The organism is Acidobacteriota bacterium (genome assembly GCA_018001935.1).
Lineage (GTDB): Bacteria > Acidobacteriota > JAAYUB01 > JAAYUB01 > JAAYUB01 > JAGNHB01.
The window spans coordinates 1-43,913 of record JAGNHB010000050.1; the positions used below are offsets into that span (position 1 = coordinate 1).

Sequence of the window (43,913 nt, forward strand, 5' to 3'; positions counted from 1 at the left end):
TTTCTTTCTATAGAATAAAGCCTTCTTTAGAGGCCGGGCTATAGAGTTTATTACCGCCTCTCCGCGGATGGGGCTGGCCCAATCCCTGACCGTTGCTCTTGGCCTTCTCCCTCACCGGTGCGGAGACACGGGATGACGAAAGAGCGTCTTCTCCGTGCCTCCGTGCCTCCGTGTGAGCCCTTCCGGAAGGGCTCTCACCAGGGTACTGAGCACACGGAGAGCCCGGTGAGGGGATCGGCAACCCATGGGCGATGCTATATTTGCAAAAAAATCTCGTCTTCCTTGGCGAGCTTTGCGCCTTGGCGAGACCGATCCGGATTGGATCTCGCAAAGGCGCCAAGGTCGCCAAGGGGAACGGGAAGCCCGGGCCGCCGCATCGGATGATGAAGGAGCGTTTTCTCCGTGCCCCCGTGCCTCCGTGTGAGCCCTTCCGGAAGGGCTCTCGCCAAGGCACTGAGCACACGGAGAATCCGGGGAGGGGATCGGCAACCCTTGGGCGATGCTATATTTGCAAAAAAATCTCGTCTTCCTTGGCGAGCTTTGCGCCTTGGCGAGACCGATCCGGATTGGATCTCGCAAAGGCGCCAAGGTCGCCAAGGGGAACGGGAAGCCCGGGCCGCCGAGGGCACAAAAAAAGACCGCGGCCCGGGAGGGCCGCGGTACGGGTTACCGGCTTCGGTCCGGGTCAGTCGCTGGAACCGTCCAGCGCCACGTAGGAGATCAGCCGGCTCAGGTCGGCCGCCACGATGAAGAGATCGCCGATCAGCGACTTGTCCGAGGTCGCCGTGATCCACGCGATGTCGGTCACCGTCGTCGGGTAGACGTCGTTGACCACCTGGTCCAGTTTGCCGTGGGCGGGGATGACGGTGTCGACGCTTCCCTTCTCCGTGCCGTCGGAACCGTACGCCTTGAGCGTCACGGTCGCGGCCGAGGGGTTGGGGTTGCAGATGCGCAGACGGCTCTGCCACTCCGCCCCGTCCCGCACCAGGGGGAAGTCCAGCTTGGTGGACCCCAGGGACACCCCGATGATGCCCTCGAACATGTAGGGGACCCCCGTGGCGCCCGCGTCGGTGACGTACAACTCGAAGCCGAGGATTCGCTCCATGGCCCCGACCTTCAGGTAGGCCGCCCCCGCCGGAAGCTGGTTGTTGAAGAAGTACCGGATGTCGTACGTGGCCTGGGACAGCGGGGCCAGGTTCGACAGGTCCTTCTCACCGAGCTTGACGCCGTTCTTGTCGAACAGGTCGAGGTGGACGTTGGTCGGCGAGCTGCCGATGTTGGAGAAGGTGATGCCGGTGAAGTAGGTGGCGGTGTCGGGGATCTCGTTGTAGTAGACCTTGAAGGGGAAGTCCGTCTGGCCGGTGGCCAGGGTGGTCACCGGGACGGTGGCCGTGGAACTGGACTTGTCGCCGGTGGCGTTGACGGCCTTGAGCGAGTAGCGGTACGTGGTCTCCGGGAGCAACCCCGACACGGTGTAGTTGTTGACGGTGGTGGTGGCGATGAGGGACGGGATGGGGGTGTTGTTGCTGAGCACCTCGTAGTGGTGGAAATCCGGCTCGGTGTTGGGGTTCCAGGACAGGTACACCTGCGTGGCCGAGATCGCCGCCGCGGAGAAGCCCGTGGGGGTCGCCGGGATGCCCTCGGGGGTCGGTTCCCCTTCCCCCTCCCCTTCCTCAGGCGGGGTCTGGGTTTTGAAGAGGCGGACCGAGGGGGAGAAGGCCGGGAGGCCCGCCCACCCCTTGCTGACCATGGAGCCGAAGAGTTCGAAACCGATGAGCGGCTGGGTGGAGGCCAGCTTGACGAAGCGGATCTGGTTGGGGTCGCTCACGGCCGGGAAGACCTGGTTGACCAGGCGAACGTACTTGTTGCCCGGGGTGATCTCGATCTGAACGGTGCTGAGCAGGACCCCCGACTCCGAGTAAGCCATCAGCGTCACGGTGGCCGGGTAGGTGCCGGTGTTGATCAGGGTGAGGCCCGTCAGGAAGAGGTCCGACATGTACACGTACGGGAAGATCAGGTCGGACGCCCCCGTCTCGAACATGGGGATCGTCGTCACCGCCTGGTTGTCCTTCGTCCCGAAGGTGACGACCCCCTTGAGCTTGGACGCGCTGGCCACCTTGAGCCAGACGTCGTTCCCCGGCGCGAAGACCGAGGCGTTGAAGATGGCCGACACGTCGGCGTCGTAGACAGCCTTGGCCGCCAGCGAGGGGACGGTCACCTTCTGGAGTTCGGCCCCGTTGCTGTTGTAGGCGTACAGGTCGATGGGGTTGTCCAGGGTCCCGACGTTGGCCAGGGTGACCCGGCTGTACCAGTCGGTGAGGTTCACGATGTGGGCGCCGTAGAGCGATCTCTTCGAGGAGGCGGTCCGCACCGGGAGCGCGGTGGTCTGGGCGGACTCGTTGCCGGCAAAGTCGATGGCGCTGACCGTGTAGGAGTACAGGGAGTCCTCGAGGAGGCCGGAGTCGATGAAGTTCGTCACCAGGACCTTGGTCAGGTAGACCCCGTCCCGGTAGATCTTGTAGCCGTCCACCCCGCTGCCGCCGGCGTTGTCCGTGGACGCGGTCCACGACAGGCTGATGTGGGTGGTGTCCACCGGCACGCCCTGCAGGTTGCCGGGGACCGAGGGCGCGGTGGTGTCCGGCGACAGCGTGGTGACGCTGACGGTGGCCTTGGTGGACTCGTTCCCCGCCAGGTCGACGGCGCTGACGCCGTAGTTGTACTGGGTCCCTTCCTGGAGCCCGGTGTCGGAGTAGTTGGTCGTGCTCACCTTGGTGATGCAGACGCTGTTCCGGTAGACCTTGTAGCCGTCCAGCCCGGACCCGCCCACGTTGTCCGTGGACGCGCTCCAGCTCAGGTTGACCGTGGTGGTGTCGGGCGAGATCCCCTGGAGGTTGCCGGGCACGGTGGGCGCCTCGCTGTCCGGCGAGAGGGTCGTGGCCTGGAGCGGCGCCGAGTAGGCGGACTCGAGCATCGTGGGCCCCACGGCCTTGATGATGAACTCGTAGAGCTTGTTGGACTGCAGCCCCGTGGCCGTGCACGAGAGGGAGGTCGTGGTGGTGACCAGCTCGTAGCAGTAGTAGCTGCCGAAGAGGGACTTCCCGATGCAGACGGTGTAGGTCACCCCGGAGGACGGGGTCGAGGCGTCCCAGGCCAGCCCGACGGTGCTGCTGCCGATGGCGGTGACCCGGAAGTTCCCCGGCACGCTCGGCGTCAGGACGTCGGTGGGGGTGACCGGCAGGCGGTTGGAGGGGTCCGATTCCACGGCGCCGGACGACACGGCCTTGACGGTGTAGTAGTAGGTCAGCCCGGAGGTGAGCCCCATCATGGCGGTGCTGGTCGTCGATCCCGAGACCGTGGCCACCAGGGTGCCGCTGCCGTCCGGGGAGTCCAGGGAGGCGTGGCTGTAGACGCGGTAGTTGGCGATGGTGACGCCGTTGGGGACGGAGGCGGTCCAGTTCAGGGTCAGGCTGGTGGGCTGAACGTCCGAGGAGTTCAGGTTCGTGGGGGGGTTGGGCTTCGTCGGCCCGGACGGCAGGGTGGTCACCGGGACGGACGCGCACTTCGCCGACTCGTTGCCGGCGTAGTCGATGGCGCTGACCTGGTAGTTGTACAGGGTGTTCGGCGAGAGCCCCGAGTTGACGTAGTTGGTGGCGGCGGTCTCCGCGAGGTAGCTCCCCGACCCGTTGCGGTAGACCCGGTAGGCGCGCAGGCCGGAGCCCGAATCCGTGGAGGGGTTCCAGGTCAGGGAGACGGTGGTGGTGGTCGGGGTCCCGTTCAGCCCCGTGGGGACCGTGGGCGGCGTGGAGTCGGTGGCGGTGTTCACCTCCACCTCGAGCCAGTCGGACACGTTCCCGCACTTGTCGATGGCCCGGATCCGGTACCAGATGGCGTTGCCCGGGTAGGACTGGGTGTCGGTGTAGCCGCTGCTGCTCGAACCCTGGAAAACCAGGAAATTGAAGAAACCGGACGGGTTGGTCTTCTTGTGAATCTCGTACTTGTCGATGCCGCTGCCCGAGTCGCTGGCCGGGTCCCAGGTCATCAACACCTGGTTTTCGTTGTTGATGTAGTAAGCCTGGAAGTAGCCCGGCGTCGAGGGGGGCGTCGTGTCGTTCTGCGGCGACGCCGTGAGGGCGACGGCTTCGGGGTCGGGGACGGAGGACTCGTTGCCGGCCGTGTCGACGGCGGTCACGTAGAACTTGTAACTCTGGCAGGGTGACACCGGGTAGACGTAGCTCAGGGCGGTCCCCGTGTAGATGACCGAGTAGGAACTCTGCCCGGGCCCCTTGGCGTACAGCTTGTAGCTCGCCACGGCCTGGCAGGTGTCGGTGGCGGTGCTCCACCCGAGCTGGATGGAGGTGTACGTCGAGGCGATCACCGAGAGGGTGGCCGGCCGGGGCGGGGCGGCCCGGTCGATGGTCACCGTGGCTGAGAGCGCCGTCTTGTTGACGCTGGTGGAGGGGTCGACCCAGTGGGTGGCGGAGGCGTGCACCTTGAAGGCGATGCAGGGCTCGGTGGCGATGGTCGCGGCGTTCGTGAAGGTGGACTGGGCGGTGAAGGTCTGGTTGGTCAGGTCGGCCAGGGTCGACGGGTCGATGAGGGTGTAGGGGGCTTCCGCCGGGGGCTCGCCCTGGTAGACCTTGAGGATCACGTTCGGCGCCCCGTTGTCGGTGATGGGGAAGGGGCTGCCGTACTGGTCGAGGGTGGTCACCGTCAGGGTCGTGGCGTTGGGGGTGTTGGCGGGGGAGACCTGGACCTGGACGGAATCGAAGTACGGCGCGTCGAAGGTCTGGCTGACCGCGCTGGTGGTCACGGCGTTCCCGGCGTAGTCGGCCGCCTGGAGCTTGTAGCAGTAGGTCTGGCCGGGCGTGACGGAGGCGTCGTAGTAGTAGAACTGGTTGCTCTCCACCTTGAACTTGTCGCCGGCGGCGAACTCGGGGGTGTAGTCGCACCAGTGGGGGAACTGGTAGTGTTTCCAGAGCAGGTTGCCCGGCCCCGGGGTGAAGTCGGGCCCCTCGGTGGACCGGTACAGGGCATAGTACTTCACGCCCGACCGGTAGAGGGAGCCGCCGGCGGGGGCCGCGTCGTAGACCCGGGGCCACTTCAGGGTGATGGAGGTGGACTGCACCGCGTGCTTGGTCAGCCCGTCCGCGGCCAGGGAGGGGGCCAGCGTGTCCACGTCGCTCCCGCTGCGGTTGGCGGCGCCCAGCATGGTGAAGGTCCCCTGGTAGTTGGCGTAATAGAGGTCCAGGAACCCGTCCCCGGTGAAGTCCTCGGTGTAGGTCGAGAAGTAGGTCCCGGTGATGACGCCGTTGAGGACCGTGCCCGAACTGAAGGAGGGGGCCGAGGGCGATCCCGTGTTGGTGTAGCAGCGAAGGGCGTCCGCCAGATTGTCGCCAGAGAGCAGGTCGAACTTCCCGTCTCCCGTCCAGTCTGTCCAGGAATGGCGCCCGGAAGCGCCCCCGCAGGACGTCAACGGCCGGGCGTAATAGCCCAGGGCCGTGAAGGTGACTTCACCCCCGTTGCTCTTCCCGTCGACCCACCCGTCCGTCTCCCGGTCCTGGTTCATGTAGTACCAGAGCTGGCTGTCGGCGTCGTTGACTACGAAGTCAAGGTCGCCGTCGCCGTCGAGGTCGATGAAGGAGACCATGTTGATGTAAGGGTCACGCCAGATCCCGAGGAAGGTACTCGAAGAGGTCCCCTGGTAGACGACATTGGTCCAGGTCGGGGACGCCGCCGTGCCGGTGTTGGTGATCCAGCCCACGGCGCCGCGCTCGGTGCCGTAGAAGATGTCCATCTTCCCGTTGAAGTGGATGTCGGCGAAGGTCCCCGAGATCCGGTCCAGGGTCGGGGAGATGGTGATCGCCCGATCGACGGTGGTGTAGGACGGGGCGGAGGCGGTCCCCTTGTTGAAGAAGACTTCCAGCTTCTCGTAGTTCCCGTGGATCAGGTCCAGGAGATCGTCCCCGTTGACGTCGGCGAAGAAGATCTTCGACATGGAATTGATCGGCGTCACCTGGCCGAACAACCCGGCAAACGACAACAGAACGAAAACCGCCCCGGTCAGGAAGCGAAACGTCTGTCCCCTGGTTTTCATGGTCTACCTCCATTGCGAAACGCCATAAACTATATTGTAACAAAATCCATCCGGATTCGGAAGGGAAAAAACCTCACCGCCCCCGGGGGCGGAAACGGTGCAAGCGCGGTCGCTCAGTCCGTGTAACCGGTCGAGAAAACATACGTCCCCCGGTTGCTTTGGACCAGGTCCTCCCCGGCCAGGACGGCCCGGTCGCTCTTCCAGACGATCCAGGACCACTCCGCGGGCAGCGCGCCGGCGAAGGCCGCCTGGGGCGTCGTCCGGACCAACGACACCGCGGGCACGGTCAGGGGCGGGGCCGTGGCCACCTTCGTGCCGGCCGCGTCGAAAGCCTCGAGGGTCACCACGGCGGGGTCGTCGCCCCGGGCGTTGTTGAAGACGAGCCACGCACCGTCCACGGCGCCGAAGGCCCCGGCCTGCCGGAACTCGCCCGCACCGGCGAACGGGTAGCCCGAGAGGAGGTTCTGGGTGAAATTGCCGTACAGCACGAAACCGGTCACCGGGTTGGTGGCCTCGATCGCGACGTAGGCGACGGGCCCGCCCATCAACTGCGGGAAGAGCTGGTCCAGCATGACGGCGTACTTGCGCCGGCCGAGGACGGTGACCTGCTTGTAGTACGGCGGGGGGATGGCGTAGATGCCGTCCGCCGTGAACGGCCAGATCTTCACCACCGACTGGGACGTGCCGGCGTTGACCAGGGTCATCCCGGTCCACCATCCCCCGGCGGGGTCCGGCACCCAGGGCGCGTAGAGTTCCTTCTCCCCCGCGTTCTGCAGCGGGATCCCCTCGCACATCCCGAGGTCCTGGGTGCCGAAGAGCTCGAAACCCGTCACGGGCCGGTCCGCCTCCACCTTGATCCACGACGCCCGCCCGAGGGCTTCGGCGGAGAAGAGCTGGGACAGCATCGAAATCAGGCGCTCCCCGGGGGGCAGGTTGACGGTGACCACGTCGGCGGGGTAGGAAGCCCCGTCGGCCGTGTAGGGCCGGAGGGTGAGGGTGGCGGCGTGACGGGTGTCGACGTTGACCACGGCGATGCCCGTCCACCAGAGGGTGTCCACGGCCAGGTGGTTGAAGTGGAGCGTGGTGGCGGGCGTGTCCTGGAGCCGGACGCCGGCCAGGTTCCGCTCCCCGTCCGCCGTGAAGAGAACGTGACCCTCGAGGGGCCCGGCGGAGCGGATGTTCATCCACCGGGCGCAGTCGGTGTCGAAGGTCGAAAAGAAGGACGCGATGGGACCGCTGACGAACTGGTGCGCCGACAGGCTGCCCAGCGTGGCGGGGTAGGTCTTGTGGAGGGCCCCGCTCCCGGAGGTCTCGTAGAAGTGGAAGTAGAGATCGGACGCCGCGGGGCCCGGGTTGAAGAGGAAGAGACGGGAGGTCCACTCGCAGGCGTTGGCGACGTGCGGCATGGTGGCCACGTTCCCGGTCCGCTGGACGATCACCTGGTAATTCCGGCGGTTGGTCTGCGCGGACGCCGGGACCAGGCGCAGCCACACCCACCCCGTCGTCCCGAGGAAACCGGACGTGAGCGTGAACGGGGCCTCCCCCTGGGCCGCCGAACCGATGACCTCGCCGCTCTCGCGGTGAAGGCTCGCGGTGACCGAAACACCCAGCTTCTCCGGGTGGATCTCCACGGAGAGGCTCTCCCCGGTCTCCACCGGGACCTTGAACCAGTCCTCGTTCAGGAGGCGGCCGAACAGGACGTCGTACGGAGCCTCGACGGCTTCCCCCTGGGCGTTGTTGGGCTCGTAGAGGTCGTCCTCCAGGGAGGCGGCCGGGGAGAGGCCGGCGATCAGGCGGGCCTGCGCGGTGTCGAGGTAGGGGTTGCCGCTCTGGACGGACACGGCCTCCCAGAGGAAGTCGGGGTGGTTGTCCACGGAACCGCCCGTCCAGGTCCCCGACACGATCTCCCCCCCGCTCATCGTCAGGTCGTAAGTGTAGGTGTAATCCTGGTAGACGACCCCGGCCGTGTCGGGCGAGACCCCGTCCAGGGCCAGGTAGATGGTGGTGGTGACGTGCCGGGTGGCGCCGTTGTCCACCCAGTCGGTCACGTAGCGGTAGCAGGGGTAGTTCCAGATCTGGACGTCCGGGTCGGTTTCGACCAGGATGGGCTTGTCCAGTTCCAGGATGTAGTGACGAAGCGTCTTGTGGAAAAGGTCCGGGCGGATGTCGCTCTTGTCCTCCCCCGCGCCCCCCGTATAGCGGGTCCCGAACATGACCGCGCCGTCGTTCTGGTGCGCCTCGCAGAGGATCGCCTTCTTGTCGCCGAGGCGGAAATAGATGCGCTGCATCTCGCCGTACCCGGCAGGCTCGGGCTCGATGGACGAGGCCGCGGCGAAACCGTTGCAGTGCCCGTACCAGTCGAGGGCCAGGGGGTCGTAGTGGTTCCGGTACTCCCAGTTGTAGAGGTTCCCCCTCGGGTCGGCGCCCAGGGCGCCGGAGAGCTTCTCGAACGGGGCGAAGCCCCCGGTCCAGTCCTCCCAGTAGCTGTCGCCCCCCGGTTCGCCGAAGCAGGCCTTTCCCGTCGCCAGGGTCCCGTCCCGGAAGGGGTACCAGTAGGTGCTCCACACCGGGGTGGTGGTGGCGGCCTCCTCGTGCCCGTCCCCCAGGACCCCCGTGCAGCTCATCAACAGGGCTAAAATCAACCCGGCCAAAACCCTCATCGGGGTCGGTATCGGTATCGGTATCGCAGTCGCTGTCGCAATCGCAGTCGCCGTCGCAGTCGCAGTCGCCCTCGCTCTCGCCCCCGCCGTGGCGGGCGCAGGCGAGGCGTTTTCGGGGGAGGGCGAGGGCGAGGGCGAGACCGATCGCGATTGCGATTGCGATTGCGATCGCGATTGCGATACCGATTGCGATACCGATTGCGATAGCGATACCGATACCGATTGCGATACCGATACCGATACCGATACCGATGAGATCGGCGGAGGGGGGAGGAGAGGGGAGAAAGAAATATTGCGCATCCTACTCACCCCGTTCCACGGAGACCAACTCGGCCCGGAAGCGGGGCGTCTCGCAGCGGGACCACCAGGGGGCCCCTTCCGCCTGGAGGAAACGCCAGGACCGGCCGGGGTCCCGGGAGTCGGTGAGGACCGTCTCCCGGAGTGGTCCGCCGCTCCTGAACAGGTCGTCCGGCTCGTTCACCGGGCCGGGCCGCCTCTCCTCCCGGATCTGGAATTCACGGGCGAAACACCAATCCCCCCCGCCGTCCCGCAGGGTCACGGTCCGTTCCCGGGCCGCCGTCGCCAGGGGGACGTCGCCCATCAGGTCCAGAGGGAGGGCGCCGCTGAAGAGCAGCCGGGCGTTGCCGACCGTGGAGATGGCCGGGTTCGCTTCCAGCCACCGGCCTTTCCGCCACTCCCAGCAGCGCAGCTCGGACAATTCGCGCTGCCCCGGCCGGTACCAGAACTCCGCGCGCGCCAGGGCCCGCCCATCCCGGTCCGCGAGCCGGATTTTCCACTCGACCCCGGACTCGCCCGACCGGGTCTCCATGACCGTGAAGACCCAGTACACCGGATCGGTCGTTGCGGGCGCCGCTTCCGGCACGGGGTATTCCGCCCGGACGACCCACCCCCTCACCGGGCCGGCGGCGACGACGGGAAGCCACCCGGCGGTGACCAGGACCGTCAGCATCAGGTACCGGCGAACTCCAGGTGCGGTCCGCGCAACCTTCTCCCTTCCGGGTATTCGATCTTTCACGATGTTCTTCCTCTCCGGTGGTTTCAAATCAAGGCCGGCTCTCCGCCCGGACCCGGTTGTCCCGTCCCCCGCGCGGTCCTCCCCTGCATTATAGATGCGCCAGGGGGCCCAAGTACTCAAAGACAAGCAGAGAGAGTCCGTAATCCTTGATTTCCATGCGTTGCAGGCTCATCCTTCCGGATGCGTCGCAAAAAGACCTTGTGCGGGGATGTCCCTCTTTTTTTTCTGTGTTTTCTTTGTTTTCTCTGCGTTCTTCGTGGTGTTATCGACTTTTTCCGGACGCATCACCTGAGATTACCCCCGCAGGCCGGGAAACGTTGGTCTAATCTTTGCTGGTCGGTCCGTGCCGCTGGAAAGGGATCCGGCCCCGCCCTGCCGTCGGTCGAGGGTCTTCCGGGTTCCCCCCCCCCGGCGGTTCGGCGGTCAGGGAGCCGGAGGGGGCGCCGGTGTCGGCGTGGGTGTGACGGTCATGGACTCGCTGGCGGGACGGGGGCCCATGCGACGCCTGACCGGGGTCGCCGTGGTCTTGGGCGGGGCCGCGGCGGACGTCTCCGCGGGGGCCGCCCCGCTTTCGGGGGTCTTGGCGCCGGTGGTCCGCGGGATGTTCTTCTTCCGGGTCGTGACGGAGGGGTCCGCCGGGGGAGTGTTGGCGGCGGGCGCCGGAATGGACACCCCGACGAAGGGGTTCGGGACCTCGTACTCCAGGTACCAGTCCCCCCGCTCGAAGTACCAGTTCTGCGAAGCGCTCATGCCGTTGAGGGCCTGCCCCATGGTGGCCCCGTCGTACTTGACGCGCACGACCGCGTGCTTGTCGTTCGCCGCGTCCATTTCCACGGCGATGTCGTTCACCTGTTGAACGGTGACGTTCTGGATCCGGGAGAAACGCCGGAACGTGTAATCCTGTTTGGACGACTCCGTCAGCATGTCGTAGGCGCTCTCCATGCGTCCGTCGAGCCGCAGTTGCCAGAAGGCCTCGGCGCGGGCGAGGACCTGGGCGGTCGGGTCGGGGCCCTTCGCGAAAGCGTCGGCGGCGAGGGCGAGGACGAGGGTGCACGCGGAGTACAGGACGCGTCGGTTCAAAGCGGTGATGTTCATGAAACCTCCAGCCGGTCGAAACCGGATTCTACCATGAAAGACGTCCTCCCTTCCAATTGGTTCCGGGATGTCTTCACAAAATTTCACGAGGACGATGAGATAACAAAGCAGACGGTCTCACCCTCTCGCAAAGACACCCAGCCGCCAAACCTTGCAAAGCCGGAACCGGGAAAAGGGGGAATCCCTTTGCGAACTTGGCGCCTTGGCGAGAGCCGATCCGGAATCTGATCTCGCCAAGGCGCCAAGCCCGCAAAGAAAACGGACAGCCTCTGATGCGGCCAAGGGCCGTGAAAGATCGCCTTCTCCGTATCGCCGCGCCTCCGGGATTGACCTTCCGGAATGTCTCGCACCAAAGCACGGAGGCACGTTCAGAATTCCCCCGCTCGGCGCACCCCCCAGGACATTCCCCCTCGTCACTCCGATGGTCTGCGCGCCGCACTGCCCATCGGTCCATTCAGATTGAACCCCTGACGGGGTTCGGGGTGCGGTCTGAGGAAGGGGTTCTACACAAATAGAACCCCTGACGGGGTTCGGGGTCGCGGTTTGACGTTCGGGATCTAATTGGATTGGGCGGTCTTCATCCCCGTCAGGGGATGAATCTGTGTAGAACCGGCGGGAATTTTAATATGTTTTCGCCCCGCGCGCCGCCGGCCAAGAGGTTGATCCGGGCCGAGATTGAATTACGGCGGCGCGCGGGGCGGGGGAAACGTGCCCCCCCAAGCAACGATTTTCCACGTCGTTCATGCAAAAAAAAAGGGCGACCGAAGTCGCCCTTTTTTATCGGTCGATCGAACTAGTTGCGGTTCTTGCCGTTGCGAAGCTGGCCTTCGCCGGGCTTAACCCACTGGGTCCCGGGGCCACCGTAGAAGTTCATTTCGAAATCCAGGTGACGCGCCAGATAGCCCTGGGCGGTGTCGCCGAGGACGATCCACACGAAGGCGTCCACGCCGGCCAGAGAACCGTTCTCGTAGCCGAGGTAGCCGAACGGGTAGTTCGGGTCGGTCGCCTGCATGTAAGCGATGGCGCTCATGTTGCGGGCACCGAAGTTCTTGTCGGCCTGGGAGCTGGACACGGGCTTCACGTTCGCCTTGAACGCGGCGTCGCCCATGTTCAGGATCCACTGCTGGTGGCCGCCGAGCGGGGTCGGGGCGCTCCAGTTCGGCTTCCAGATGAAGCCGGAGCCCTGGTCGGTCCAGAAATCGATCTCGCCGTCGTCGAGGGCCTGGTCGGCGTAGTTGGTGATGGCCGCGTAGCAGGCGATCCCGGTCATGTTGACGGGCGGGATGAAGGGGAAGTACAGCGGGATGTCATAGGACATCGGGGCAACCTGGCAGCCGCAGGCCTTGCCAACCTGCCAGTTGTTCAGCACGGTGCCGGAAGAGCAACCGGCGGTGTTGGAGAAGGTGATGTCCACGGTGAAGGGCACGCAGTCGGTCTCGAGCCGGTCGAGCAGGGGGCAGAAGTTGAAGGCGATCGGGGGCATCCGGATGGCGATGCAGACCGGGCCGGCCGGGTGGGTGGACGTGCCGTAGATGTTGGCCGGGAGGGTGATCTCCCAGGTGTCGGGCGACATGATGGTGAAGTCGGCCAGGGACAGCTCGGTACGGGTGTAGGTGGAGCCGGCCTGGTAGATCACCACCACGCGGTAGCTGTAGGTGGAGTCGTTGCAGTAGTCGATGCCGGGGTTCCAGTCGTAGACCGGGTCCAGCTCGTTGGGGTCCAGCGTGATGGTCAGGCGGCCGCCGGGGTAGAAGAGCCACCGGCCGGTGGGGCACTGATCCTCACGGATGGCGTACCAGTGGTGACCGCGGGCGGACTCGATGTCGTCCCAGCAGAAATCCAGCCACCAGGTCGCCTCGCCGTCGGAGCAGGGCGGGGTCTGGCCGGGGTTGGAGCAGTACATGGCGGTCGGGGCGTTCTGGGCGTAGGTCAGTTCCGACGTCGCCTTGCAGGGGTCGGACTTGCCGGGCCACCAGGCATAAATGCGGCAGGAGGCGGTCGGGGAGCCCTTCTGAGCAAGGTACGGGGAAGCCGGCTGGAAGTTCACCGGGTAGGGAGCGCCGATGTTGAAGTTGGTGCCGACGTGGCAATCCATACCAACCTTCCACATGTCTTCCGGCGGAGCGAACTCGTCGGGAGCCGGGGTGAAGTCCACGCACATCTGGGTGTTGCCCTGGAGCGGGTCTTCGGTGTTGTTGGTGTTGAACGCCGGGGCGCCGATGGTCACGCGGACGCGGTCCGTGTTGGTGATCGGCCAGGCGGTCTGGTCGTCCAGGAAGAGCAGGTCAACGTAGCTGTTGGCGCCGGTGCCGGTGTCGCCGGAGTAGAAGCCGACGATGCGGGCGGAGTCAACTTCGGTGAAGGTTTCCACCGGGGCCGCGCCGGTGTCACGTTCCCAGACCAGCGGAATGGGCACGAAACCGGAAGCAGCCTGGCCGCCGACGGTCATGAGGCGCTTGTTCAGGGTGAGCTGAACGCGCACGATCACGGCGAACGCGGTGTCGCCGTCCGGGGGCGTCTGAACGAACTCCGGGGCGGAGAAGATCAGCCGCATCTGGCCGACCAGTTCGCTCGTGCCGTCCGGGTTGACCTTCGGGGTCGTCGTCTGGACTTCGATGGTGGCGAAGGTCCAGGCGCCGATGAGGGCCACTAACGCGACGGTTAGCAGTAACTTGAAGTGTTTCATCATGCAACCTCCAAAAAAATGGTTTTTTAAAAAGCCTTCAATCCAAAGCCTCAAAAGATAGATCCGGGGGTTTTCGAAGAGTTGCAAAAAAAACTTTTCTCCGTCTCGAACCCTGATTTTGCAAGTCTTCTCCCTTCCTGCTCCATCTTTGTTCGCGAAGCATAAACGGTTTCACCGGCGTTGTCAACGATTATTTTCACGCAATTGCCCTTTCCTTCCGGGGTTTTCCCTCGCCTGGGAACCGCTTCCGGGGGACCGCGCAACGGGGGTGGGCCGGACCGCCCCGCCACGCTCAGTCCGTTTTCCGACGAAGGTAGGCGGGAATGTCGAGGTTCACCGCGTCCATCTCGGAGCGCGGGATGAAACTCATTTCGGAGAAGACCGCCTGGTCTTCCGCCCCCACCGCCATCCGGCCGTTGACCCGGCGTTCCTCCCGGATGAGGGACCTCTCGGTGACGCTGGTTTCCGTTCGCCGCGACACGGCCTCGGCCCGCTCCGCCGCCGTCTCCGTCGGCGCCACCATCGCGGCCCCGGGCTCGAAGCCCGTGGCGATGACGGTGATCTTGATCCGCTCCCCGAGGTTGTCGTCGTAGACCACCCCGAAGATGATGTTGGCATTGGGGTCCGCCGACTCGCTGATCACCCGGGACGCCTCGTCCAGCTCCTCCAGGGTCACGTTCTGACTCCCCGTGAGGTTGAAGATGATCCCCTTGGCGCCCTTGATGTTCGAATCCTCCAGGAGGGGGTTGGAAATGGCCATCCGGGCCGCGTCGGCCGCCCGGTTCTCGCCTTCGCCCAGGCCGATGCCCATCAGGGCGATGCCCATGCCCGACATGATGGCCCGCACGTCGGCGAAGTCAAGGTTGATCATGCCCGGGACCGTGATCAGGTCCGAAATCCCCTGGACGGCCTGGCGGAGGACGTCGTCGCAGAGGGAGAACGCCCGGAACAGCGGCGTCTTCCGGTCGAGGGCCATCATCAGCCGGTCGTTGGGGATGGTGATGATGGTGTCCACGCTGTCCTTGAGGTCCTTCAGGCCCATCTCGGACTGGGTCCGGCGCTTCTTCCCCTCGAAGGAGAACGGCTTGGTGACCACGGCGATGGAGAGGGCCCCCAGCTGGGACGCCAGGGACGCGATCACCGGCGCGGCCCCGGTGCCCGTCCCGCCGCCGAGCCCCGCCGTGATGAAGACCATGTCGGCCCCCTCCAGGGACTCCAGGATCCGCTCGGAATCCTCCAGGGCCGCGTCCCGCCCGATGTCGGGGTTCGCCCCCGCCCCGAGGCCCTTCGTCAGCTTGGACCCGATCTGGAGCTTCACGGGCGCCTGGCACTTGTCCAGGGCCTGGACGTCCGTGTTGCAGGCGATGAACTCCACCCCCTCGAGGCTGGCCTGGATCATCCGGTTTACGGCGTTGCAGCCGCCGCCGCCGACCCCGACCACCTTGATCTTGGCCCCCGGCTTCATCTCGTCCTCGAACGTGAAGAGCCGGCTCGCGTGACTGGTCATTTCTTCCATGGGCATCCTCCTGGCATATCGTAAGTTGTATTCATTCGTCAAAGGAATTCAGAATTCAGAATTCAGAATGGTTTGTGAATAGGATTCGAGCAGTTTGCTGGTCTCCTCCAGCAAGAGCTTTCCTGCCGAAATGTCACCATACTGCAAATCCCGTGCAAGAATCAGGTAGTACCTGGATTCCTCGAGAGACCCCTGCGCGATGTTAAAGAACCGGACCTTGTCGGATTTACCGCGTTTTTTAAATCCCTCTGCAACATTTGCGGCGATCGACACGGCGGCTCGACGCATCTGAGAGGACAGGCCGTACAGTTCGGATCTCGGAAACGCCTGGGACAAGCGGTATATTTCCAGCACGAACTGGTGAGCTTTCTGCCAGACCACCAAATCCTCGAATGTCGCCGCCCCCGCCCTCATCTCACTTTCCCTCCATTCATTCTGAATTCTGAATTCTGAATTCTGAATTCTAAATACTCAAGAATTCCTGAAACCAGCTCCGGAAGCGGCCGGAGGTCTTGTTGAGGATCCCCTCGCCCCCGGCCAGGCGCTCCGCGTAGGGAAGGTCGCGCTGGGCCTGGGCGATGCGGGCCCGCAGGACCAGGCCCACCAGGCCCGCGTAAGCCGGGGTGGAGAGGCTCTCCGGCCACCCCTCGGGGACCGCCGGGTGCCCCAGCCGGCAGGGAATGTCGAGGAAGCCCTCGGCGAAGGTCACGAACTGGTTCAGCATGGCCCCGCCGCCGCAGAAGACCGCGGACGACATCTGCGCGCTCTCGTAGCCGGCCAGCCGCAGCTCGCCGCGGATGTACTCGAGGATCTCCTGGCTCCGGGGCTGGAGGATCTCCGCGAGCACCTGCCGGGCCACGCGACGGGACTTCCCCGACCCCGCCCCGACGATCTCGAGGGTCTCGTCGGGCTCGACGGTCCGGGACTCGATCACCCCCGACTCGCACTTCACGTGCTCGGCTTCCTTGAGGGTCGTCCGCAGCCCCGTGACGATGTCCCGCGTGAAGTGCTCCCCGCCCACGGGGATGGAAAAACTGTGCTGGATCTTGCCCTTCTGGAAAACCACCCCCGACGTGGCGCAGGCGCCGACTTCCACGAGGAGGCACCCGAACTCCTTCTCCTCGGGCTTGAGCGCCGAGTCGGCCCCGGCCAGGGGTTGGACCACCAGGCGCGAAACGTGGATCCCGGCGTGGTTGACGGCCTTGGTGAAGTGGACGGTCTGCGTCCGGGGGAGGGTGATGATGTGCAACCCGACCTCGAGCCGGGTCCCGACCATGCCGATGGGGTTGTCCACCTCCAGTTCGTCGTCCACGATGCAGTGCCGGATCACGTCGTGCACGGGCTGCTGGCTCCCGGCGAGGGAGATGTTCCGGGCGGCGTCCACGCACTTGGTCACGTGGGCGTTGGTGATGGGGAGCGGTGCGCCCCCCAGGGAGACGGAACCGCGGCTGTTGAAACTTTTCAGCCCCCGGCCGTTGATCCCCACCAGGCTCCTCCCCATGCGCGCCCCCGAGTCCTTCTCCGCTTTCTCCACCGCGGTCCGGATGGCCAGGGACGCCTCCTCGAGGTCGACCACGTTCCCGTTCCGGACCCCCATGGACGGCGCCACCCCGAGCCCCAGCAACTCCAGCTGGTGGCCGCCCCGGAGGCGGCACAGGCAGGCGGCGGTCTTCGTGGAACCGAGGTCCAGGACCGAAACGAACACATCCTTTTTCTTTCTGAACGTCATGTCGACCCTCATCTCCCTCCGGCAGTCTTGAGCACCATCATCCCGTCGCTGCGCATGTCCACCTCCGCGACCGGGGCGTTCTCGGAGCGGATCCGCGGGAGCATCTGGAAGAAGCGCCGGACGCGGCGCGCGTGGTTCCCGTCGCCCAGGTGCACCCTCGGAATGCCCTCCATGGGCACGAGGACGATGTCCTCCCGGTCGGACACGTCAATCTCGGAGATCCGCCGCGCCAGGGTGACGTCCTCGGCCTCGACCGCGTCCAGGAACCGGAGGAAGAGCGCGATGCGCTCGCGGTTCTCCTCGGGCATGACCCCGTCCTTCGCCGGCAGCAGGCCGGTCAGGAGCGGCTGGTCCTTCCAGCCGGCCTCGGGACGGAACTCCTCCAGCAGGACCCCTTCCCGGTCGAAGAGCCACAGCTTGCCGAGGCAGGCGACCCCGACCGGCTTCCGCTCCGTCACGTCCACCACCAGGGCGTCCGGGTAGGCCTTGCGGACCTGGGCGGTCCGGACCCAGCTGATCTTCTCCAGCCTCCGGCGAACCTTGTCGAGGTCGAGGGCGTTGAGGTTGGCGGGGAACTCCTTCCGGACGATCTCCCGGACCCGGTCGGGGCCCAGGTGAACGGCCCCCCGCACCTCGATGGTCCGGACGTCGAAAAAGGCCAGGTTCTCGCCGGAGCGCAGGAGAAAGTAGATCCCCACGACGGAGAGGAAGACGAGGAGGGTCTTCAGGATCAACCCCGCCACCACGCTCCCGCCGCCGGCCGCCTCCCCGGGGTCGGCGTCGGACACCGGCTTCCGGAGAAACATCGAGTCGTCGGCCAGGGGGTAATCTTTTCGGATCCGTCCCATTTCGATGGCCTGGCTCATTTTTCCACCCCCGCGGACAGCTGTGACAGGATCTCCCCGCACACCTGGTGTATGTTCCCCGCCCCGAACGTGATCACGAGGTCGCCCGGTGCGGCTTCCCGGGCGATCCGGCGGGCGAGCGCCCCGAACGAGGGGCAGAAGCCGGCCTTCCCGTCCCGGCACCGGGTCCCCACCGCCAGGGCCTCGCCGGTGACGCCGGGGATGGGGTCCTCCCCGGCGGGGTAGATCTCGGTGCACCAGACGGCGTCCGCGTCCCCGAAAGCGGCGCAGAAATCGTCCCACAGGGCGTGGACGCGCGAGTAGCGGTGCGGCTGGAAAACCGCGATCACCCGTCCCCTGGCGATCCCCCGGGCGGCTTCCAGGGTGGCCCGGATCTCGGTGGGGTGGTGGCCGTAGTCGTCCACGACCCGGACCCCCCGGGCCACGCCCCGCGTCTGGAAACGGCGGTCGGCCCCCCGGAACAGGGCCAGGGCCTCGCCGATGGTGCGCATGGGGATCTCCAGTTCCAGGCCGACGGCGACCACGGCCAGGGCGTTCTGGGCGTTGTGCCGGCCGGGGATGGCCAGGGAGACCTCGCCCAGGGCCTCCTTCCCCCGGTAGACCCTGAAGCGGCTCCCCTCTTCGCCGGCCCGGTAGTTCTCGCCCCGCACCCGGGCGTCGCCGGCGAACCCGAAGGTTACGTACCGGCGGTTGATCACGGGGACCATGGCCCGCACCAGGCCGTTGTCGATGCCGAGCACGGCGCCGCCGTAGAAGGGCACCCGGTTCACGTAGTCCACGAACGCCCGGCAGAGGTTCCCCATGTTGCCGTAGTGCCCCAGGTGCTCGGCGTCGATGTTGGTCACCACCGCGACGGTGGGGAAGAGCTTGAGGAAGGACCCGTCGCTCTCGTCCGCCTCCGCCACCATGCAGGGCCCCAGGCCCAGCCGGGCGTTCGCGTCGAAGTGGCTCAGCCGGCCCCCGATGACCACGGTGGGGTCCATCCCGGCGTGGTGGAGGAGGAGGGCCGCCATGGCGGTGGTGGTGGTCTTCCCGTGGGCCCCGGCGACGCCGACGGCGTACTTCATCCGCATCAGCTCGCCCAGCATCTCGGCCCGGGGGATGACCGGCACGCGGTCGGCCCGCGCCTGGTGAAGTTCGGGGTTGTCCGGGGGGACCGCCGACGACACCACCACCACGTCCGCCCCCGCGGCGTTCTCCGCCCGGTGCCCCTCGAACACGGTGCACCCCAGGGCGGCCAGGCGTTCCACGGCCGGGTTGACCCGCAGGTCGGACCCGGTGACCCTGAAGCCCATGCGGACGAGGATCTCCGCGATGCCGTTCATGCCGCTCCCGCCGATCCCCACGAAGTGGACCCGGCGGATCCCGCGGGCCAGGGCGAGGTCCGGGAAGGCGGCGGAGGCGCCGGACCGGGGTGATCGTGCGCGCTTCATGCGGGCTCCTCCCGGGAGATGTTGATCACCAGCCCCATGGCCACGAGGTTCATCAGCAGCACCGTCCCGCCCATGCTGATGAAGGGGAGCGGGATGCCCTTCGTGGGCCCGAGGGCGATGACCATGCTGGTGTTGATCAGGGCGTGGACGACCACCATCGACACCAGCCCCACGCCGAGCCAGCGGCTGAAATGGTCCGGGTTCTTCAGGGAGACGCGGGTCCCCTGGATGAAGATATAAAGGAAGAGGCCCGCCAGGACCGCGCACCCCAAAAAGCCCAGTTCCTCCGCCAGCACGGCGTAGATGAAGTCGTTGTGGGGCTCCGGCAGGAAGAACAGCTTCTGGCTGCTCTGGCCGAGCCCCAGCCCCCAGAACCCGCTGTGGGCGACGGCGATGAGCGACTGGTTGATCTGGTAGTTGCGCCCCAGGGAGTGCTCTTCGGCCGAAGGGTCCAGGTAGGTCTGGAGCCGCTTCTGCATGTAGGGCGACGCGGCGATCGCCGCCACGAGGACCACCCCGGCCAGCAGCCCCGCCCCGAGAATGTAGCGCCAGGGCAGGCCGGCGAAGAACCACATCAGGAGCGTGATCCCGCTGATCATCACCGTGTTGCCGAGGTCCGGCTCCCGGATGATCAGGAACAGCATGGGGCCCAGCACCAGGCCCATGCGCAGCAGGTGCTTCAGGGGCTTTTCCCGCAGGTCGCCGTACCGGGAGAGGTAACCGGCCAGGAAGATGACGGCGATGATCTTCGCCAGCTCCGAGGGCTGGAAGGACAAGCCCGCAAGGTGGATCCAGCGCTGGCTCCCCTTGATGGCGGGCCCCGCGAACACGGCGGCCAGCATGGCGAAGGTCACCGCCAGGAGCCCCCCGATGACCCAGGGGTTCCGAAGGATCCGCATGGGGACCTGGATCACGAAGAAGAGGAGGACGATCCCCAGGGCGGCGAAGACCAGCTGCTTGTGGAAAAGGTAGTGGGGGGACTTGAACTTCGCCTGGCTCACCTGGAGGGAGGCGTTGAACCCCATCACCAGGCCGAAGGCCAGGAGGAGCAGGGTCCCGTAGAGCAGCCCCTGGTGGATGTTCCAGTTTCTTTCCGTCATGGGGTTTTCCCGCCCGAACCGTCGTTTTCGCCCTCCAGGGCGCGGACCGTTTCCTTGAAAACCCGGCCGCGGTGCTCGAAGTTGTCGAACATGTCGTAGCTGGCGCACGCCGGGGAGAGCACAACGGCGTCCCCCGGTTCCGACAGCGCGAAAGCGCGCCGGGTGGCCTCCTCGAGGGTTTCACAGAAGGAGTGGGGGAGCCCGGGGCCCAGGGCCTCGGCAATGAGGGGCGCCGCCTTCCCGATCAGCAGGCAGTGGCGCACACCCTTGCGGATGGGCTCCAGGAGGGGCGTGTAGGGGCTTCCCTTGTCCTTGCCCCCCAGGATCAGGACCAGCGGCCGCCGGTACGACTTGAGCGCCAGGAGGGTGGAGTCCACGTTGGTGGCCTTCGAGTCGTTCACGAACAGCCGCCCGGCGATCTCCGCCACCGGCTCCAGCCGGTGCTCCAGCGCCCGGAAGGAACGGATGCCCTCCCGGACCCGGGCGTCGTCGAGCCCGAGCAGGCGGGCCATGACGGCGGCCGCCAGGGCGTTCTCGAGGTTGTGCGGCCCCGGCAGGGGGACCTCGTCCACGCCCATGAGGCAGACCGGGCGGCCGTCCGTGTTGAGCCAGATGTGGTGGTCGTAAACCCCGGCCCCCTTCAGCAGGTCCTTCGGGACGGCCGGCCGGGCGTCGAACCAGTACACGGGGCCCTCGAGGCGCACCACCCCCTCCGCGAGACGCCCGTCCCGCGCGTTGAGGACCGCGGCGTCCCCCTCGGCCATATTGCGGAAGAGGTTCCACTTGGCCTCCTCGTACTCCGCCATGGACGGGTACCGGTCCAGGTGGTCCGGGGTGATGTTGAGGATGGCGCCGATCCGCGGCCGGAAGGTGTCCACCGACTCCAGCTGGAAACTCGACAACTCGGTGACGTAAACGGCCTCGGGGGCGTCCTCCGGGATGAACTCGCTCAGCGGGGTCCCGATGTTGCCCGCCGCCACGGCCCGTCGACCCGCGTTCGCCAGGACGTGCGCGGTGAGGGCCGTGGTGGTGCTCTTCCCGTTGGAGCCCGTGATGCCCACCAACACACCCTTCAGGCGTCGGAAGGCGAACTCCACCTCGCTCCAGACGGGGATGCCCCGGCGGGAGGCTTCCGCGAGGAACGGCACGGTCAGCGGGATTCCCGGGCTCAGGATCACGGCGCGGGCCCCGTCCAGCAGGCCGGACGGGTGTTCCCCGAGGGTGAGGGTCAACCGGCCCGCGCCGCCGTCCGCCGCCTCCAGGGCCGCGGCCTCCGTCTCGAGCTGCGGGCGCGGCTTGATGTCCGTCGCCCGGACCGCCGCCCCCTCGTCCAGCAGGCGGCGCGCGGCCGCCAGACCGCTCCGGGCCAGCCCCATCACCACGTAGGTTTCCACGGGTTCTGCCATCACTGTCCACCCTCTGCCGTCGATTGTTCCGCCTCCGTCCGGTCCGGCCCCAGGCTCCCTTCGAGTGCCCGGACGATGCGCTCCAGGCCCACCCCCCGGGACCCCTTGACCACCACCAGCATCCCGGGCCGGACGGCCTCGATCACCGCCGGGGTCGCCGCGGCGGCATCCGGGTGAAATTCGGCGGGGATGCCGAGGCGCTCCGCCTCGGCCGCCATCTCCCGGGCGTCTCCCGCCACCCCCACCAGCCGGACGTTCCCCAGTTCCGCGACCCGTCGCCCGATCTCCGCGTGGAAGTCGGCGGAACCGGGCCCCAGCTCGCGCATCTCGCCGGCGACCAGCAGCGTCTCCGGGCGCCCTTCCCAGGCGCCCAGCGTGGTCAGGACCGACCGCATGGCCTCGGGGTTCGAGTTGTAGGAATCGTCCAGGACCCGGACCCCGCCGGCCAGGCGCAGGGCGGCCCCGCGCATCCCCACGGGTGCCAGCGCCTCCGCCGCCTCCAGGATGGACGCGTCGTCGAGCCCCGCGGCCAGGCAGACGGCCACGGCCGCCGCCAGGTTCATGAACGCGTGCACCCCGGTCATCCCCAGGCGGAGCCGGTGGATGCGGCCACCCCAGGAGAGCGACCCCGCCATCCGGTCCACGTCTTCCACCCGCCAGCCGAGCAGCCGCACGTCCGCCATCGGGTCGGTCCCGAAGAACAGCTTGGCCGCGGACGAGCGTCGGGCCATGGCCATCACGAGGGGGTCGTCCGTGTTGCAGACAAAGGTCCCGGTGGGTTTCATCCCCTGCACGATCTCCTCTTTCGCCCGGGCCAGGGCGTTCCGGTCGGGGAAGAACTGCAGGTGGACGCTCCCCACGTTGGTGACCAGGGCGATGTCGGGGGCCGCGACGCCGCACAGGGCCGCGATCTCGCCCGGGGAACTCATCCCCATCTCCAGGATCGCCATCTCGTCGGCGTCGTCCAGGTGGAAGAGGGCCAGGGGGACCCCCAGCGTGTTGTTGAGGTTCCCGGGGGTGCGGAAGACCTTGCGGCGCGTCCGCAGGAGGGCGGCGATGAACTCCTTCGTCGTGGTCTTCCCCGAACTGCCGGTGACCCCGACGACCCGCCCCGGCCAGTTTTCGATCCGCCAGCGGGCGAAGCGGAGGAGCGCCTCGCGGGGATCGTCCACGTGGATGAGGGGGAGTTCCGGGATGTCCTCGCACTGCCGGTCCGCCGACACGACGGCCCCGGCCGCGCCGGCCTCCCAGGCGGCGTTCAGAAAGCGGTGTCCGTCGGTGTTCTCCCCCTGGACGGCGAAGAACACTTCGTAGGCCTCCATTTTCCGGGTGTCGATGGCCAGACCGGCCACGGGACGGTCCGCGTCCGCGCCCGTCAGGCGCCCGCAGAGGATTTCCGCCAACTGGAAGAGGGTCAGGCGGGGAGACGTCATGACGGCACCCCCCACGCCCTTCGGACGGCCTCGGCCGCCACCTCCCCGTCGTGGAAGGGGATGGCCCGGCCCCCGATGATCTGTTCGCGCTCGTGACCCTTCCCCGCCAGGAGGATCGTGTCGCCGGGGCGGGCGTCGGCGACGGCCCGCTCGATGGCCCGCCGGCGGTCGGCTTCCCGCAGGTAGTCGGTGCGCACCTGCAGGATGCCGGGAACGATCTCGTCGATGATGGCTTCCGGGTCCTCCGACCGCGGGTTGTCGGACGTCACGATCACCACGTGGGCCGCCTCGGCCACCGCGCGGCCCATCCGCGGGCGCTTGCCCCGGTCCTTGTCGCCGCCGCAGCCGAACACCGCGATCAGGCGGCCCGGGGTGATCTCGCGGAGGATGGCGCACGCGTTTCGCAGAGCGTCCTCCGAGTGAGCGTAATCCACGAAGACGCGGAAAGGGTAGCCCTTCACCACCTCGTCCAGCCGGCCCGGGACCGCGTCCATGCCGGCCAGGGCCTCGAGGGCCGCGGCGGGGTCGACCCCGAAGGCGACGGCCGCGGCGAAGCTCTGGAGCACGTTGTGGAGGTTGCCGCGCCCCGTCAGGCGCGTCCGGAGTTGTGCGCTCCGCCCGGCCCACGCCAGGGTCAGGCACATCCCCCCCGGGGTGAAGTCGTAGCTGCTCACCCGGAAATCCGCGGGGCCCGCAACGGAGGTCCCGATCCGCTCGCCCGTGAAGGCGGCGTGCAGGTCCCGGGCGAACGCGTCGTCCAGGTTGAAGACGCCCCGGGCCGGGACCGGCCCGTTGCGCCCGTCGAACCAGGCGCGCTTGGCGTCGGCGTAGGCTTCCATGGTGCCGTACCAGTCCAGGTGGTCCTGGGTCAGGTTGGTGAAGAGGGCGGTGTGGAAGCGCACCCCGTAGACCCGTGCCAGGGAGACGGCGTGGGAGGAGACTTCCATGATGAACGGTCCCCCGCCGGTCCCGGCGACGCGGGCGGCGAACGCCGCAATGTCCGGCGACTCGGGGGTCGTGCGGGCGGCCGGGGCCTCCTCGCCGCGGTAGCGGTAGCTGACGGTCCCCAGGACGCCGGGGGACATCCCGGCATGCCGGAAGATCCGCTCCAGCAGGTAGGTGATGGTGGTTTTACCGTTGGTCCCCGTCACGCCGAGGAAGGGGACCCGGGTATCGGGGCGGCCGGACAGCTCGAAGGCCGCGAGGGTCATGGCGCGGCGGACGTCGTCCACCCGGATCCAGGCGCGGGGTGACGGGGTGTCCCCGGGAGGCGCCGATTCCGACATCACGGCCGCGGCCCCGTTCTCCACGGCCCGGGCGACGAAACCGTTCCCGTCGAAACGGGCCCCCTTGACCGCCACGAAGAGGCAGCCCGGGGTCACCCGGCGGGAGTCGTGGGTGATGCCGCTCAGGAGAGCCCGGCCGTCCCCTTCCACCCGCGCGCCGGTGATCGCGCCGGCGAGGGTGTCCGCGCTCAAGCTTCGCATCGTCGTTTCCATCGGTCGGTCCATGCCTTCTCCGTTCGTTTCCGATTCCCCGCCCGCGTCAGCGCCGCGCCAGGACGGCCCCCGGCTTCTTCGGCGCCGGTTTCGCCGGCTTCCCCTTCCCGTCCCGGGCGGCCTTCCCCGCGGGCGCCGCCGCGGGGGGCGGGGCCGGCGACCCGGTCCCGGGGCACACGGCAAACCGCACCTCGCACGGGGTCCCCGCCATCACCCGGGCCCCGGGCGCGGGTTTCTGCCCGACCGCCTGGCCGGACCCTTCCGGCCGCAGGACCAGGCGATTGCGGACACATTCCTGCAGCGCCCCCCGGACGCTTTTTCCGCGGAAGTCGGGCACCGTCACGGTGTCCTCGGTGAAGTAAACGGTCCGCGCGGGAGACGGGTTGGCCCCGTCGGGCACCGGCGGGGCGGCGGGGGGCTTGAAATCCACCAGGTCCGTCGGGGGTTCCTTCCGCGATTCCTTCTTCGGCGGCGCCGACGGGGAGGCGATGGGCTGGTTCGGGTGGATGCGCATGTGGAGCAGGATCTGGCGCCCGATGGCGGAGAAGACGGGGGCCGCCGCCTCGCCGCCGTGGTAGGGCCGGGGGGCGTCGAAGACCACCCCCATCACGAAGGCGGGCTTCTCCGCCGGGGTGAAGCCCACGAACGAGGCCACGAACTCCGTGGGGGAGTAACAGTGCCGCTCGAAGTCGAACTTCTGGGCGGTCCCCGTCTTCCCGGCCACGCGGAAACCGGGGATTGCGGCCCGCTTGCCCGTGCCCTTCTCCACCACCGAGCAGAGGGCCTCCCGGATGATGGCGGCGTTGGGCCCCGAAAGGACGGCGGTCCGGACCCCTTCCGCGGACTGGACCAGCCGGCCGTCCGCGTCGAGGACCCGGTCCACGATGCGCGGCTGCACCTTGTACCCGCCGTTGGCGATCACGCCCATGGCCCGGGTCACCTGCAAAGCCGTCACCCCCACTTCCTGCCCCATGGAGATGGCCCCGATGGAGATCCCGCTCCAGCGCCTCGGGTTCGCCACGAAGCCCGGGATTTCCGAGGGAAGGTCGATCCCGGTTTTCTCCCCGAAGCCGAACTTCCGGATGTAACCGTACATCCGATCGTTCCCCAGGCGCATCCCCAGCCGGATGGCCCCCACGTCCGAGGAGTTGGCCAGGATCTCGGGGAAGGAAAGGGCGCCGAAGGCGTGGTGGTCGCGGATCGTGTGGCCGTTGATCGTGATGGACCCGTTCCCGCAGTGGATCACCTCGTCGGGCCGGGCGATGTCCTCCTGGATCGCCCCCGAGGTCGCCACGATCTTGAAGGTGGACCCGGGCTCGAAATAGCTCTCGATGGTCATGTTGCGAAGCCGCGCCAGGTCGGCGTCCTTGAGGCTGTTGGGGTCGAAGGAGGGCGCCGCGGCCATGGCGAGGACCCGGCCGTCCCAGGGGTCCAGGACCACCACCATCCCCGCCTTCGCCCCGTTGGTCTTCATGGCGCTCTCCAGTTCCCGCTGGACGATGTGCTGGATCTCGCTGTCGATGGTGAGCACGAGGTCACGGCCCGGGACCGCGGGCTTGATCATGCTGGTGGTCAGGATGTTGCTCATCCCGTCCCGCATGATGAACATCCGCCCCGCCGCACCGTTGAGGTCCCGGTCGTAGTGGCGCTCGACCCCTTCCAGGCCCACCTCCCGGCCGCTGGCGAAGGAGACGGCCCCGATGACGTGGGCCGCCAGGGTCCGGTTGGGGTAGGTGCGCTTCGATTCCCGAATGAAACCCAGCCCGTCCAGTTTCAGCGCGATCACGCGGTCCCGCTCCTCGGGCGTGATGAACCGCTTGATGTACCGGAACTTCGGGTTCGGCCCCAACTTGGACAGGACCTCGTCCCGGCCCATGCCGAGGGCCCGGGCCAGCTCCGTGGCGGTGCGGGCCTTGTCGGTCACGTTGGGGGTGTACGCGTAGAGCGAGTCGTAGGGGACGCTCACGGCCAGGGGCTGGAGCGTGCGGTCCAGGATGCGCCCGCGCGGCGCCGAAACGTCGATGATGTCCTCCTTCTGCCCCCGGGCACGCTGCAGGTAGTAGTCCGACTTGAACACCTTCAGGTAGAAAACCTTGGAAAGCACCGCGGCCTGCCAGACCAGAACCAGCAGGACGAAGAACCTGATCCGCTTGTGATCGAAAGCCGGAACCGCCACGCCTCACTCACCTCGATCCCCGACTCGCCGGCCCTTCCGGGCACGGCTTCGCCCCTCCCTCCCCACCCCCGCGGCAACGGGGTTTCCAAGAACCCAAAGGCCGGCCAGGGGCCGGCTTGACGCGGGAAAGGGTCCGAAACGGCGCCCCGCGGGCGTACGGAGCGTCATCAATCCGGGTAGTGCACCGAGTGGTTCGTCTCCGGTGCGAAGGCCATGCGGCCCGCGGGGCCGTCGAGAGGCTGGTCGCTCTCCACGAACCGGATCTGGGAAACCTGCGGCGCCACCATCCCCAACCGGCCGGCTTCCGCCTCGAGGCGGGAGACCGACAGGAGTTCCGACTCGCGCATGCGGAGGACCTGGTTGTCGAGGGAGAGGCGGGAGATGTCCTTCTTCGCCGTCTCGATCCGGTAGTCCGTGTTCAGGATGCGGTTCGGGATGTAGATGTACGTCATCAGCAGGACCAGGACGAGAAAGATCCCCGCTCCGCAGATGCGGATCTCCCCCGTTCCCGAGCGGCGGGGCGCCGCCACGGTGAAGTTCTCGATGGCTCTGTCGCTGATCAAACCCACCATGATCCCTCTCCTTTAGCGAACCCGCGGCGGTTCGGCGCCGGGGGCGCCGGCGGCCTGCCGCGGCAACTTTTCGAGCACCCGCATCCGGGCGCTCCGGCATCGGGGGTTGCGGGCCACCTCATCCTCGTCCGCCTCGCGGGGCTTGGGGGTCAGCACCCGCGCCTGGGCCGCACGGGGGCACCGGCACAGCCCGACCGGCATCCGGCAGACGCAGCGCCCCTCGAGGCGGCGGAAGGTGTTCTTCACGATCCGGTCCTCGAGGGAGTGGAAGGAAATCACCACCAGGCGCCCCCCCGGGACGAGGACGCCGGCCGCCTCCTCCAGGAATTCGCCCAGTTTCTCCAGCTCTTCGTTGACCGCGATCCGAAGGGCCTGGAACACCCGCGTGGCGGGGTGAATCCGGCTGTTCGGCGGGCGGCCGATCACGCTCTCCACCAGGGAGGCCAGCTCCAGGGTGGAGTTCAACCGCCGGACGGCCCGGGCCTCGGCGATCCTCCGCGCGATCGCCCGGGACCTCCGCTCCTCCCCGAAGCGGTAGAAGAGGTCCGCCAGCTCCGACTCCGGAAGCCCGTTCACCAGGTCCGCCGCACAGGTCTTTCGGGAGCGGTCCATCCGCATGTCCAGGGGGCCGTCCGCCTGGAAGGAGAACCCGCGCTCCGGGTCGTCCAGCTGCAGGGAGGAGACGCCCAGGTCCAGCAGCAGCCCGTGGATCCGCTGGATCCCGAGACGGTTGAGGATCAGCGGCACGTTGCGGAAGTTGTCCCGGAAGAAGGTCACGCGCTCACCGAAGAACTTCAGCCGCTTCTTCGCCTCCGCCAGTGCCGCCTCGTCCCGGTCCACCGCGATGAGACGGCCGGGGTCCTCGAGCCGCCCCGCGATGCGGAGCGCGTGACCGCCGAGACCGACGGTCCCGTCCACGTAAGTCCCTGCCGGGTCCGTGATCAGGGAGGAGACCGCGGGCTCCGCCAGGACGGGAACGTGGTCCCGACGGCTGACGGAGAGGGTGTCGGGGGTCAGGACGGCGCTCACCATGGCTCAGACTCCGTATTGCCGCAAGGTCTCGAACAACTGGGGCGCCGGGGGCGTGTCAAGCGCCAGGTGGTCCGCCTCTTCGGGGGTCATCACCAGCAGGCGGTCAATCCCGCCCATGACCGTCACCTCCCCGTTCAGCCCCAGCTTCTTGAGGATGTGGAGGGGGATGGTCAGCCGCCCCTGGTCGTCCAGGGACCGATCGTCACCCCAATAATTGACGAAGTCGAGGAACTGGTGCTTCTCGGGCACGGAATCGGGGATGGCCTGGACCATCTTTTCCTTCTCCACCCAGACTTTCAGCGGGAAGATGCTGAGCCGGCCCGGCTGGATCGGGTAAAGGGTCATGAACACGTCGGGGCCGAACGCGTCCAGGAGTTTCCGACGCATCGCCGCGGGGACTTTCAGCCGCCCGGCCTTGTCGATAGTGCTTTGATCCCGGCCCCTGAACATCGCTGTTTCCTGTTCGAACCGTTTGCCTGTCACCAGGGACAAAAAACCCCGCCCCCTCCCCTCATGAATCCATTATCGGCCAATCCCGACCAATAATGACCATTTTTACCCAATCATAATTTCCGGAACCGGCCCTGTCAAGCATTTTTCTGAGATTTCTTCTGAATTTTTCGCAATTCCAACATAGGTTAAATCCACGCGGCACGGCCACGGAGGGCCAACGGCCGGGCAAACCCCTCACCGAGCGGCCCTGAAGGCCGATTTCCGACATCAACCACGAGAAAAAGCCAGCCTGTGGCTGGCCCCGCGCGGTGCACCGCCGGCCGGCCCCGATTTGGAACGTCCGGGGGCGGGTCGAAGCCGGGCGCGGGTGGGGACGGCGAGGGGGGAACCGTCCGGCGCCCCCTGGAAGAACCAGACCTGTGAGGAAACTCAACGAAGAGGAAATCGTGCCCGGCCGGCTTCCGTTCCGGGTGATGCGCGTCACGTGCCGCCCGGGCCGGGGTCTCGACCGGTAACGGTTGCGGGGCCGGCCGGGTTGTGGTAAAGAGGGGGATTCATTCGGACGGGAGGTTTGCCGTGAAAACCGGAATCGTCGGACTCAAGCAGGTGGGCAAGACCACCATATTCAACCTTCTGACAGGGGCGACGGCCGGAACGGGCGCGTCGGCACGGCCCGAGGTCAACACGGGGACGGCCCGGGTGCCGGACGAACGGGTGGACCGGCTCTCCGCCCTCTACAGGCCGGTCCGGACCACCTGGGCCACGGCCCAGTACGTGGACATGCCCGGCGTGGCGGCGGGGGACATGAAGGAGAGCACCTTCCTGGCGGGTCTGCGTGCGGCGGACGCCCTCGCCCACGTGGTCCGGACCTTCCAGGACGAGGCCGTGCCGCACCCCGCGGGCGGGGTGGACCCTTCACGGGACATGGTGAACATCGAGCTGGAGATGATCTTCGCCGACCTCTTCCAGGCGGAGCGCCGCCTGGAGCGCCTGGAGAAGGACCTCAAGAAGTTCAAGGACAAGGACCTCCAGGCCGAGTTCGACCTCCTCGTGCGCTTCAAGGCGCACCTGGAGGCGGAAAGGCCCCTCCGGGAACTGGAGATCACCCCCGAGGAGGACAAGCGGGTCCGCGGCTTCACCTTCCTCTCCCAGAAACCGATCCTCCACATCCTCAACCTGGACGAGTCCGAGACGGGGCACCTCGCGGACGCCGCCGCCCGCTTCGGCGTGGAAACCTGGGCGGCCAAGCCCGGCGTCGTCGTCACCGGCGTCTGCGGCAAGATCGAGGAGGAGATCTCCCGGCTCTCCCCCGAGGACGCCCAGGTGTTCATGGCGGACCTGGGGATCGCGGAGTCCGGGCTCCACCGATTGGTGCGGGAGAACTACCGGCTGCTGGGCCTGATCTCGTTCTTCACCGTGGGGGAGGACGAGGTGCGTGCCTGGAGCATCCGCCGGGGGACCCCCGCGCAGCGCGCCGCCGGCACCATCCACACCGACCTGGAGAAGGGCTTCATCCGCGCCGAGGTGGTGCGCTGCGAGGACCTGCTCAAGCACGGCTCCATCCACGCCCTCAAGGAAAAGGCCCTCTTCCGCCTCGAGGGCAAGGAGTACGTGGTCCAGGACGGCGACGTGATGCACGTGAGGTTCAATGTGTAGGGGGATAGGGGTTTAGGCTGTAGGCTGTAGGCTGTAGGCTGTAGGCTGTAGGCTGTAGGCTGTAGGCTGTAGGTCCGGAGGGGTTCCCTTCGGGGTCGGTATCGGTATCGCAATCGGTATCGGTATCGGTATCGCAATCGGTATCGCAATCGCAAGCGCAATCGCAGGCGCAATCGCAGGCGCGGCCTTGCGGAGTGCGGCGCGAAGGCTGCCGGAGCGCCGCTTTGACCGCGCCGCGCAGGCCGCCGGAGCGGCGCGGCCCGGCACCCGGCGGCGCACGGTTTGTCTGAACCCTCGAGGCTCAACCCGCGCCCGAACGGCAAAGCGGCGCTCCGGCAGCCTCCGCGCCTTCCGCCTCGGGTTTGGGTGAAAGCGGCGCTCCGGCAGCCTCCGCGCCGCACTCCGCAAGGAGGGACCGGCATCGGATGCAACGGGGATCGCGGTGGCAGCTGCAACTGCGGAAATGACTGCGATGGCCATGGCGATTCAAAATCGATGGCGAACACGGTAGCGATTGCGATTGCGAAATCGATTGCGATTGCGATTGCGATTGCGATACCGATACCGATTGCGATACCGATACCGATACAAATACCGACACCGGCCCCGAAGGGAACCCCTCCGGACCTACAGCCTAAACCCCTACAGCCTAAACCCCTTCAGCCTAAACCCCTACAGCCTAAACCCCTCTCTCAAAACTCCGGCCCCAGCGACAGTGTCCAGTTCACCCGTTTGTCCTCGCCGAAGCCGATGAACAGCCGCACGGGGCCCACCCGGGTCGCGACGGCGAGGCCGGCCCCGATGCCCTTGTAGGCGCGGAGGGGGGTGTCCAGGTTGGGGGTCGGCCCCGAGAAGTCCGGGATGCGGACCCCCGCCACGCCGGCCCGCAGGTACAGGTAGGAGGCGTCGATGATGCCGGTGGAGGCGAACCCCATCTTCCGCCGCAGTTCGAAGGACGCGGTCCAGAGGTCCTTCCCGAACAGCTCGTCCAGGCGGTAGCCGGGCAGCGGGGGGGAGGCCCAGTGCATGAAGTTGTACCCCCCGGCGTAGAACAGTTGGTAGACCGGGATGTCGTACCCCGTGGCCGCCGTCCCCGACAGGTTCAGGACCATGCGCGGGGAGAGGGGGAAGTAGACGTCCCCGGACGCCTGGGCCCGGGTGTAGTCCTTGCCGCGGTCGAAGAGGCGGAAATGTTTTTCCACGAAGGCTTCCAGCCGGATGCCCGACCGGGGGAACGTCCAGTCGTCGATGGTGTCGAACCCCGCCCCGAAGCGCGCGAACGCGTCGAATTGCCCGCCGTTCTCGTCGAACCAGCTCTTGCTGCGCAGGTCCAGCCGCTCGAGGTGAACGTCCCCGAAGAGGCCGAAGGTGCTCCCCAGGGAGAGGCTGGTCCCCAGGAACATCCCGCCGTGGCGCTCGTCGAAGGCTTCCAGGGGGTTCTTGTCCAGGTAGAGTTCCCGCGGCTGCGAGCTGTAGTAACCCCCCACCTGGAAGTTCAGCGAGTGGTTGCCGAAGGGGATCGGGGCCTTGAGCATCATCCGGTAGTCCCGGACCAGGCCCGCGGTGACGCGGACCTCCAGGTCCAGGGGGCTGCCCAGGAAACCCCGGCCGATGTAGCGGCCGAAGCCCAGGAACTGGTAGTCGGTGTCGAAGTGGAGGGTGAAGTTCAATTCCCGACGGGGCGCCTCCCCAACGAGGTACTCCAGGGACAGGACGCCCCGGTCGAAGGAGAGGTCGTAATCGACGCGCCGGAACTGGTCCATGGCCAGGATGTTCTCGACGGACTCGCCCAGCTCCTCGGGGTCGATCACCTTCCCGGGCCGGACGTCGGACTTGCGGAGGACGCGGCCGGGAGACACCCGCCGGGCGCCGGTCACCCCCACCACGGACACCGGCACCGCGTACTTCCCGTCCCCGGGCGGCGGGGGCAGGGGCCCGGCCGACTCGCCCGCGAAGAGGTCGGCCACGGGCTTCCGCAGCCCCGTCGCTGCCTGGTACCCCCGCTTGAGGAGGTCGTCCACCCGGTTGAAGTCGGTGACGGAGACCCCTTCCATGTCGGGTTCGATCACCACGCTGGCCATCTTCAGCAGCAGGGCGTCCTTCTCCCGGCGGGCCAGGGTGTAGGACTCGTCCATGATGTCGAAGAGGTTCTCCAGGCGTTTCCGCTCGGGGGACGGCGGCCGGGCGACGTTGACGGCGATGATCTTCCGGTACCCCAGCTCCCGGGCGATGTCCACGGCGACGTTGTTGAGGACGCCGCCGTCCACCAGCATCATGCCGTCCAGGTGGACCGGCGTGAAGAGGAGCGGGACCGCGATGCTGGCCCGCACCGCCGTCGTCAGCCGCCCCCGGTCGAACACCACGAGGCGCCCCGTCCGGACATCCGCGGCCACGGCGCGGAACGGCACCGGCAGGCGGTCGAAGTCCCGGACGTCCACCGTGCCGAGATTGAAGAAGGTCTCGTTCAGCTTGGCCAGCACCCGCTCCCCTTCCAGGACCCCCTCGGGAAACGACAGGACCCCGTTTTTCAGTTCCACGAGGATGGAGGGGGGAACGGCGTTGCGCTTCACTTCGAAGTCGAGACGGCGACGCTGCGGGGTGTCCCGGGTGAGCTGGCTGAAATCCTGCTCCTTCAGAAGGGCCTCGATGTCGGATGCCTTCATCCCCGAGCAGTAAAGGGAACCGACCAGGGCCCCGGCACTGGTCCCGATGACGCACGCCGGGTGGACGCCCATCTCGTCCAGCATCTTGAGGACGCCGATGTGGGCGAGGCCCCGGGCGCCCCCGCCGCTCAGCACCAGGCAGACGCCGGGGCGGGTGGCGGCGGTCTCCTCGGGGAAGGGGGAGACGGCCAGGGCGGCCCCGGTGAGCAGGGCGAACGCCGCGACGGCCCGGAACGCTTTCCGGGCCCGGCGGATCAGCGGCGGTTTCACGGCCGTTCCGGCGCCAGCAGGCTTTGCACGACCCCGGAGACCTCGTCGGCGTGGAAGGGGTCGGCCAGGACGTCCCCGGCCTGGTTGACCCCGCAGGCGCGGACCACGCGGCTCTCCTTGAAGCCGTAGAACTTGAAGAACTGCTCGTAGCGCGGCGCCACGTCGGCGAACATCGTGGTGTCGGGCTGCCCCTGGGCGAGGATGAAGACCAGGGTCTTCCCCGGCTCGAGGCGGCTCGGTGACGGGTTCGTCATGAAATCGGGCTTCAGCCAGGAGAAGGTCCGGTCGATGAAGCCCTTCATCTGGGCGGTGACATCCCCGTAGTACACCGGCGTGGCCAGGACCAGGACGTCCGCCTCGGCGGCCGCGTCCAGCACCCGGGTCAGGTCGTCCGACAGGATGCATTTCTCCACCTTGGACTTGCAGGCGTAGCAGCCCTGGCAGGCCCGGTAACCGAGCTTGTTGAGGGCGTAGACGCTGCACTCCGCCCCGAGCTTGCCCGCCTCGTCACAGAAGTGCCGGGCCAGGGCGGCGGTGTTCCCCTGGGGCCGGGGGCTGCCGAGCACACACACGATCTTCATGGGTCCTCCCAGGTCGAAGTTCGACAAATCGACCGTGTATTGTAGAGGATTCGGCAGCCCATCGCAACGGGTATCCGCTTCGGCGCCCCGCTCACTGGCCCAGACGGGACCGGAGCGCGTCACGGTCGTCCGGGGTCAGCCGGCCGTCCCCGTTCAAGTCCGCCCGACGGCCGGCGGTGGCCTGGCCGGCCATCATCAGGTCGAGGATCACCAGGTCCACGATGTCGATCCTCCCGCTGAGGTCGAGGTCTCCGGGCACGGTCAGGTCGACGGCCCAGGCGCCCCCGCCGTCCGTGCCGACGTAGAGGGTGTCGCCCGAGGGGTCGAGGTCCAGGCTCAGCACCTGGCGGAAGGGCGCCGTCGGCAACCCGGTCCCGACAGGGCCCCAGGAGGTGCCGCCGTCCCAGCTGAACCACACCCCCGGGTCGAAATAGGCGCTCGAGACGAAAACCTCGCCCGGGCTGGAGGGGTTGAAGCGAAGGACCCCCACGTCGGTGTCCAGGACCCGGGTCCAGGTCTGCCCGCCGTCGTCGCTCCGGACGAGGCCGTCGTAAGCCAGCCCCCCGAAGAGACGCCCCGGGTGGGCCGGGTCCGCCTCGAGGAAGGAGATCGACATCCCGTCCCCGAAGTGGGTGGTGGACCAGGTCTGCCCGCCGTCCGTGGAACGGGACAGGATGTAGCCCGGCATCTCGGACGCCAGGATGTAGACGGTCTGCGGGTCCTGGGCGCTCACGGCGAGACAGGAACCGGATGCCCAGGACCCGCTGGAGACGAGGGTGTCCGCCCAGGTTTCCCCCCCGTCCTCGGATTTGCTCAGGTAGAGGAAGAAGTCGTCCCCCGTCACCTCGGTGGTGGCCCAGAGGTGGCCGGGCGCGGCGGGAGAGACGGCGAGGTCGGAAGGGGTCCTGGTATAGACGTTGACGAGCGTTTGACCGGCATCTACGGACCTGTAGATGTACGCGAGCCCTCAACCCCCGCTGAGGATGAAGAGGGTCGAGGGTTCGGAAGGGTGCTGGAAGATCTTCCGGACGCTGTCGCAGCCGGAATCTTCCGTCAACACCCGCCAGGGCGTCCCGGCGTCGTTCCCGCCCAGCAGCCCGAAACCGGAGCAGGACGCCAGCAGGGCCAGGCTCCCCGGGGGGGTGAACGCGGCGGTGAACGCGCGGGAGGCCGGGGGACCGGGGCGGGGATCGACGGTCCGCGCCCCGGCCGGGGCCGGGCCGAATCCGCAGCCCTCCCCCGGCGAACCGGGTCCCCCCGCGCTCACCGGGACCCCGGGAAGGACCGCCAGGCAGGAGACGACGGTCGCCCGGACCCCTTCCCGGGAAGGCACCCACGTGTCCCCCCCGTCCGTGCTCCGGTAGATCCCCGCCGTGGAGCCGGCCCAGACCCGGCCCGGGCCGACGAGGAGGCTGTACCCCTCCCCCTCGAAGGCGCCGGCGCAGGCTGTCCAGTGCTGCCCGCGGTCGGGGCTCCGGTAGCACTTTCCCAGGGAGCCCACGTAGACCACCGCCGGGTTCGAGGGGTCCACCGCGACGGCGTAACCGGGGGCGGGCCCCTGCCCCGCCGACCACGCCCCCCCGCCGCCGTTGCTGGCGAAGGTGCCCCGCAGGCCCGTCGCGTAGACGGTGTCCGGTTGGCCCGGGTCCACCGCCAGCCCGGTGAACTCATTCTCCGGAGGGAGGTCGCCCGACACGTCCTCCCAGGTGGCCCCGCCGTCCGCCGAGCGGAAGATCCTGGCCGAGTGCTCGCTGTTGCCGATGACCAGCATCGCGGACAGGTACAGCACCGAAGGGTTCGAGGGGGCCGGCGCCAGGTCGAAGGGGTAGGCCCCCTGGACGTTCTCGCCCAGCCGGGTCTCGGACCAGGTCACTCCCCCGTCGGAGGACCTGCAGACCCCGATGGGGCCGCCGGGGTAGTACATGCCGAAGGCGTGAAGCGTCGGCGCCCCCCCGAAGGCGCCGCGGAGGCCGAGAAAATACAAGCCTTCCCGGCCGTGGGGCGCGAACGCCCAGGACGCGCCCCGGTCCGACGACCGGTACACCCCGTCCGTGCAGCTCGCGAACAGCCGGTCCGGGTTCGTCGGGTCCAGGACGAGCCCGTTGAGCGCCCGGTCGAAACGGTGGACGCACCCCCAGGTCGCCCCGCCGTCCGTGGTACGGAACAACTGGTTCGGGTAGAAAGCGGCGTAGGTCTCCGACAGGTTCGCCGGGTTGGCGGCCAGGGCGAGGACGTTGCCCCCTTCCGGCCCGAGGGGGCGGCAGGGCACGTCGGCCGCGGGCCAGGGTTGCGCGGCGAAGGCCGCGAGGGCCGCAAGGACCAGCCGGAGCGTCCCCGGGGCCCGCTCCCCGCACCGTTGGTGCATGTGTCTCGTCATGTTGTTCCTCCGGAGGGCGGCCGGCGGCCGCCCGGATTCGTTCAAGCAGGTAAGATGACCATCCCGCGGGTTTTTCCTTGGCGAAAAGCGTGTCCCCCCGCACAAGGTAGAGGGGATCGGTTCGAGCGTCAAGGGGAGAATCCCGGGAAATGCGGGGAGAATTCCGATCCCGGCCCGGCGGGCGCTTTTGAAAACCCGTTGATCTTTTCGCCGATCCGGGCGTATTATTCGCTTTATTTTTTCCGGAAGGAGCCGACATGAAAAAGATCCTCCCCTGCATCCTGGCCGCCGTACTTTTCTTCGCCTTCGCCTGGGCGCAGGACGCCAAACCCGCCGCCGCCGCGCCGAACGTCGACGAGATCCTGAAGACCGACCTCGAAAAGGTCAGCTACGGCGTCGGTTACAACATGGGGAAAGGCTGGAAGCAGCGCAACCTGGACATTGACACCAAGGCCGTGGCCAAGGGCCTCGAGGACGCCATGAAGGGCGCCAACCCCCTGATCTCCGAAGAAGAGATGGTCAAGGTCATGAACAGCTACGCCGACGCCAAATTCAAGGAAGCCAGGGACAAGAACGCCAAGGCCGGCGAGGAGTTCCGGGCGGAGTTCAAGAAGAAGGCCGGGGTCATCGAAACGGCCAACGGCCTGCTCTACCGCGTGATCGTCGAGGGGGCCGGCGACCACCCGACCGAGGACGACAAGGTGGTCGTGCACTACAAGGGCACCACCACCGACGGACAGGAATTCGACAGCTCCTACACGCGCGGCGAGCCCGTGACCTTCCCCATCACCGGGGTCATTGCGGGCTGGACCGAGGCGCTCAAGCTCATGCGCCCCGGCGCCAAGTGGGAGATCGTGATCCCGCCGTCCCTCGCCTACGGCGAACAGGGCGCCGGCGGCGTGATCGGCCCCTCCTCCACGCTCGTGTTCCAGGTGGAACTGCTCGAGGTCAGGAAAGGCGAAGGCAAGGCCCCCGAGAAGGCGGAACCGGCCAAGGCCGAGCCTGCCGCCACGGACGCGGGCGCCGGCCCGGAGGCCCCGAAGAAGTAGGGCCACGCGCCGATGCCGAAGGCCGAGACGTACTACCAGTGCCAGGGCTGCGGGCACCGCTCCTCGAAATGGCTGGGGCGGTGCCCGGGCTGCGGGGCGTGGGAGACCTTCGTCGAGGAGCGGCGCCAAGCCGCCAGCCCCCGCCACAAGGCCCTCCGGGACGCGATCGCCCCGGAAGCCGCCCCACTCCCCTTCGACGGGATCGACGGGGCGGACACGCTTCGGGTCCCGACCGGGAACCGGGAGTTCGACCGGGTCCTCGGGGGCGGCCTCGTGCCGGGGTCGCTGGTGCTGCTCGGCGGGGAGCCCGGGGTGGGCAAGTCCACCCTTCTGCTCCAGGTGGCGGGGCGCCTGGCGGAAACCGGGCCCGTCCTCTACGTCTCCGGGGAGGAATCCGCCCGGCAGGTGAAGATGCGCGGGGAGCGGATGGGCTTGAAGGCCCCCCACCTCTACGTCTTCGCGGAAAACCGGATGGACGCCGTCACCCGCCAGGTGGCGGCCCTCGAACCGGGGCTCCTGGTCATCGACTCCATCCAGACCCTCTTCGCCCCCGAACTCGAGTCGGCCGCCGGCTCCATCGGCCAGGTCCGGGAGTGCGCCACCCGGCTGCTGATGCTGGGCAAGTCGTCCGGGACGGCGGTGTGCATTGTCGGCCACATCACCAAGGACGGCGCCATCGCCGGCCCCAAGGCCCTCGAGCACATCGTCGACACCGTCCTCTACTTCGAGGGCGAGCGCCATCACCACCACCGGATCGTCCGGGCGGTGAAGAACCGCTTCGGCGCCTCCGGGGAGGTCGCCCTCTTCGAGATGACGGGCGCCGGCCTGGTGGAGGTGGGCGACCCGTCCTCCCTGCTCCTCGCGGAACGCCCCGAGGGCGCCTGCGGCGTGGCGGTCATCTGCTCCGTCGAGGGGTCGCGGCCGCTGATGGTGGAGATCCAAGCCCTGGTCAGCCTGTCCCAGTTCACGGCGGGGCGACGCATGACCCAGGGCTTCGACCGGAACCGTCTCTCGCTGCTCCTCGCCATGCTGGAGCGGAGCGCCGGGCTGAACCTGCTGGGCGCCGACGTCTACCTGAACATGGTGGGGGGCATCGAGGTGGAGGAGCCCGCCGCGGACCTGGGGACCGTGGCGGCCGTCGTGAGCAGCTTCCGGGGCCGCCCCATCCCCGGGGACACCGCCTTCATCGGCGAGGTCGGCCTGGCAGGCGAGGTGCGGTCGGTCCCCCAGGCGCCCCTTCGCATCAAGGAAACCGCCGCCATGGGCTTCCGGCGCCTGGTGGCGCCGGCAGGCAACGTCCCCCCCGGCGGCGACGCGGCGGGCCTCGAACTCGTCCCCGTCGCCCGGGTCCGGGAAATGCTCGACCTCGTCTTCTGAGACCGGAGCCCGAGACCATGCCGGCCCCCGCCGTCACCGTGATCATCCCCAACTGGAACGGGGAACCCCATCTCCCCGGTCTCTTCCGGAGCCTCGCGGGCGCGGCGCCCGACCCGCGCCCGGCCGTCCTCCTCGTGGACAACGCCTCCGACGACCGGTCCCTGGACCTGGCCCGCCAGGCGCCCTTCCCGGTGAACATCCTGGAACTCCCGGAAAACCGCGGCTTCGCCTCGGCGGTGAACGCCGGCATCCGGGCATCGGAGGCGGAGTACCTGGTGGTCCTCAACACCGACACGGAGTGGGAGAGCGACTGGATCTCCCCCTGCGTGGGCTTTCTCGCCGCCAACCCGGGGTACGCCTTCACGGCCCCGCTCGTGCTCGGCCAGGCCCGGCCGGACCTCATCGACGGGGCCGGCGACGGTTTCAACCTCCGCCTCATGCCCCTCCGCCGGGGTTTCGGACGGACGCTGGCCGCGCTCGCCCCGGCGGACCGGGACCTCTGCGCCGCGTCCGGGACCGCCGTGGTGTTCCGCCGGTCCTTCTTCGAGACCACGGGCCTGCTCGACGACGACTTCTTCATGTACTACGAGGACGCCGACCTGTTCTTCCGGGCCCTCCTCCGGGGTCTCAAGGGAAGGCTGATCACCGGGGCGCGGCTCCGGCACCGGGAGGGGGGCAGCATCCGCCGCTTCGAGGAACGGGCGGAGAACCGCGCCCGGCGGGTCACCAAAACCCGCCTGATGCTCCGCAACCGGGTGTGGATGCTGCTGAAGAACTGCCCCGCGTCCTACGCCGCGGCCTTCCTGCCGCTGCTGGCCTTCGAGGCCGTCCGCAGCTTCCTGTACCACCTCCGCCGCGGGGAGGGCACGGCCTTCTGCCGGGCGCACCTCGACGCCGTCCGCCGGTTCCCCGCCGTCTGGCGTCAGCGAAGGGAGGTGCAGCGCACACGATCCATCGGTCTGATCGGGTTGGTGAGACGAATCCGGGCCGACCGCGGCGGGCCCTGAACCCCGGGCGGGGTCTCGGGCGCTTCAACGCAGTCTTTTTGGCAAATCGCGCAAGCCTGATGCCCTCGCAAAAAAGTACCATCGCCCTCCGGGCGATGGCTCAAACAAAGGCATTACATACACTTTCCTCTTCGTTTCCCGACTTTCTGCGAACGCATCATTTCTGATTCGCGTTCATTCGCGTGATTCGCGGGCAAAACAGGACTTTTTGCGGGGTCGTCAAGACGGGGGGACCTCGATGGGCTCCCGCCGCCTTCGGGGCGGGTTTGCCCTTGCAATGCGTCACCGGGTCCCCGGGGCGGCGGGGCGAGGAAGCGCAACCTGAAGGGGTGCGGGAAAGACGGGTTCTTCCCGCGGTCGCCTCACTCCGGTGCGCTCCAGCGCCCGCTGCGGCCGCCCTCCTTCTCCAGGAGGCGTAAACCTTCCAGGACCATGCCCCGGTCCACGGCCTTGCACATGTCGTAGAGGGTCAGCCCCGCCACCGCCGCCGCGGTGAGGGCCTCCATCTCCACGCCCGTCTCCCCCCTGCAGCGGGCCTCGGCCCGGATCTCGACGCCGTCGTCCCGCACCGTGAGTTGCACGTCGGCGAAGGTCAGGCCCAGGGGGTGGCACAGCGGGATCAGTTCGGCGGTCTTCTTGGCGGCCAGGATCCCTGCCAGGCGGGCGGCCTCCAGCGGGTCGCCCTTGGGCAGCCGCGCCTCCCTCACCGCCGCCACGGTGGCCGGCGCCATGCGCACGAACGCCCCCGCCAGGGCCCTTCGCTCCGTGGCGGGCTTCCCCGTCACGTCCACCATCCGGCTCCGCCCCTCTCCGTCCACGTGCGTCAGCCTTTTCGCCATCAGACAGCCTCCTCCGAAAAATCCGGCATCCTGGACGGCACCCCGTCGGCCAGGGCGCCGGGCCGGTTTTCGCCGTCCGGCCGCCTGGGCCCGGCCCGCATTTTATCACCGCTTCGCGCCGCGCGACACCGTTTCGGTCAAAGCAGGGCATTCCGCAGGCTTTGCCTGTCCTTTACGTCCCTTGGGTCCTTTAGGTCCCTTTGTCCTTTCGCTCCGGGGCGGTTCGTTGAAAAAGGACCAAAAGGACTGAAAGGACCAAAAGGGCTGAAAGGATTAAAAGGGCTGAAAGGACCAAAAGGACGGGGGCCGCTGACGCCCTTCCCGGATTCCGCTTGACTATCCCTTCCCTGGATCTTACTCTGGCGGGTATTCTTCGGTTCCCGACCCCCGGTTTCCAATTTCGCTTGACGGCAACCCCGTTTCCGGCTACCTTCCCGCCATGAACTGGCTCATGGAACGCGCCCGGCAACTGCAGGACGAAGGGGTCCACCTCGGGGGGCCGATGCGGCTCTTCGACACGGCGGGAAGGAAACTGCTGATGCTGATGCTGGAGGAGGGGCTGACCCCGGCGTCCGCCGTCCTGGACATCGGCTGCGGCTGCCTTCGCGGGGGGTACTGGCTGATCCACTTCCTCGACCGCGGCCGCTACTGCGGCATCGAGCCGAACGCGGCCATGCTGGACGGCGGGCTCCGGCTCATCCTGGAACCGGGGTTGGCAGAGAGCAAGCAGCCCCGATTCGATCCCAACGACCGCTTTGATTTTTCCGTCTTCGGCCGCCGTTTCGATTTCCTGGTGGCCCGCTCCGTCTGGACCCACGCGGCCAAGCCCCACATCGGGGCCATGCTGGACGGCTTCCGGGACCATGCGGCCGACGGCGGCGTGTTCCTGACCTCGTATTTGCCGGCGAGATCGCCCGAAGAGGACTACGAAGGCACGGAGTGGCAGGCGCGGAGTTCGGAACGGAACGCGCCCCGGGTGGTCCGGCACGGCCTCGGGTGGATCCGGGGCGCCTGCGCGGAACGGGGGCTGGCGGCGGAGGAGGTCACCGAGAACCTCTTCCGCTTCGGCAACCAGGAGTGGCTCCGGGTCCGGCGGGCGGGGAGGCCAGGCAACGCCGCGGGATCGCCGGCATCCTGCCCGCAACCCATGTCGGGTTAGAATAGACCCGCGACAGGGCGCCGGGAAGGAGTTCGTCGGGCAGGGAGGGAACCGACCCTGATGGGGCTCGATTTCGTCCGGCGGGTTATGGAGATCCGGCCTCGGTTTGCGAAACGCCAATCGATCACGAATTCCCTCCAGGCCAACGGGACCCCTTCACCGGCGAGGGGTGCGCCTTCCCCCGGAAACACCGCTTCACGGTAAACCTGAACCCCGGCGGCTCGCGGGAAATCCACGACCGCTGCCGGCGCCTTCCGGGACCGATGCCCAAGCTCCTGCTTCCCTTCGGTGGTTTATTCTTGCATCGAATATAAAAAGAGCACACCGCATTGGCAACTTCCGGGTATATACTGGAAGTGCCGTTCCCACCGGCCGGACGGGACGCAGCCCGGCGGCCCGTGAACGGCGATCCGCCCCGGGGGGCCGCCGCGCTTGTTTCCGGCGCCCCCCGCGGTGGACATCCCGTTCCGTGGAGGATGACATGAAGGCCTTTCTGTGCGCAATCGCCTGCTTCCTGGCGCCTTTCGCCGGCTTCCTTTCCGCCGACCAGGTCACGCTCGTCAACGGCGACCGGGTCACCGGCGCCGTGGTAAAAGGCGACGAGAAGTCGCTGATTCTCGACACGAAGGCCATGGGTACCGTTACCGTGGCCCGGGGCGAGATCACCGCCATCCGCTCCGACCAGCCGCTGCACCTGGGTCTTTCGGACGGACAGACCTTGGTGGGGACCCTCTCCACCACCGACGGCAAGGTCTCGGTGGAAACCCGCACGTCCGGCACGGTCATCGTGGACCTGGGCGCGATCGGGACGATCCGCTCCGCTGGGGAGCAGGCCGCCCACGAGGCCGAGATCGAGCGTTACCGGGACCCGGGCCTGCTGGACCTGTGGGCCGGCTCGGTGGACCTGGGCCTCAGCCTGACCTCGGGGAACAGCAGCAACCTCAACTTCGCCCTGGGCGGCAGCGCCGTCCGGCAGACGAAGCGGGACAAGATCTCGCTCTACGTCGCCTCGGTCTACTCCCGCTCGGAGGTGGCGGGGATCACCACCACCACCACCGCCAACGCCGTCCGCGGCGGCGGCCGGTACGAGTTGTTCCTCAACGACCGCCTCAACGTCTTCGGCTTCGGCGACCTCGAGCACGACGTCTTCCAGCAGCTGGACCTGCGGGTGGTCCTTGGCGGGGGCCTGGGCTACTACGTGGTCAAGAGCAAGCGGACCCAGTTCCAGGTCTTCGGCGGCGGGAACCTGAACAAGGAGTACTTCACGGACGGCCTCCGGCGGACCACCGGAGAACTCCTGGTGGGCCAGGACCTGACCGCGAAGCTGTCGGACCGGTTCAGCCTGACCGAGCGTTTCGTGGCCTTCCCCAACCTGAGCGAGGGAGGCGAGTACCGCCTCGCTTTCGACGCCTCCGCGCTCACCACCCTGAAAAAGTGGCTGGGGTGGCACATCACCTTCAGCGACCGTTTCCTGAGCGACCCCCCGGCCGGGTCCGTCCGCAACGACATCCTCCTGACCACGGGGCTCCGGTTCACGTTCAAGAAGTGAATCCCCCGGCATGCAACGCCAGGTTTATATGCGTGCGACGACACGCCGCGATGCCCCGGTTCCGGCTTTGCGAGGTTTGACACCCCCGCCAAAAGTCGCATTTTACCCGCGAATCACGTGAATGAACGCGAATCAGAAATCAACAATCAATTGATATTATTCGTGTTATAAATTCGCGTATAGTCGTGTTATTCGCGGGAAATCTCCCTTTCGCGACTATTTGCGGGCTCATCAGGATTGATGCGGTCGCAAAAAGTACCATCACCGTAAGCGCTTAATAAACCCCATCTGGAAAGAGGGGGAGGGTTGGGGGAGGATGTGGCATCTTCGGGAGGAGGTGCTTCATGAATGACGGGACGATGAAGGTCAGGGCGATGTCGGGGGCGGCATGGGGCGGTGATTATTCCGAGAACGCCGGTGTGGATTTCGGCGAGGCCCGGCTGAGCCAAACGGAAGAGGAGTGGCATCCGGGGTCGCCGGTTTCCGGGACGGAGGAATGCGGCCGGGTGGAAGCGGACGCGGCGGAGGCCGAGGGGGAAGGGATGCCGACGTGGGCGGCGGTGCGGAAGTCCCGGGCGGCCTGTTGGGCGAGCCACGTGG

General features: G+C 67.6%; 30 protein-coding genes. 7 read left to right on the forward strand and 23 right to left on the reverse strand.

The annotated features are described in order from the left end of the window. Positions 1–685: 685 nt before the first annotated feature. The 18 genes from KA419_16080 to KA419_16165 all read right to left on the reverse strand — a co-directional run bounded on the left by KA419_16080 (position 686) and on the right by KA419_16165 (position 28,783). Positions 686–6,094 (reverse strand): fibronectin type III domain-containing protein, encoded by a 5,409-nt coding sequence (locus tag KA419_16080; GenBank protein ID MBP7867452.1) that lies wholly within the window; start codon positions 6,092–6,094, stop codon positions 686–688. Positions 6,095–6,207: 113 nt separating this feature from the next. Continuing rightward, positions 6,208–8,754 carry a hypothetical protein gene (locus tag KA419_16085; GenBank protein ID MBP7867453.1) on the reverse strand — a complete coding sequence of 849 codons (2,547 nt, stop codon included), beginning with the start codon at positions 8,752–8,754 and terminating at the stop codon, positions 6,208–6,210. Between the two features lie 301 nt (positions 8,755–9,055). Next, positions 9,056–9,790, reverse strand: a complete 735-nt coding sequence (locus tag KA419_16090; protein ID MBP7867454.1) for a hypothetical protein — start codon at positions 9,788–9,790, stop codon at positions 9,056–9,058. 423 nt (positions 9,791–10,213) lie between these two features. Continuing rightward, positions 10,214–10,885: a hypothetical protein gene (locus tag KA419_16095; protein ID MBP7867455.1), complete on the reverse strand. Its 672-nt coding sequence runs from the start codon at positions 10,883–10,885 to the stop codon at positions 10,214–10,216. 793 nt (positions 10,886–11,678) lie between these two features. After that, positions 11,679–13,574 (reverse strand): hypothetical protein, encoded by a 1,896-nt coding sequence (locus tag KA419_16100; protein ID MBP7867456.1) that lies wholly within the window; start codon positions 13,572–13,574, stop codon positions 11,679–11,681. A 289-nt stretch (positions 13,575–13,863) separates the two neighbouring features. Then, the gene (ftsZ, locus tag KA419_16105) at positions 13,864–15,036 is read right to left on the reverse strand and encodes a cell division protein FtsZ (GenBank protein MBP7867457.1); all 1,173 of its coding nucleotides are present in this window, start codon (positions 15,034–15,036) and stop codon (positions 13,864–13,866) included. Positions 15,037–15,135: 99 nt separating this feature from the next. Beyond that, on the reverse strand, positions 15,136–15,501 hold the full coding sequence (locus tag KA419_16110; GenBank protein MBP7867458.1) for a four helix bundle protein: 366 nt from the start codon (positions 15,499–15,501) through the stop codon (positions 15,136–15,138). Positions 15,502–15,550: 49 nt separating this feature from the next. Next, positions 15,551–16,816 carry a cell division protein FtsA gene (gene ftsA, locus KA419_16115; GenBank protein MBP7867459.1) on the reverse strand — a complete coding sequence of 422 codons (1,266 nt, stop codon included), beginning with the start codon at positions 16,814–16,816 and terminating at the stop codon, positions 15,551–15,553. Positions 16,817–16,824: 8 nt separating this feature from the next. Beyond that, positions 16,825–17,682, reverse strand: a complete 858-nt coding sequence (locus KA419_16120; protein ID MBP7867460.1) for an FtsQ-type POTRA domain-containing protein — start codon at positions 17,680–17,682, stop codon at positions 16,825–16,827. Then, the gene (locus tag KA419_16125; GenBank protein ID MBP7867461.1) at positions 17,679–19,058 is read right to left on the reverse strand and encodes a UDP-N-acetylmuramate--L-alanine ligase; all 1,380 of its coding nucleotides are present in this window, start codon (positions 19,056–19,058) and stop codon (positions 17,679–17,681) included. The genes KA419_16120 and KA419_16125 overlap by 4 nt, the downstream gene beginning before the upstream one ends. Positions 19,059–19,111: 53 nt before the next feature. Further along, positions 19,112–20,215, reverse strand: coding sequence for a putative lipid II flippase FtsW (gene ftsW, locus KA419_16130; protein MBP7867462.1), 1,104 nt, complete (start codon positions 20,213–20,215; stop codon positions 19,112–19,114). Beyond that, entirely contained in the window at positions 20,212–21,621 is a 1,410-nt protein-coding gene (gene murD / locus KA419_16135; protein MBP7867463.1) for a UDP-N-acetylmuramoyl-L-alanine--D-glutamate ligase, read from the reverse strand. Before murD ends, ftsW begins: the two co-directional genes overlap by 4 nt. Then, on the reverse strand, positions 21,621–23,054 hold the full coding sequence (locus KA419_16140; protein MBP7867464.1) for a UDP-N-acetylmuramoyl-tripeptide--D-alanyl-D-alanine ligase: 1,434 nt from the start codon (positions 23,052–23,054) through the stop codon (positions 21,621–21,623). Before KA419_16140 ends, murD begins: the two co-directional genes overlap by 1 nt. Next, positions 23,051–24,565 (reverse strand): UDP-N-acetylmuramoyl-L-alanyl-D-glutamate--2,6-diaminopimelate ligase, encoded by a 1,515-nt coding sequence (locus tag KA419_16145; GenBank protein ID MBP7867465.1) that lies wholly within the window; start codon positions 24,563–24,565, stop codon positions 23,051–23,053. The genes KA419_16140 and KA419_16145 overlap by 4 nt, the downstream gene beginning before the upstream one ends. Positions 24,566–24,599: 34 nt before the next feature. Beyond that, entirely contained in the window at positions 24,600–26,729 is a 2,130-nt protein-coding gene (locus tag KA419_16150) for a transpeptidase family protein (GenBank protein ID MBP7867466.1), read from the reverse strand. 167 nt (positions 26,730–26,896) lie between these two features. Beyond that, a complete protein-coding gene (locus KA419_16155) occupies positions 26,897–27,301 on the reverse strand; it encodes a hypothetical protein (protein ID MBP7867467.1) in 405 nt (134 codons plus the stop codon). A gap of 12 nt (positions 27,302–27,313) precedes the next feature. Next, positions 27,314–28,333 carry a 16S rRNA (cytosine(1402)-N(4))-methyltransferase RsmH gene (rsmH, locus tag KA419_16160; GenBank protein ID MBP7867468.1) on the reverse strand — a complete coding sequence of 340 codons (1,020 nt, stop codon included), beginning with the start codon at positions 28,331–28,333 and terminating at the stop codon, positions 27,314–27,316. Between the two features lie 3 nt (positions 28,334–28,336). Continuing rightward, entirely contained in the window at positions 28,337–28,783 is a 447-nt protein-coding gene (locus KA419_16165; GenBank protein ID MBP7867469.1) for a hypothetical protein, read from the reverse strand. A 579-nt stretch (positions 28,784–29,362) separates the two neighbouring features. Between KA419_16165 and ychF the strand changes: the two genes are divergently transcribed. Continuing rightward, positions 29,363–30,442 (forward strand): redox-regulated ATPase YchF, encoded by a 1,080-nt coding sequence (ychF, locus tag KA419_16170; GenBank protein MBP7867470.1) that lies wholly within the window; start codon positions 29,363–29,365, stop codon positions 30,440–30,442. 692 nt (positions 30,443–31,134) lie between these two features. Here ychF and KA419_16175 read toward each other — a convergent pair. The 4 genes from KA419_16175 to KA419_16190 form a co-directional block, all read right to left on the reverse strand. Further along, positions 31,135–33,375 (reverse strand): patatin-like phospholipase family protein, encoded by a 2,241-nt coding sequence (locus tag KA419_16175; protein ID MBP7867471.1) that lies wholly within the window; start codon positions 33,373–33,375, stop codon positions 31,135–31,137. Further along, a complete protein-coding gene (locus KA419_16180; protein MBP7867472.1) occupies positions 33,372–33,956 on the reverse strand; it encodes a flavodoxin family protein in 585 nt (194 codons plus the stop codon). The genes KA419_16175 and KA419_16180 overlap by 4 nt, the downstream gene beginning before the upstream one ends. A 91-nt stretch (positions 33,957–34,047) precedes the next feature. Continuing rightward, a complete protein-coding gene (locus KA419_16185; GenBank protein MBP7867473.1) occupies positions 34,048–34,800 on the reverse strand; it encodes a hypothetical protein in 753 nt (250 codons plus the stop codon). A 123-nt stretch (positions 34,801–34,923) separates the two neighbouring features. Further along, positions 34,924–36,333: a hypothetical protein gene (locus KA419_16190; protein ID MBP7867474.1), complete on the reverse strand. Its 1,410-nt coding sequence runs from the start codon at positions 36,331–36,333 to the stop codon at positions 34,924–34,926. A gap of 257 nt (positions 36,334–36,590) precedes the next feature. Between KA419_16190 and KA419_16195 the strand changes: the two genes are divergently transcribed. The 3 genes from KA419_16195 to KA419_16205 are packed head-to-tail and all read left to right on the forward strand — an operon-like array spanning position 36,591 to position 39,766. Then, a complete protein-coding gene (locus KA419_16195; GenBank protein MBP7867475.1) occupies positions 36,591–37,382 on the forward strand; it encodes an FKBP-type peptidyl-prolyl cis-trans isomerase in 792 nt (263 codons plus the stop codon). A 12-nt stretch (positions 37,383–37,394) separates the two neighbouring features. Further along, positions 37,395–38,759 (forward strand): DNA repair protein RadA, encoded by a 1,365-nt coding sequence (gene radA / locus KA419_16200; protein ID MBP7867476.1) that lies wholly within the window; start codon positions 37,395–37,397, stop codon positions 38,757–38,759. 17 nt (positions 38,760–38,776) lie between these two features. Further along, on the forward strand, positions 38,777–39,766 hold the full coding sequence (locus KA419_16205; protein MBP7867477.1) for a glycosyltransferase family 2 protein: 990 nt from the start codon (positions 38,777–38,779) through the stop codon (positions 39,764–39,766). A 362-nt stretch (positions 39,767–40,128) separates the two neighbouring features. Here the strand turns inward: KA419_16205 and moaC are convergent, their stop codons facing one another. Then, positions 40,129–40,605, reverse strand: coding sequence for a cyclic pyranopterin monophosphate synthase MoaC (gene moaC, locus KA419_16210; GenBank protein ID MBP7867478.1), 477 nt, complete (start codon positions 40,603–40,605; stop codon positions 40,129–40,131). Positions 40,606–41,056: 451 nt separating this feature from the next. Between moaC and KA419_16215 the strand changes: the two genes are divergently transcribed. The 3 genes from KA419_16215 to KA419_16225 form a co-directional block, all read left to right on the forward strand. Then, positions 41,057–41,764: a class I SAM-dependent methyltransferase gene (locus tag KA419_16215; protein ID MBP7867479.1), complete on the forward strand. Its 708-nt coding sequence runs from the start codon at positions 41,057–41,059 to the stop codon at positions 41,762–41,764. A gap of 481 nt (positions 41,765–42,245) precedes the next feature. Next, positions 42,246–43,313 (forward strand): DUF481 domain-containing protein, encoded by a 1,068-nt coding sequence (locus KA419_16220; GenBank protein MBP7867480.1) that lies wholly within the window; start codon positions 42,246–42,248, stop codon positions 43,311–43,313. Positions 43,314–43,657: 344 nt separating this feature from the next. Further along, a partial coding sequence (locus KA419_16225) for a hypothetical protein (protein ID MBP7867481.1) occupies positions 43,658–43,913 on the forward strand: 256 nt, incomplete at its 3' end.

Bases quoted from the DNA above. Each gene is read 5' to 3' on its own strand.
- KA419_16080 (MBP7867452.1), bottom strand. From the start codon at position 6,094: ATGAAAACCAGGGGACAGACGTTTCGCTTCCTGACCGGGGCGGTTTTC.
- KA419_16085 (MBP7867453.1), bottom strand. From the start codon at position 8,754: ATGAGGGTTTTGGCCGGGTTGATTTTAGCCCTGTTGATGAGCTGCACG.
- KA419_16095 (MBP7867455.1), bottom strand. From the start codon at position 10,885: ATGAACATCACCGCTTTGAACCGACGCGTCCTGTACTCCGCGTGCACC.
- KA419_16100 (MBP7867456.1), bottom strand. From the start codon at position 13,574: ATGATGAAACACTTCAAGTTACTGCTAACCGTCGCGTTAGTGGCCCTC.
- ftsZ (MBP7867457.1), bottom strand. From the start codon at position 15,036: ATGAAGCCGGGGGCCAAGATCAAGGTGGTCGGGGTCGGCGGCGGCGGC.
- KA419_16110 (MBP7867458.1), bottom strand. From the start codon at position 15,501: ATGAGGGCGGGGGCGGCGACATTCGAGGATTTGGTGGTCTGGCAGAAA.
- ftsA (MBP7867459.1), bottom strand. From the start codon at position 16,816: ATGACGTTCAGAAAGAAAAAGGATGTGTTCGTTTCGGTCCTGGACCTC.
- KA419_16120 (MBP7867460.1), bottom strand. From the start codon at position 17,682: ATGAGCCAGGCCATCGAAATGGGACGGATCCGAAAAGATTACCCCCTG.
- ftsW (MBP7867462.1), bottom strand. From the start codon at position 20,215: ATGACGGAAAGAAACTGGAACATCCACCAGGGGCTGCTCTACGGGACC.
- murD (MBP7867463.1), bottom strand. From the start codon at position 21,621: ATGGCAGAACCCGTGGAAACCTACGTGGTGATGGGGCTGGCCCGGAGC.
- KA419_16140 (MBP7867464.1), bottom strand. From the start codon at position 23,054: ATGACGTCTCCCCGCCTGACCCTCTTCCAGTTGGCGGAAATCCTCTGC.
- KA419_16145 (MBP7867465.1), bottom strand. From the start codon at position 24,565: ATGGACCGACCGATGGAAACGACGATGCGAAGCTTGAGCGCGGACACC.
- KA419_16155 (MBP7867467.1), bottom strand. From the start codon at position 27,301: ATGGTGGGTTTGATCAGCGACAGAGCCATCGAGAACTTCACCGTGGCG.
- rsmH (MBP7867468.1), bottom strand. From the start codon at position 28,333: ATGGTGAGCGCCGTCCTGACCCCCGACACCCTCTCCGTCAGCCGTCGG.
- KA419_16165 (MBP7867469.1), bottom strand. From the start codon at position 28,783: ATGTTCAGGGGCCGGGATCAAAGCACTATCGACAAGGCCGGGCGGCTG.
- KA419_16180 (MBP7867472.1), bottom strand. From the start codon at position 33,956: ATGAAGATCGTGTGTGTGCTCGGCAGCCCCCGGCCCCAGGGGAACACC.
- KA419_16190 (MBP7867474.1), bottom strand. From the start codon at position 36,333: ATGACGAGACACATGCACCAACGGTGCGGGGAGCGGGCCCCGGGGACG.
- KA419_16195 (MBP7867475.1), top strand. From the start codon at position 36,591: ATGAAAAAGATCCTCCCCTGCATCCTGGCCGCCGTACTTTTCTTCGCC.
- radA (MBP7867476.1), top strand. From the start codon at position 37,395: ATGCCGAAGGCCGAGACGTACTACCAGTGCCAGGGCTGCGGGCACCGC.
- KA419_16205 (MBP7867477.1), top strand. From the start codon at position 38,777: ATGCCGGCCCCCGCCGTCACCGTGATCATCCCCAACTGGAACGGGGAA.
- moaC (MBP7867478.1), bottom strand. From the start codon at position 40,605: ATGGCGAAAAGGCTGACGCACGTGGACGGAGAGGGGCGGAGCCGGATG.
- KA419_16215 (MBP7867479.1), top strand. From the start codon at position 41,057: ATGGAACGCGCCCGGCAACTGCAGGACGAAGGGGTCCACCTCGGGGGG.
- KA419_16220 (MBP7867480.1), top strand. From the start codon at position 42,246: ATGAAGGCCTTTCTGTGCGCAATCGCCTGCTTCCTGGCGCCTTTCGCC.